Consider the following 56915-nt stretch of genomic DNA (forward strand, 5'->3'; position numbering starts at 1 on the left):
CGCCGATATCGCCAGCATCTTGCGCCGCACCGAGCACATTCCCGTCGGCACGGTGGTGCGTTTGCCCAACGCCGACGCGGCGCCGATCGGTCGGGTGCTGGACGCCGGCGCCGACGCCGTCGTCATCGCGATGATCGAGTCGGCGGACCAGGCCGCCGCCGCGGTGGCCGCCACCCGCTACCCACCGCGCGGCCTGCGCAGCTTCGGCCCGCTGCGCGCCAGCCTGGGCCACGACCCCGCCGCACACGAAGCGCGGGTCGGCGTGTTCGCGATGATCGAGACCGCGGCCGCGCTGGCCGGCATCCACGAGATCTGCGCCGTCGACGGGCTTACCGGAATCTACGTCGGCCCGGCCGATCTCGCCATTTCACTGGGCGCCGGCGTCGTCGGCGCCACCCGGCATCCCGACGTACTTGACGCGATCGTGCGCATCCATCGAGCGGCGTCGGACGCGGGCCTGGTCACCGGCATCCACGCCGGGGACGGCAAGACGGGACATGCCATGGCGCAGCTGGGGTTCGGCATGATCACCCTGGCCGCGGAGTCACAGGCGCTGCGACGCGGCGCCGCGGGGCACCTGCGTGAGGCGACGCAATGACGGACGACGCTCGCGACGACGAGGCGGCGATCCGCGAACTGCTCGCCGATTATGCCCTGGCGCTTGACGTCGGCGACGTCGACGACTGCGTGCAGCTGTTCGCCCCCGATGGCGAATTCCTGGTCTACGGCAAGACCTTTGCCGGCCATGACGCAATCGCGGGCATGTTCCGCGCCGCGGCCCGCGGCCTGCACCTGAATGGCAGCGCGCGGATCAAGGTCGTGGGGGAGTGGGCCAGCGCCAGATCGCAAGTGCTGTTCGTTCGTGCGGGCGACCTGCAACTGCGGCCCGGGATCTACGACGACGAGCTGACCCGCACCACCGGGCAGTGGCGCTTCGCGCGGCGCCGTTGCCGCTTTGTCACCAGCGCCGGCTTGGCCAACAGCCCCGAGGCGAGTCCAGCATGAACCAACGCGTAGCACTGGTGACCGGCGCCGCCGGCGGACAGGGCTGGGCCATCGCCAACCGCCTGCGCGACAAGGGCTTTGCGGTGGCCGCGTGCGACCGGCGAATCGACGAACTCCGCGCCGCGGTCGGCGAAGCGGGCGACGACGGTGTGATCGCCATCGAACTCGACGTCACCTCGCCGGAGCAGTGGGACTCCGTGGTCGTGCAGGTCGTCGGGCGCTTCGGGTCGCTGAGTACGCTGGTCAACTGCGCGGGTGCGCTGCATCGGGCGTCGCTGACCGAGGAGACGGCCGAAGGCTTCGAAACCGCCTGGCGGGTCAACTGTCTTGGCCCGTTCCTCGGGATGCGCGCGGCGCTCGAACAACTACAGAAGGCGTCGAGCGCGTCCATCGTCAACATCTGCAGCACCGGCGCGATCCGGCCCTTCCCGCAGCACAGCGCCTACGGGTCGTCCAAGTGGGCGCTGCGCGGACTGACCCAGACCGTCGCCGCCGAACTAGCGCCCTCCGGTATCCGCGTCAACGCTGTCTTCCCCGGACCGATCGCCACATCGATGCTCGACGAGGTGACCCAGACGCGGTTGGCCGAGGCGTCGATGTACGGGCGGATCGGCGAGCCCGGTGAAGTCGCCGACGCCGTGGCCTTTTTGGTCTCCGACGAGGCGTCGTTCATCACCGGCTCCGAACTCATCATCGACGGTGGGCAATGCCTGCAGATCCGATGAGCGACATCTCGGTCGGCATCATCGGTGCCGGGCCCGGTGGCCTCGCGCTGGGAATCATGCTGTCACGGGCCGGCTTTGACAGGTTCACCATCTTCGACCGGGAGGACGGCGTCGGGGGCACCTGGCGAATCAACACCTATCCAGGGCTGGCGTGCGACGTCAAATCGCACCTGTACTCCTATTCGTTCGACCTGAACGCCGACTGGTCGCGGCTGTGGTCGGGGCAGCCCGAGATCCTGGACTACTTCCAGCGCTGCGCCGACAAGTACGGTCTGCGTCCGCATTTGCGGCTGCGCACCGAAATCAAAGCGGCACAATGGGATCCGGACAGCCAGCTGTGGTGCCTAACCACCGCGTCCGGCGAGCGGCACCGCTTCAACGTCGTCGTATCGGCGGTCGGGCTGTTCACCCGGCCGCTGCTTCCCGATCTCACCGAAGAAGAGCCGTTCACCGGGACGGTGATGCACTCGTCACGATGGGACCACTCGATACCTCTGCAAGGCAAGCGGATCGCCGTGCTGGGCACCGGTTCGACGGCCTCCCAGCTGATCCCCGAACTGGCGAAGGTCGCCGGCAAGGTCTATTCGGTGCAACGGTCGCCGACCTGGATCCTGCCGAAGCCGGACCGGCACTACACGCAGCGCGAACGCTGGCTGTTCGCGCACCTCCCGTTCGCCAAGAAGCTCTACCGGGCCCGGCTGTGGCTACGCAGCGAATCCAACATCGCGGTAATCGAACACGGCAGCGATGAAACCGAGCAATTCAAGGCCGTCGCGCTCGGATTGCTCGAGAAGGCGGTCGACGACCAGGAATTGCGTCGCAAGCTCACTCCGGAGCACCCGATGGGCTGCAAGCGGCTGGTGTTCTCCTCCGACTACCTGCCCGCGCTGACCCGGCCCAACGTCGAGGTGGTGACCAGCCCGGCGCGCGCCCTGCGGAGCAGATCCCTGGTGACCGCCGACGGCACCGAACGCGAGGTGGACCTGGTGGTCTGCGCCACTGGTTACGCCGCGGCCGACTATCTCGCGGAACTGGACGTTTCCGGGGAAGGGGGAATGACCCTGCGGGAGGTATGGCAAGACGGGGCGCACGCCTACCTCGGCATGGCCGTGCCGGGATTTCCGAACTTCTTCATGCTGTACGGACCCAACACCAATGTCGGCTCCAACAGCGTCATTTTCATCCTCGAGGCCCAGGCGCGCTACATCGTGCGGGCGCTGAAATACCTGCGGCGCAGGGGCAGGCGCTACGTCGCGGTGCGGCCCGCCGCGCTGGCCGACTTCGTGGCCAAGATCGATCGATGGATGGTTGGTACCGTCTGGACCACCCAGTGCAGCAACTACTTCCGCGCCCCCAACGGGCGCGTGGTCACTCAGTGGCCGCGCAGCGCTCGCGCCTTCTGGAGCATGACGCGCAGGTTCACCCCCGCCGACTTCAGTTTCACCGCGCCCGTCACGCCGGCGTCGCACGACGCGGTCGCCGCGCCGGAGCGGGGCGTGCGGTGACCGGGCTGGACGGCGCCGATCGTTTGCATCCCGCGCTGCGTGAGGTCGCGACGACACGCACCGACTTCTCCGTGGCCGCAATCCAACTCACCCGGGAGCCGTTCAACGAACGCCGCCGGCTGACCGCCGAGCAGACCGATGCGCACGGGGTCCGGATCGTCGAGGCCAGTGTGCCGGCGGAATCCGGCGACGTGGGGGTGCGCATCTATCGCGGTGGGCCCGCGGGCCCGGCGCCGGCGGTGGTGTTCTGCCACGCGGGCGGTTTCGCGCTGGGCAACCTCGACACCGATCACGTGCAGTGCGTGGAGCTTGCGCGCCGCGCCCGCTGCACTGTGGTTTCGGTCGACTACCGGCTTGCCCCCGAACACCCGTACCCGGCGGCCCTCGATGACGCGGGCGCCGTGCTGACGTGGGTGGCCGCGAATGCGGTTGAGCTCGAAGTGGATCCGGCGCGGCTGGCGGTCGCGGGCAGCAGCGCCGGCGCCGCCCTGGCCGCGTGCCTGGCGCAGCGGGCCGCTGACGGGGCAGCGCCGCCGGTGGTGTTCCAGCTGCTGCACCAACCGGTACTCGACGATCGGGCCACCGCGTCGAAGGCGGAATTCCGCACCAGCCCGGCGTTCGACGGCGAGGCCGCCGAGCTGATGTGGCGCCACTACCTGGGCCCGGCCGGCGCGTTCGACTCCGCGGTGCCCGCCCGGCGCGGCGAATTCGCCGGACTGCCACCGGCTTTGATCACCTGCGCCGAGATCGACCCGTTTCGCGACGAGGCGGTCGACTACGCGCTGCTGCTACTGCGCTCCGGGGTCTCGGCCGAGCTGCACGTCTTCGCGCGCAGCTGCCACGGTTTCGACTCGCTGCTGCCGGACTGGGCGGGCTCCCAGCGACTGTTCGCGCTGCAGGGCGATGCCCTGGCCGCCGCGTTGCACAACGACTAACCGTCGAATCTGATCAGCTGCCGCACGGCGGTGCCGTCGGCCAGGTTGTCCATCGCCTCGTTGATGCCGTCCAACGGAATCGTCGACGACACCAGCGATTCCACCGGCAACCGGCCCGACTGCCACAGCTCGACGAAACGGGGAATGTCCCGGCTGGGCACCGCCGAGCCGAGGTAGCTGCCGATCAGCGATCGGCCCTCGGCCACAAAACCCAACGGCGACACGCTGATTCGCGCGGTGGGCGGTGGCAGACCCACCGTGATGGTCCGCCCGCCGGGCGCGGTCAACCCGATCGAGGTCTCCAGCGCGGCCGGATGACCGACGGCCTCGACCGCCACCGCGGCCTTCACCCCGGCGTCGGTGGCCTGCTGCGGCGTGTAGGCATCATGGGCGCCCAGGCGGCGGGCGGCCGCCAGCTTCTCCGGCAGCTGGTCGACGGCGACGACGCGGACGTCATCATAGGTCAGCGCGGTGAGCAGCGCCGCCATCCCGACACCCCCGAGTCCGACGACGGCGACCGTCTGGCCGGGCCGCGGATGCCCCACGTTGAGCACCGCGCCACCACCGGTGAGCACCGCGCAGCCCAGCAGCGCGGCGACATCGGGCGGCACGTCGCCGGGCACCGCGACCGCGCTGGCCCGATTGACGACCGTGTGCGTCGCGAAACCCGAGACGCCGAGGTGGTGAAACACCGGGTGCCCGGCCCGGCTGAGCCGAATGTCGCCGCCGAGCAGGGTGCCCGCACCGTTCGCCGCGCTGCCCGGTTCGCACGGCGTCAGGCCGTCGGTCGCGCACGCCGCGCAATGGCCACACCGCGGCAAGAACACCAGCACCACCCGCTGACCCACGGCCAGGTCGTCGACGCCCTCGCCGACCCGCTCGACGATCCCGGCGGCCTCGTGGCCGAGCAACATCGGCAGCGGACGCACCCGGTTCCCGTCGACCACCGACAGGTCGGAGTGGCAGACGCCGGCCGCCTCGACGCGGACCAGGACTTCGCCGCGCCCGGGGGGCGCCAAATCGAGTTGGGTGATGGCGATCGGCCGCGACTGCGCGTAGGGCCGCGGTAACCCGATGTGCTCCAGTACCGCGCCCCGGATTGAAGGCATGTTGGAATACAACCATGGCGTCGGCTTCCGTAGTTCCGCCCGCACCGGACGGGCTGACCAGCAACGACTTTCCGGTGCTGTGGCCGGTCGGAACCCGGTGGGCCGACAACGACATGTTCGGCCACCTCAACAACGCCGTGTATTACCAGCTGTTCGACACCGCGATCAACGCCTGGATCAACACCGGCACCGGGCTGGACCCGATCACCACGCCCGCCCTGGGCATCGTCGCCGAATCGGGCTGCCGCTACTTCTCCGAACTGCAATTCCCGCAGAACCTCACAGTGGGCCTGGCCGTCACGCGGCTGGGCCGCAGCAGCGTCACCTACCGGCTGGGCGTGTTCCGCGCCGACCCCGCGGAAAACACGGCGCAACCCGTCACCGCGCTGGGGCACTGGGTGCACGTCTACGTCGACCGGGTCACCCGCAAGTCCGTCCCGATTCCCGACGCCGTCCGCGCGCTGCTGGCCACGGCCACCGTGGATCGATAAGTCGACCAATAACGGCGCGGCACCAGGGCTTTCGACACCGGACGGGGCCGCGACGGCGCTGCGAAGACGCGCCGCCGGCCCGGCTATGCTTCGCGCATGCCAGTCATGAGCAAGACCGTCGAGGTGGACGCCGACGCCGCATTGATCATGAAGATCGTCGGCGACTTCGAGGCCTACCCGCTCTGGAACGAGGAGATCAAGGGCCTCTGGGTGCTTGCCCGCTACGACGACGGGCGCCCCAGCCAGCTGCGGCTCGACACCGACTACCAGGGCATGCAGAGCATGTTCATCCAGGCCGTGTACTACCCGGGGGAAAACCAGATCCAGACCGTCCTGCAGCAGGGCGACCTGTTCACCAAGCAGGAGCAGTTGTTCAGCGTGGTGTCGATGGGGTCATCCAGCCTGTTGACGGTGGACCTGGACGTCGAAACCTCGATGCCGGTTCCGGCGCCGATGGTGAAGCAACTCCTCAACAACGTGCTCGACCATCTGGTCGAAAGCCTCAAGCAGCGCGCCGAGCAACTGGCTTCGAGCTAGTCGAAGATGGCGGCGACGGGCCGCTAGAAGATCCCTGTGCGGTCGCGCATCTCGATCAGCCGGGTCGCCGCGTCGGTGAATTGCCACACGGTGTGCTCGATCACCGCGGCGGTGTCGTGGCGGCGCAGCGCGGCGATCAGCTGGCGGTGGTTGTCCACCGCCGCCTCTCCCCACTGCGGGTCGGCGGCGTAAACAAGTACCGGCATGTAGCGCGCCGCGTTGAGCAGGAACCAGGCCAGCTTGATCCGGCCGCTCGCCTGGTTGAAGACGCGATGGAACGCGAACTCGATGCCCGCGATGGTCTCGGCGTCGCCGGACCCCACCGCCGTGGCCAGCGAGTCGTTGATCCGATCCAGCTCGTCGATCTCGGCGTCGGTGATGTGGTCGGTGGCCGCGGCCGCCAGCTCCCGGGCGATCGATGCCTGCAACCAGAAGATGTCCTCGATGTCCTGCCGGGTCAGCGGCAGCACGACGTGGCCGCGGTGCGGTTCGAGCTGAACCATGCCCTCGCCGCGCAGCTTCAGCAGGGCCTCGCGCACCGGGGTGACACTGACCCCGAGCTCGGCCGCGGTCTCGTCCAACCGAATGAAGGTCCCCGGGCGCAGGTTGCCGGACATGATCGCCGCCCGCAGATGACCGGCCACCGCGTCGGACAACTGCGCCCGACGCAGCGGCCGCCGACTCCTCGGCTGCATTGACATCGGTGCGTTCACGGGGGCTGCCAGGGCTTTCGTGGGCTTGGCGGGACGGGGTTCAGGTTTTGACGGGCGTTAACCGGGACTTGTCAGTAGACCGTGAACGCCATAGTGTGACCCACACAACACGAAGTTTTATCAAATATCAACCTGGCGCAAGCGGTGCGCGAGTGAAGGGGAGTGCCGAGTTTGACCGCGCAATTGGCGAACCACCAGACACAGGCAAACGAGCAGCCGTACCTGGCCCGTCGACAGAACTGGGTGAACCAGCTGGAGCGGCATGCGCTGATGCAGCCGAAGGCGACGGCGCTGCGGTTCCTGGGCAGAACCCTGACGTGGGGTGACCTGCACGACCGGGTGACGGCGCTGGCCGACGCGTTGAGCCGCCGGGGTGTCGGCTTCGGCGACCGGGTCATGATCCTGATGCTCAACCGCCCCGAGTTCGTCGAGTCGGTACTGGCCGCCAACATGCTCGGCGCCATCGCGGTCCCGCTGAACTTCCGGCTCACCCCGCCCGAAATCGCGTTCTTGGTTCAGGATTGCGAAGCCCGCGTGATCATCACCGAACCCGTACTGGCGCCGGTGGCCACCGGAGTCCGCGACATCGAGTCGCTGCTGAGCACCATCGTGGTCGCCGGCGGCGCGACCGATGACAGCGTGCTCGGCTACGAGGACCTGATCGACGAGCCCGGCGCTGAGCACCAGCCCGTCGACATCCCGAACGACTCGCCGGCGCTGATCATGTACACCTCGGGCACCACCGGGCGGCCGAAGGGCGCCGTGCTGACCCACACCAATCTGACCGGCCAGACGATGACCGGGCTGTACACCAACGGCGCCGACATCAACAACGACGTCGGGTTCATCGGTGTGCCGTTCTTCCACATCGCCGGCGTCGGCAACATGCTGACCGGGGTGCTACTCGGCATCCCGACGGTGATCTACCCGCTCGGGGCGTTCGAACCCGGCCAGCTGCTCGACGTGCTCGCCGCGGAGAAGGTCACCGGCATCTTTCTGGTGCCCGCCCAGTGGCAGGCGGTCTGCGCCGAACAGCACGCCCGACCGCGTGACCTGAAGTTGCGGGTGATCTCGTGGGGCGCCGCGCCGGCTCCCGACGCGCTGCTGCGGGAGATGTCGGCGAGATTCCCTGGAACCCAGATCCTGGCCGCGTTCGGCCAGACGGAGATGTCTCCGGTCACGTGCATGTTGCTGGGCGAAGACGCCATCCGTAAACGCGGTTCGGTCGGCAAGGTGATCCCCACCGTGGCCGCCCGCGTCGTCGACGAAAACATGAACGATGTGCCGACCGGCGAGGTCGGCGAAATCGTTTACCGCGCACCGACTTTGATGAGCGGCTACTGGAACAACCCGGAGGCCACGGCGGAAGCGTTCGCCGGCGGCTGGTTTCACTCCGGCGACCTCGTCCGGATGGACGAGGACGGCTACGTGTGGGTTGTCGACCGCAAGAAGGACATGATCATTTCCGGCGGTGAGAACATCTACTGCGCCGAGGTGGAGAATGTCCTCGCCAGCCACCCCAGCATCGTCGAGGTCGCCGTGATCGGCCGTGCCCACGAAAAGTGGGGTGAGGTGCCCATCGCGGTCGCCGCTGTCGCGGGCGACAATTTACGGCTCGATGAGCTCGATGAGTTTCTGACCGAGCGGCTGGCGCGGTACAAGCACCCGAAGGCGCTCGAGATCGTCGATGCGTTGCCGCGCAACCCTGCTGGGAAGGTGCTCAAGACTGAACTGCGGGTTCGCTACGGCGTCGGAGAAATCGACTAAATCCATTCTAGGGCAAGAGATTTTAGGAGCAGAAAGGAAAGTGGACGGGAGCTGTAACGTTTGCCAGCTGTTGGCGAAGGGTTAATTGTGCAGATGCGGTTCACACGTGCTTGGCCATCGGGTACATTCCTGTGGTCTCCGTTACTACTTGCCAGTAGGGAGCCGATGGTCACAGGCATCATGCCGGGGCGAGGTGGGGCACCCCCGGCCGCACTGGGGGTGCCGCCCGCTTGCGGGGGACGGTGAGGGGGCGAGGCGTGCTAGACGATCCGCCGCGACGCCAGAAGGCGCGCGGTGACGGCCAGAGGGGGCAGCGGTGACTTCATCGTCGACAAGTCGGCGGGGTCCCTACTTGGTCAGCTATGTACGCGACCAACTGGAGACGCCCCTGACGCTTGTCGGGGGATTCTTCCGGATGTGCGTGCTCACCGGAAGGGCGCTGTTCCGCTGGCCGTTCCAGTTCCAGGAGTTCATCCAGCAATGCTGGTTCATCATGCGGGTGGCGTTCCTGCCGACCATCATGGTGTCGATCCCACTGACCGTGCTGCTGATCTTCACGCTCAACGTCCTGCTCGCCCAGTTCGGCGCGGCCGACCTGTCCGGCGCCGGCGCCGCGATCGGCGCCGTCACCCAGCTCGGCCCACTGACCACGGTGCTGGTGGTCGCCGGCGCCGGCTCGACCGCGATCTGCGCGGACCTGGGTGCCCGCACCATCCGCGAAGAGATCGACGCGATGGAAGTGCTCGGCATCGACCCGATCCACCGGCTGGTGGTGCCCCGCGTGATCGCCGCGACCCTGGTCGCCACCCTGCTCAACGGCCTGGTGATCACCGTCGGCCTGGTCGGCGGCTACCTGTTCGGCGTCTACCTGCAGAACGTGTCGGGCGGCGCCTACCTGGCCACCCTTACGACCATCACCGGCCTGCCCGAGGTCATCATCGCGACGATCAAAGCCGCCGTCTTCGGCCTGATCGCCGGCCTGGTCGGCTGCTACCGCGGCCTGACCGTGCGCGGCGGCTCCAAGGGCCTTGGCACCGCGGTCAACGAGACCGTCGTGCTCTGCGTCGTCGCGCTCTACGCCGTCAATGTGGTGCTGACCACCATCGGCGTGCGGTTCGGGACGGGGCACTGACATGTCGACTTCCGCCGTCTTTCGCGCCCGCTTCCCGCGCGCGGCCGAGAACCTCAACCGCTACGGCCTCGCCGCGGCCCGCGGCCTCGACGACATCGGCCAGATGGCGTGGTTCGGCACCGTCGCCGTCGGCCACATCCCGCACGCGCTGCGCAACTACCGCAAAGAGACCCTGCGACTGATCGCCCAGATCGGCATGGGCACCGGCGCCATGGCGGTCATCGGGGGCACCGTCGCCATCGTCGGCTTCGTGACGCTGTCCGGTAGCTCGCTGGTCGCCATCCAGGGTTTCGCCTCGCTGGGCAACATCGGTGTCGAGGCGTTCACCGGCTTCTTCGCCGCGCTGATCAACGTGCGCATCGCCGCGCCCGTCGTCACCGGCATCGCCATGGCCGCCACGGTCGGCGCCGGCGCCACGGCGGAGCTGGGCGCCATGCGCATCAGCGAGGAGGTCGACGCCCTGGAAGTGATGGGCATCAAATCGATCTCGTTCTTGGCGTCCACCCGCATCATGGCCGGGCTGGTCGTGATCATCCCGATCTATTCCATGGCGATCATCATGACGTTCCTGTCCCCACAGATCACCACGACGGTGATCTACGGACAGTCGAACGGCACCTACGAGCACTACTTCCGCACGTTCCTGCGTCCCGACGACGTGTTCTGGTCGTTCCTGGAGGCGATCATCATCACCGCGGTCGTGATGATCACCCACTGCTTCTACGGCTACAACGCCGGCGGTGGGCCGGTCGGTGTGGGTGAGGCCGTCGGCCGCTCGATGCGCTTCTCACTGGTGTCCGTCCAGGTTGTCGTGTTGTCCGCCGCGTTGGCGCTGTACGGCGTCAACCCCAACTTCGCGCTCACGGTGTAACCGCCATGTCCCGACCGATCCAGACCAACGCCCCGCGGACGCCGCCGTACAAACTGGCCGGCGTCGCGATCCTCGTCGTCGGCGCGCTCGCGCTGGCGCTGATCTACGGCCAGTTCCGGGGCAACTTCACGCCTAAGACCCAGCTGACCATGCTGGCGTCGCGGGCCGGGTTGGTGATGGATCCGGGTTCGAAGGTGACCTATAACGGGGTGGAGATCGGCCGGGTGGGGTCGATCTCGGAGACCGTGCGGGACGGGAAGCCGGCCGCCAAGTTCACCCTCGAGGTCTATCCGCGATACCTGAAGCTGATCCCGTCCAACGTCAACGCCGACATCAAGGCGACGACGGTGTTCGGCGGTAAATACGTGTCGTTGACGACGCCGGCCAACCCGTCTCCGCAGAAGATCTCGACGCACACGGTGATCGATGCACGGTCGGTGACCACCGAGATCAACACGCTGTTCCAGACGATCACCTCGATCGCGGAGAAGGTGGATCCGGTCAAGCTGAATCTGACGCTGAGCGCGGCGGCACAGTCGTTGACGGGGTTGGGGGAGAAGTTCGGCCAGTCGGTGACGAACGCGAATGCGTTGCTGGATGATGTGAATCCGCAGCTGCCGCAGGCGCGCAAGGACATTCAGGGGCTGGCGGCGCTGGGGGATACGTATGCGAACGCCTCGCCGGATCTGTTCGACTTTTTGAATAATGCGGTGATCACCTCGCGCACGATCAACGCCCAGCAGAAGGATCTGGATCAGGCGTTGTTGTCGGCGGCCGGTTTCGGCAACACCGGGGCGGAGCTGTTCAACAAGGGTGGGCCGTATCTGGCCCGCGGCGCCGAAGACCTCGTCCCGACCGCGCAGCTGCTGGACACCTACAGCCCCGAGCTGTTCTGCACCGTGCGCAACTACCACGATATCGAGCCCAAGGCCGCCTCGTTCCTGGGCGGCAACGGCTATTCGCTGGTCGCCCACACCCAGGCGCTGTCAGGGTTGGGCTTGGTTGCGAACCCCCTGTCGCTGGTCGCCGTCGCCGCGCTCACGATGGGGCTCGGCGGAGCCGCCGGCCTGATCGGCGGCGCGCCCAACCCCTACGTCTACCCGGAGAACCTGCCGCGGGTGAACGCGCGCGGCGGCCCCGGCGGCGCGCCGGGCTGCTGGCAGCCGCTCACCCACGACCTGTGGCCCGCACCGGAGTTGGTGATGGACTCCGGCAACAGCCTCGCGCCGTACAACCACCTGGACACCGGATCGCCGTACGCGATCGAGTACGTCTGGGGACGCCAGGTAGGGGATAACACGATCAACCCATGAAAATCACCGGAACCATTGTCAAACTCAGCATCTTCTCGGTGGTGCTGCTGATCTTCACCGTGATGATCATCGTGGTGTTCGGTCAGATGCGCTTCGACCGCACCAACGCTTACTCGGCAGAGTTCACCAACGTCAGCGGCTTGCGCGCGGGCCAGTTCGTCCGCGCGTCGGGGGTCGAGGTCGGGAAGGTCGACACGGTGGAGTTGGCCGACGGCGGCAAGCGGGCGCGGGTGAAATTCAACGTCGACCGCTCGGTGCAGCTGTACCAGTCGACGACCGCCCAGATTCGCTACCTCGACCTGATCGGTAACCGCTACCTGGAGCTCAAGCGCGGTCAAGGCGAAGGCGCTGACAAGGTCCTGCCGGCCGGCGGGTTCATTCCGCTGGCGCGCACCCAGCCGGCGCTCGACCTCGACGCATTGATCGGTGGGTTCAAACCGCTGTTCCGGGCGCTGGACCCGCAGAAGGTCAACACCATCGCCAGCGCTCTGATCACCGTCTTCCAGGGCCAGGGCGGCACCATCAACGACATCCTTGACCAGACCGCGCAGCTGACCAGCCAGCTCGGTGAGCGCGACCAGGCGATCGGCGAGGTCATCAAGAACCTGAACATCGTGCTGGACACGACGGTTCGGCATCGCCAGCAGTTCGACCAGACCATCAACAACCTCGAGGTGTTGATCACCGGTCTGAAGGACCACAAAGACCAGCTGGCCGACGGAACCGCGCACATCAGCAATGCCGCCGGGACGGTTGCCGACCTGCTGGCCGAGGATCGCGGCCTGCTGCACAAGACGATCAACTACCTGGACGCGGTGCAGCAGCCGCTGATCGACCAGCAAGACCAACTACAGGACTACCTCAAGAAGGTGCCGACGGCGTTGAACATGATCGGGCGCGCCATCGGCTCCTACGGGGACTTCGTGAACTTCTACGCCTGCGACATCACCCTGAAGATCAACGGTCTGCAGGCCGGTGGCCCGGTCCGCACGGTCCGGCTGTTCCAGCAGCCGACGGGTAGGTGCACGCCGCAATGAGAACACTGGAACCACCCAACCGGATCCGCATCGGGCTGATGGGCATCGTCGTGACGGTGCTCGTGATCGGCGTCGGCCAAAGCTTCACCAGTGTCCCGATGTTGATGGCCAAACCGCACTACTACGGGCAGTTCAGCGACACCGGCGGCCTCAGCAAAGGTGACAAGGTGCGCATCGCGGGCGTGGACGTCGGCAAGGTGGAGGGCCTCAAGATCGACGGCGACCACATCGTGGTCCAATTCAACGCCGGCACCGCAACATTCGGCACCGAGAGCCGGATCGCGGTCAAGACCGACACCATCCTCGGAAAGAAGGTCCTCGAACTGGAGGCGCGCGGCAACCAGCCGCTGCGGCCGGGCGCGACATTGCCGATCGGCCAAAGCACCACGCCCTACCAGATTTACGACGCCTTCTTCGACGTCACCAAGGCCGCCCAGGGCTGGGACATCGACACCGTCAAGCAGTCGCTGCACGTGCTGTCGCAGACCATCGACCAGACCTATCCGCACCTGAGCCCGGCGCTGGAAGGCGTGGAGAAGTTCTCGGACACCATCGGCAAGCGCGATGAAGAGGTCAAGCACCTACTCGCCCAGGCCAACCAGGTGGCGGGCATCCTCGGTAATCGCAGCGAGCAGATCGACCGATTGCTGGTCAACACGAAGACGTTGCTGGCCGCGTTCAACGAACGCGGCCAGGCCATCAACGCGCTGCTGGGCAACATTGCGGCGTTCTCCGAACAGGTCAAGGGCCTGATCAACGACAACCCGAACCTGAACCACGTGCTGGAGCAGCTGCGCACGGTCAGCGACATCCTGGTGCAGCGCAAAGACGACCTGGCCAACGGTTTCACCGAGGTCGGCAAGTTCCTGCCGTCCCTGAACGAGGCCATCGCCTCGGGACCGTTCTTCAAGGTGGTCCTGCACAACCTGGCCCTGTACCAGATTTCGCAGCCGTGGGTCGACGCCGCCTTCAAGAAGCGCGGCATCGATCCGGAGAACTTCTGGCGCGGTGCCGGTCTGCCGGAATACCGCTGGCCCGATCCGAACGGGACGCGGTTCCCCAACGGTGCGCCGCCGCCGGCGCCGCCGGTGCTCGAGGGCACGCCCGATCACCCGGGTCCGGCCATCCCGCCGGGATCGCCGTGCTCGTATACGCCGGCCAATCCGGGCGGCAATGTCACCGTCGGGGACGAAGGTCTGCCGCGGCCGTGGAATCCGTTGCCGTGTTCGGGTGCGGCGTCGGGCCCGTTCGGTGGGCCGGGCTTCCCGGCTCCGGTCGACGTGATGACGTCGCCGCCGAACCCCGCGGGTCTGCCGCCGACGCCGGGCATCCCGATCGCGGGCCGGCCGGGTGACCCGCCGCCCGACGTGCCGGGCACACCGGTGCCGTTGCCGGCGCAGGCACCCCCGGGTGCGCGCACCGAGAACCTCGCACCGGCCGGACCACCGCCGCCGCCATCGACGTTCGCGCCGGGATTCCCGCCGGGGCCCGCGGCGCCGCCCGGACCGGGCAACCAACTGCCGGCACCGTTCATCAACCCCGGCGGAGCCGGAGGCAGTGGCGCAGCGGGGGGAGGTAGCCAGAATTGAGCACCATCTTTGACATCCGCAACCTGCGGCTGCCGAGGCTGTCTCGGGCATCGGTGATCATCGGATCGCTGGTGGTGATCCTGGCGCTGGTCGTCGGCTACGTCGGCTGGCGGCTGTACGAGAAGCTGACCACCAACACCGTGGTGGCCTATTTCCCGGCGGCCAACGCGCTGTACCCGGGCGACAAGGTCCAGATCATGGGTCTGCGGGTGGGCGCGATCGACAAGATCGAGCCGGTCGGCGACAAGATGAAGGTCACCTTCCACTACGAGAACCAGTACCGGGTTCCGGCCAACGCCTCGGCGGTCATCCTCAACCCCACCCTGGTGGCGTCGCGGGCCATCCAGCTGGAGCCGGCCTACAAGGGCGGGCCCGTGCTGGCCGACAACGCGGTGATCCCCGAAGAGCGCACCCAGGTGCCGGTGGAGTGGGACCAGCTGCGCAACAGCATCACCAACATCATCTCCAAGCTCGGCCCGACACCCGAACAGCCGAAGGGCCCGTTCGGTGAGGTCATCGAGTCGTTCGCCAACGGGCTGGCCGGCAAGGGCAAGCAGTTCAACGCCACGCTGACCAGCCTGTCGCAGGCGCTGACCGCGCTGAACGAGGGTCGCGGCGACTTCTTCGCGGTGGTGCGCAGCCTGGCGCTGTTCGTCAACGCGCTGCACAACGACGACCAACAGTTCGTGGCGCTCAACCAGAACCTGGCGGACTTCACCACCCGGCTCGCGCACTCCGACACCGACCTGGCCAACGCGATCGAGCAGTTCGACAGCCTGCTCACCACCGTCCGCCCGTGGCTGGACCAGAACCGCGGCGTGCTGACCCACGACATCAACAACCTCGAGACGGCGACGAACGCGCTGCTGCAACCGGATCCGTTGAACGGGCTGGAGACCGCGCTGCACGTGCTGCCGACGGCCGCGGCGAACATCAACCAGATCTATCACCCGTCGCACGGTTCGGTGGTCGCCATCCCGTCGATCACCAACTTCGCGAACCCGATGCAGTTCATCTGTAGTGCGATCCAGGCCGGCAGCCGGCTGGGCTACCAGGAGTCGGCCGAACTGTGCGCGCAGTACCTCTCGCCGATCCTCGACGCGATCAAGTTCAACTACCCGCCGTTCGGGTTGAACCTGTTCAGCACCGCCGAGACGCTGCCCAAGGAAGTCGCCTACTCAGAGGATCGGCTGCACCCGCCGAACGGATACAAGGACACCACCGTCCCGGGTATCTGGGTTCCGGACACCCCGACGTCGCACCGCAATACCCAGCCGGGCTGGATCGTCGCCCCGGGCATGCAGGGCCAGCAGGTCGGGCCGATCACCGCGGGCCTGATGACGCCGGACTCGCTGGGTGAGCTGATGGGTGGACCGAACATCGCGCCCGTCCAGTCGAACCTGCAGACCCCGCCGGGCCCGCCGAACGCCTACGACGAGAACCCGATAGCGCCGGTCATCGGGCAAAACCCGCCGCAGGTCCCGATTCCGCCGCCGCCGCCAGGGCCGGAGGTGATCCCGGGTCCGGTCGCTCCGACGCCGGCGCCGGTCGCCGCGCCCGCGCCGAACGCCGGTGGCCCGGCGGCACCCGCTGACTTCGGAGGTGGCCAGTGAGGGGCAAGCTGAACCGTCGGCCCATGAGGGGGGCACTCCGGGTGATCCGCCGCCGGACCTGGCAAGGGCTGATCCTGCTGGTCGCCGCGATGGTGCTGAGCTCCTGTGGCTGGAAGGGCATCGCCAACGTCGCGATCCCGGGCGGCCCTGGCGGTGGAGGGGGGGCCATGACCATCTACGTGCAGGTGCCGGACACCCTCGCGATCAACGGCAACAGCAAGGTGATGGTCGCCGACGTCTTCGTCGGCTCGATCAAAGCCATCCAGCTGAAGAACTGGATAGCCACGCTGACGCTGGGCGTGGACAAGAACACCAAGCTGCCCAAGAACGCCACCGCCAAGATCGGCCAGACCTCGCTGCTGGGTTCGCAGCACGTCGAGCTCGCCGCACCGCCGAACCCGTCGCCCGAGCTGCTCAAGAGCGGCGACACCATCCCGTTGAAGAACTCGCAGTCCTATCCGACGACCGAGCAGACGCTGGCCAGCCTGTCGCTGATCCTGCGCGGCGGCGGCATCCCGAACCTCGAGGTGCTGCAGAACGAGGTCTACAACATCTTCAACGGCCGCGGCGACCAGATCCGGGCGCTGCTCGGCAAGCTGGACACCTTCACCCGGCAGCTCAACGAGCAGCGCGATGACATCACCCACGCCATCGACTCCACCAACCGGCTGCTGACCTATGTGGGCAGCCGCGCGGACGTCCTGGACCGGGTGCTGACCGACATCCCGCCGCTGATCAAATACTTCGCGAACAAGGACTATCAGCAGCATCTGATCAACGCCGTCGACTCGGTGGGACGCCTCAGCCAGGCGGCCGACCAGTACCTGTCGGAGGCGCGCGGTCCGCTGCACACCGACCTGCAGGCGCTGCAGTGCCCGCTGAAGGAGCTCGGCCGGGCCTCGCCGTACCTGATCGGCGCGCTGAAGCTGATCCTCACCCAGCCGTTCGACATCGACACGGTCCCGAAGATCTTCCGCGGTGACTACATCAACATCTCGTTGACGCTCGACCTGACCTACAGCGCCGTCGACAACGCGTTCCTCACCGGGACCGGTTTGTCGGGAGCCCTGCGGGCGCTCGAGCAGTCGTTCGGGCGCGATCCGGAGACCATGATCCCGGACGTGCGCTACACGCCTAACCCGAACGACGCACCGGGTGGACCGCTGGTGGAAAGGGGGGACAGGAATTGCTGACTCCCTTCATCCGACGCCAGCTGATCGCCTTCGGGATCCTGACCGTCATCTCGCTGCTCGTGCTCGGGATCTACTACCTGCAGATCCCGAGCCTGGTGGGCATCGGCCGCTACACACTGAAGGCCGAACTGCCCGCCTCCGGCGGGCTGTATCCCACGTCCAACGTCACCTATCGCGGCATCACCATCGGCAAGGTGACCGACGTCGAGCCCACCGAGCACGGCGCCCAGGCGACGATGAGCATCGACAGCCGCTACAAGATCCCGGTCGATGCCACGGCCAACGTCCACTCGGTTTCGGCCGTCGGTGAGCAGTACCTGGACCTGACCTCGAGCGGGAACCCCGGCAGGTACCTGGCCGACGGGCAGACCATCACCAAGGGAACGGTGCCCGCCGAGATCGGGCCCGCCCTGGACACGGCGAACCGCGGGCTGTCGGTGCTGCCCAAGGAGAAGCTCGGCCAGCTGCTCGACGAGACGGCGCAATCCGTCGGCGGGTTGGGCCCCAACCTGCAGCGGTTGGTCGACGCCACGCAGGCGATCGTCGGCGACTTCAAAAACCAGATGACCGACGTCAACGACATCATCCAGAACTCCGGGCCGGTGCTGGACAGCCAGGTCAAATCGGGTGACAACATCGAGCGCTGGGCACGCAACCTGAACAGGCTGGGCGCCCAGTCCGCGCAGGAGGATCAACACCTGAAGAGTCTGCTGCGCCAGGCGGCGCCGACGGCCGACCAGGTCAACTCGGTCTTCAGCGATGTCAAGGATTCGCTGCCGCAGACGCTGGCCAACCTGGAGGTCGTCTTCGACCTGCTCAAGCGCTACCACACCGGCGTCGAGCAGGTCCTGGTGTTCCTCCCGCAGGGTGCGTCGATCGCCCAGACGGTGGCCGCGCCGTTCCCGAACATGGCCGCACTGGACCTGGCGCTGTCGATCAACCAGCCGCCGCCGTGTCTGACCGGCTTCATCCCGGCCCCGGAGTGGCGGTCCCCGGCCGACACCAGCATCCAGCCGTTGCCCACGGGCACGTACTGCAAGATCCCGATGGAGACCCCGGCGAACAGTGTGCGCGGGTCGCGCAACATCCCGTGCACGGACATTCCGGGCAAACGGGCCGCAACCCCGCGGGAATGCCGCGACCCCAAGCCGTACGTGCCGGCGGGTACCAACCCCTGGTTCGGAGACCCCAACCAGACCCTGACCTGCCCCGCGCCGGCGGCGCGCTGTGACCAGCCGGTGAAGCCGGGCATGGTGATCCCCGCGCCGTCGGTGGACAACGGGCTCAACCCGGCACCCTCGGACCGGGTCGCGGGCACACCCCCGCCCACCAGCGATCCGTTGTCCCGGCCGGGGTCGGGTACCGTGCAATGCAATGGCCAGCAGCCCAACCCCTGTGTCTACAAACCCAGCGGGCCTCCCTCGGCGATCTACAGTCCCCAAAGCGGTGAACTGGTAGGGCCAGACGGAGTTAAATACTCCGTCGAGAACTCGACCAGAACAGGAGACGATGGATGGAAGGAGATGCTGGCGCCAGCCGGCTGAACCCCATCGACACGGACGATTCATTGACCACCCAGGACAAGATCGAGGATTCGGCGGCACCCGAGAACGGAGCCGAGCAAACCGGTCCGCAGGACGCTGCCGAGGACGCGGTGGAATCCACTGACGGTGCTGTCGGCACCGACACGTCCGAGTCCGACGACGCCACCGAGGAGGACGCGGAATCCGGCGAGGGTGACGCGGAGCCCGGCGAGGCCGCGGTGGCCGCACCGCGAGGCCCGTCCCGGGTGGGTCGCGGCTGGCTGGCCGCGATCGCGGCGCTGCTGGTGCTGTGCGCCCTCGGCGTCGGCGCGGGCGGCTACCTCGCGTTGTACTACCACCACCAAAGCCAGCAGATCGCCCGCAACGACGCCGCGGCGCTGAAGGCGGCGGTGGAATGCGTGTCGGCGACCCAGGCGCCGGACACCAACGCGATGACCGCGAGCGAGCAGAAGATAGTCGACTGCGGCACTGACGCCTTCCGCTCGCAGGCGCTGCTCTACACCAGCATGCTCGTGCAGGCGTATCAGGCCGCGAACATCCACGTCCAGGTGTCGGACGTGCGGGCGGCAGTCGAGCGCAACAACCCCGACGGTTCGATCGACATCCTGGTCGCGCTGCGCGTCAAGGTGGCCAGCGACCAGAACCAGAGCGAAGCGGGCTACCGGCTGCGCGTGAAGATGGCCTTCGCCGAGGGGCAGTACAAGATTTCCAAGCTCGACCAGGTGACGAAGTGACGGTGGTGGTCGAACAGACTGCGCCCACGGCAATCCAGGAGTCACCGCGGGAAGCCATGGCGCCCTGGCATTCTCGCGTTCGCGCCTTCGCCGTCGACGTGCTGCCTGGCCTCGCGGTGATCGTCACGATGGCGTTCGTGTTGCGTACCGTGCCGGCCCACGGCGCGTGGTGGTGGCTGGCCATCTCCGTACTCGGCATCGGCACGCTGCTGGTATTGGTAAACCGCCTGCTGCTGCCGGTGATCACCGGCTGGAGCCTGGGCCGCGCGCAGGTGGGTATCGCGGTGACCCGACGCACCGGTGACGCGCCCGGCCCGTGGACCCTGCTGCTCCGAGACGTCGCCCACCTGCTCGATACCGTCTCGATCGTGGGATGGCTTTGGCCCCTGTGGGATTCACGCCGCCGCACGTTCGCCGACATGCTGGCGCGCACCGAGGTCCGCCCCCTCGAACCGGGCACGGCGGCGCCGGCCCACATCCGGCGCTGGACCACGGGAGTGGTGTCGAGCGCGTTGGCGCTCTGCTTGGCCGGGGCCGCGATCAGCTTTTTCGTGGTGTACTCCACGGACCGGGCGACCGATCAGACCCGCGCCCAGATCGCCACGCAGGGACCGAAGATCGTCGCCCAGATGCTGACGTACGACCCCAAGTCGCTGCACGACGACTTCACCCGGGCGCTGTCGCTGGCGACCGACAAATATCGGCCCCAGCTGGCCGCCCAGCAGGACCTGGTGCAAAAGGGGCACCCGGCCATCAACGAGTACTGGGTCACCAACAGCTCGATCGAGTCGGCGAGCCCGGACCGGGCGACGATGCTGCTGTTCATGCAAGGCCGCCGCGGCATCGGGCCTGAGCAGCGCTACATCAGCGCCACCGTGCGGGTGAACTTCGCCAAGGGCGGCGGAAACTCCTGGCGCGTCGACGATCTCAACGTGCTGACCAAGCCCAAGCAGCCGGGGGGCGGAAAATGAGCCCGCGCCGCAGGTTTGGACCCGGCGACCGGCCGCTGCTCGTCGCACGCCCGGTCGAGGCCGAGATGCGGCGGCCATGGCTGGTGCCGTTGGCCGGCACGGTCGCCGCGCTGCTGATGGTGGCGGCGATCACGGCCTGCGCGCTGATGCTCGGCTCGCATGAATCCCGGGCGCGGACCGCGTCGAAGGACCGCGAGGTGCTCACCTACGTGACCGGGTTCATGACGCAGTTCACCTCCATCGATCCCTTTCACGCCAACGACTACGTGAACCGGATCTTGGCGCAGGCGACCGGCGACTTCGCCAAGCAGTATCAGCAGAAGGCCAACGAGATCCTGCTTCAGGTCGCGCGGGCCGAACCGGCTACCGGCAGCGTCCTGGACGCCGGCCTGGAGCGATGGAACGACGACGGCAGCGTCAGCGTCATGGTGGCCACGGCGATCACCACCAAGTCGCCGGACGAAAAACAGGTATTGCAGAACGCCAATCGTTGGGCGGCAACCGCGACGCAGGAAGGGAACCAGTGGAAGATCAGCAGCCTGCAGCAGGTGATGTGACCGCCGAGGAGAACCCGGCCGCCCCCGAGACCGAGGCGGCGGGCGCGGCGGAGGGCGACGGCCCGGAGGCGCGTGACGGAAAAGACGATGCGACAACGGAATCCGATGCTGCCGAGACGGATGCGGCCGAGTCGAACGGCGCCGATGCCGAGGCCGCCGGCGAGGACGCGGAACAGACCACCGACGCGGCGCCGGCCGACGGCGCTGGGAAGAAGCGGCGGGCCGGTAAGGCCTGGGCCGTGGTCGCCGCGATCGCTGCCCTGCTGTTCGTCGGCTCCGCCGCATTCACCGGCGCGATGATGCAGCCGTACCTGGCCGATCGTGCCACCGCCGCAACGAAACTGAACGTCGCGCGGACCGCCGCAAACGCGATCACCACGCTGTGGACGTACACGCCGGAAAACATGGACACGCTCGCCGACCGGGCATCCCGCTATCTCAGCGGAGATTTCGAGGCGCAGTACCGCAAATTCGTCGATGCGATCGTGGCGCCCAACAAGCAGGCCAAGATCAGCAACAGCACCGAGGTCGCCGGCGCGGCGGTGGAGACGCTGGACGATCTCAACGCTTCGGTGATCGTCTACACCAACACGACCTCCACGAGCCCGCTGACCAAGAACGTCCCGTCACTGAAATACCTGTCGTACCGGCTGTTCCTGAAGCGGTCCGACAACCGATGGCTGGTGACCAGGATGACGACGATCACGTCCCTGGATCTGACACCAAAAGTTTAGCGGCGACGATAGGCGACGGCCCGAAATATACTGCACCGCATGGCTGTCACGTCACCGGTATCGCAACGATGGACCGTAGCAGCGTTGCTGCTGTTGACCTTCGCCACCGGGCTGGCCGACTCGATCAGCATCCTGGTCCTGGGCCACGTGTTCGTCGCCAACATGACCGGCAACGTGATCTTCCTCGGGTTCTGGCTGGCCCCGACGACCACCGTCGACCTGACCGCCGTCGCGGTCGCCCTGCCGACGTTCGTCTGCACCACGATCGTCAGCGGCCGGTTGTTCCGGCATCTCGGTGCGCGCACGCGCGCATGGATCACCACGGTGCTGACGACCGAGATCGCCCTATTGGTGGCGCTGGCCATCCTGGCGGGCGCGGGAGTGCTGCGCTATCAGGGGAATACCAAGCTGGTCATGATCGGCGTCCTCGCGGTGACGTTCGGCTTACAACACTCGAGTGCACGCCAGTTCGGCATTCAGGAGCTCTCCACCACGGTGCTGACGTCGACGATCGTCAGCCTCGGACTGGACAGCCGGCCGGCCGGGGGCACCGGGGAACGCCAGAGGTTGCGCATCGGCGTGGTTGCCACCATGTGCGCCGGCGCCTTGTTCGGCGCGACGATGTCCAGATATGTGATCGCCCCGGTGTTCGTGGTCGCGGCGGCGGTGATAGCGGCGAGCCTGCTGATCTTCCGGCTGGGCCCGTCGGTCACGAAAACCGCTGCGGCCGTTGCTAGTTGAACGCCAGCCAGCTGGGCAGCGCGCGCTCGTGTGAATCGCAGAGCACCTGGCGGGTGTCGCACGATCCGCGCGGTGATCCCGCGCCGGCCCACATGCCGCCGGTGTCGCGGCGCAGCACGATGGCCGACGAGCCGCCGCCGTCGAGCAGCACGGCGTTATCGCCGCCCAGGCCGCGGAACAGGTCCTGCATGTTGTCCGGGGTGTAATTGCCGCCCTCGAAGATGTACATCTCGTCCTTTTGCCTGGCGTAGGCCAAAGCCGTTCGGGCCGCGCTGGGCCCGCCGTCGTGCAGCTGTCCGGTATTGCCGGGCGCCAACAGACCGATGCCCGAGACCGCGACGAACTTCTCGTTCTTGTTGAGCAGGTCGGCGACCACCGGAGTGGCGGCGTCGTAGTCGCTCTTTGTCCTGGGCCACACCACATATGGGGCGCCACCGGACGGCAGGATCATCGTCGACAGGGCGCTCCAGCTTTCGCCGCCACCGGACAGGCCCTGCTTGCCGGGATAGGCGGCGGTGCCGGTGACCGCCTGGTTGGCGCGGCCCTGGCCCTGGGTGTTGTCGACGAAGGCGCCCAGCGGTGAGCTGCAGCCGGTCTGGCGCCACGAGCCGCCCTTTTGGCCGCGGACGTCGAAGAAGTTGGCGTTGATCGCGATGGTCGGCTGGCCCATCCGCTGCCAGGCCTGCAGCGGGGCGTACAGCTCCGAAGCCTGCCAGAGTCCCTCACCGGTGCGCGCCGCCGGGTTGTTCTCGCAACGGGCCTGATCACCCTGGTGCGTGTCGACCAGCAGGTGCGGCGACAGGCGTCCCGCCGCGTTCTTGATGATCATCAGATGGCCGCCGTTGTTCATCTCGTACCAGCTGCCACCGGCGTTGAGCATCGGCGCGGGATGGCCCGGCCCGAAGTTGTAGACCAGGTAGGAGCCACGGGTGCTGCCGATGGCGTTGGCGAGCAGGTCGCGGCCGTCGGCGGCCCGGGCGAGGGGCTGTCCGGAGGTGACGGCCAGCGTGAAGCAGGCGACGACAGCCGCGCAGCACGCCGCCAGCCGGCGGAAGCTGGCGCGTCGGGTCAGCACGATAGCCTTTCCGCCAGGAACTAATGCAACAGAGACATCATCAGCCCCAGGAGTCACACTGTCAATTAAATAACGGTGCGGTGACGGTCGGGCTACGCGCGAATTACGCTTGCTCGCTTGAACTTTCGGGCTCGGTGGCGGCGGGTTCGGCCGGCTCCGTGACTGTCGCCTCCGGACTGGCCGGCTCGGTGTTGGCGGCCGGGGCGGCGGCCGCTTCCGGGCGCTTGCCGCGCCGCGCCTGGTGCTGCGCCTGGTGTTCCTGGGCGATCGCCAGTTCGGCCGCACCCTGAATCCGGTGAAAACCCTTGCGGTCGTACAGGTGTGTGACGACGCCGCCGAACAGCAGCCCGATGACGAGGCCGATCGTCGTCATGGTCAGCGCCTGCGTCAGGCCGGCATCGCCATGGCCGCCGAAGTACAGCAGCGACCGGGCCCCGAGGAAGACCTGGTGCATCGGCTCGAATTCGGCCAGCCAACGGAAGAAGGACGGCGTCGCCTCCAGCGGCACCGTGGCGCCTGCCGACGGCAGCCCGAGGATCACGAAGATGAGCATGCTGACCAGCATTCCGGCGGTGCCCAGCACCGAGAGCAGGGAACTGGACGTGATGCCGACCGCGGCGATCGCAAAGACGCCGAACGCCCACAGCTGCCAGCTGTGATCGATGGGCATGCCCAGCCCGTCGGCGATCGCGAGGTACACCGCCGAGGTCAGCAACCCCAGCAGCACCATCATCGCCCACTTCAGCAACAGCGTCTGAAACCTGGAGATCCTGACCTGCTCCGCGAACCGGTACACCGGCCCGAATTCGGCCGGCACATAACCGAGTAACGCGTCCACCAGCGTGCTGACCACGATGCTGCCGGTGAAGCCGGCAAGCAGCAGCAACAGCGCGTAATAGAAGGCCGACAGGCCGTTGCCGGTGCCGTTCGGCAACGGGTTGTACACGTTGGACTGGATGTCGATGGGGGCGCTCAGACCCACCTGGGCCGCCCCGGCCAGCGGTGCGCCGCCGGTTTGCGCGGCGACCTCGGCCATAACCCGTTGCCCGGCTATGCCGTTGGCCATCCCCATCGCCGTGTTGAGGGTTTGGCCGGCGATGCTCGCGCCGAGCGTTCCGGCCCGCGGATTGGTGGAGACCGTGATCGACGGCCGGTCCGCGCGCGCCGGCAGCACCGCACTGGTCGCGAAGTCCCGCAACTTCGACGAGAAGCTCGGTGGAATCAGTACCTCGCCGTACACCCGGCCGGTGTCCAGCTGGTGCTTGGCCTCGCTGCGGGAGAGCACGCGGACGTCGAACTTGTTCTTGTCCAAGCCATTGACCAGCCGGTCGGCGATCTGTGCACCCCCGGGGCCCGCGTCCTCGTTCACCACCGCGATCGGGAAATGGCGCAGGTTGGTCGTCGGGTTCAGGATGCCGCCGAGATAGAGTGCGCACAACGCCGACATCAGCGCGACGGTGATGACCAGGGGTGCCGCCCAGAACCGCACGGTGCGGATCGCTTTGATGTTCCGGTTGGGGTTGGGCGCCGCGTGCTGCGGGTGCGAGGAAGGCATGCCGACTCCTGTCTGTCGTGCCCACTCTATGGGCTGCTGCGTGTGCCCTCTATGGCCTCAGTCGCCCAGCTTCGCGTGCATCTCCCAGATCAGCAGTTCCGACGGCTCGCTCGCCGACACGCGCCGGCCGTCCGCGTCGGTGAATCGCACGGCGTCGCCCTCGTTCACCGCGCCGATCCCTTCCACGCTAACCCGGCCCCGGGCCACGAAAAGGTGCAGGTAGGGAGCCCGTGGCAGGCTCACCGCGGAACCGGCCGGCAGCCGGGTCCCGTGCAGCGCGGCGTTGCGGTTGTGCAGGGTGATCGCGGCGTCATGGGTGGACATCCCTGAGGCGATCGTCACAAGGTTGCCGGTCAGCAGCTTGTCGTCGATCTTATGCTGTTGGTAGCTCGGTGGTACACCAGCCTCGTCGGGCACCACCCACATCTGCACGAAATGAACCGGCTCACTGGGGGAGTCGTTTCGCTCGGAATGCAGGATTCCGCTGCCGGCCGACATGCGTTGCGCCAGGCCGGGATAGATCACCCCGCGATTGCCTGCGGAATCCTGATGCGACAGTTCGCCGCGCAGCACCCAGGTCACGATCTCCATGTCCCGGTGTGGGTGGGTGTCGAATCCCGTTCCCGGCGAGACGATGTCGTCGTTGTTCACCAGCAGCAGCCCGAAATGGGTGTTGTCCGGGTAGTAGTGGTCGCCGAAGGAGAAGGAGTGCCGGGAGGTCAGCCAGGGGGTGCTGGTGACGGCCCGGGTTGCCGCAGCCCTGATCTCCGTGGTGGCCGGCATCACGCCAGCCTAATCGTCAGCCGCGTCAGGTCACCGCCGCCGCGAGCAGGCCCTGGGCGTGCCGCAGCGCGGCGTCGAGTTCCGGCAGGCTCAGCCCGGTCGCGTGGCCCAGGTGGATCTCGATCTGGTACTCCGGCTGGCCGTCATGGGCGAATATCGGCAGGACCACGAATTCCGTTGTCGGCAGCTCTGTTTCGAGCACGTCGGTGACCGACTGGAGGGTAACCATCGTCATCAGCGTGGTGAGCTGGCGGGTGACCTGCGCCGTCGGCTCCAGCGAGGCCAGCACGTCGGCCAGCCGAGTGTGCAGCGACCGGTGGGTGTCGTCGAACCGCCAGGCGCCGTAGCCGCGGGCGCGGATATCTGCCAGTACCCGTTGGTGCTCGGCGATCTCGGTGCGGGTGAGCCTGGGCATCACCCGGTGCAACCACGCCTCGACGAAGTCGTGGTCACGCCAGGCCATGGCGACCAGGCCGAACGGCGGATCGATGGGGAAGCGTTGCCCCACGGCGTGCTCGCCGTCGGTGCCGTGGCCTACCGCGTCGACCGTGGTCAGATGCCGTGCGCCGATCCTCGACATCGAGCAGCCGGCGCCGAGCGTCTCGTGCAGAAAGCGCAGCGCGTCACGCCCGCGGTCCAGCAGCGGGAACTGTTCGCGCAGCCCGTGGACCAGCCCGAACAATCCGCTACCCAGCACATAGCGGCGATCGCCGCGGCGCGCCACCCAGGCCCGTCGCTCCAGTTCGGCCAGCACCAGGGCGCAGGTCGAGGTGCTGATCGCGCAGCTCTTGGCCAGCTCGGCCGAGGTCAGGCCGGACCTCGAATTCGCCAGGGCGGCAAGGACATCCATCACCCGCGCGGTGGGCGGCGACTTGAGGCCCGATTCGCCTCGCGTCTCCGCCATTGACGTATCCACCGCCGTCTCCCTACGATCCGTCCAAAATGCAAGAATATACGTCCTAATATTAGGAGACTGTCGTGCTCAAGGTGGGGGTATGGGGGCCGGGATCCATGGGTGTGATCGCCCTGCGGGGGGTGATCGACCATCCGGAGCTGGAACTGGTCGACGTCGTGGTGCACAGCGACGCGAAGGCCGGCCGCGACGCCGGGGAGTTGTGCGGGATCGCGCCGGTCGGCGTGGTGGCCACCCAGGACTCGGGGGCCCTGCTCGCCGGCGACGCCGACGTTGTGGTGTATGCCGCCGGCGCCAACCTACGGCCGCTCGATGCCGCGGCCGACATGATTTCGATCCTGCGGTCCGGCAAGAACGTCGTGTCCTGCTCGGTCGTGCCGCTGGTCTTTCCCGACGGGCTTGACGCCGCCTTCACCGCCCCGCTGCGGCAGGCTGCGCTCGACGGGGGTGTGTCGTTCTTCACGACCGGCATCGACTCCGGGTTCGCCAATGACGTGCTGCCACTGGTGCTTACCGGCGTTTCCCGGGTGATCGAGTCGGTGCGGGTCACCGAGATGTTCAACTACGCGACCTATCCGGATGAGTCGGCCGTCTACGAGATCCTCGGCTTCGGCAAGCCGCCGGAATATCAGGCGTTCGCGGCGCAGCCCGGAATATTCACCTTCGCCTGGGGGCCCGTTCTGCACCAACTCGCCGCGGGTCTGGGCGTCAAGGTCGACAGCATCGAGGAGAGCAACGAGCGGATTCCCGCCACCGAGTCCTTCGACACCCCCACCGGACACATCAGCGCCGGAACCATCGCCGCGATGCGCTCCACGCTTACCGGTTATGTCGACGGGAAGCCGACTTTCGTGGTCGACCACGTGACGCGGATGCGCGACGACATCGCCCCCGACTGGCCGCAGCCGCACATCTCGATCCCGCCGAAGGACCTCGGCTACGGGCTGGCCTCCGGGCAGGGGCTGTACCGCGTGGAGATCGAGGGATCGCCGAGTATGCGCTGCGAATTCGAGATGGCCGAAGACCACGACCACGATTTGGGGGCGCGCATCGCGGGCGCCTCGCGGATGGTGAACGCCATCCCGGCGGTGTGCGCGGCCCCGCCCGGTCTGCTGTCGGCACTGGACCTGCCGATGGTCACCGGGGCCGGATTGGTCCGGCCGGTGCAGGGGCCGCCGCCGGACAGCCGGCTGTTCTAGGCCGGCGACGGCGAGCGCCGGAACGGCGCGAGTGAGGAGTCGGGCAGTCGGACTTAGGCCGGCGACGGCGAGCGCCGGAACGGCGCGAGTGAGGAGTCGGGCAATCGGACCTAGGCCCGCCCGCCGGGATACGTTGCGGCGGCGAGCTGCAGGATCTCGGCGCGGTCGGCCTCCAGGATGAACCCGGCGCCGATCGCCCCGTCCAGTGCCGCGGTGAAGCTTTCCAGGTATTGCGTGCTGCCACCGGGATAGAGGCGCTGAATCGTGTTAGCGTCGAACAGCTCTCCGGAGCCGAAGATCGCTGACATGATGCTCTCTTCGCCGCCCAAGCCCGAGGTCCTGGCGATCGGCACGTCCACCCAAGGGGTCCTGATGCCGCCGCGGGCGAGCCCGTTGCCATCCGGAACGGGTTGCGGCCCTGAGCCTTCGCGGACCTCGAGCGGGTCCGCGCGCGGGGGGGCTTCGCCGGTGGCGACCCAGGTGTTCAGCGCCGCGAGCGCCGCCTGCACCACGTAGTGGTGCTGCGGGCCGAAGTTGATGTTGTGCGTCAGTTGCTGGCCCATCAAGACGTTGGTCGGGGTGTAGCCGGCCGCGATGGTTTCGAGCGGCGCCGAGCCGCTGTCGATGAACGCGACCTGGATCGTGTAGTTGTCGGCGTGGGCGGCACCGGCGATCTCCCAGACCCGCAGCCGCTCGTTGTCCGGTTGCCTGGCGAAGTAGTAGCCCTCGCGCGGTCCGCCGAAAACGTCGGTCTCGGTGATGACCGTCAGCAACGGGACGCGTAGTTCCGGGCGGAACGTAACCGCCTGGGGCGCAGGCGATTCTTCGAAGATCGAGGTGCCGTCCAGCGGCGCGGCCGTGCCGAACCGGGAGTGGACCAGGAATCCGTCGTAGCGGGGGGCCAGCGGATCGACGGCGTTGATGTAGGTGGTGAGGAACATCGCGGACTGGGATTCGCCCACTGCGATGACGCGTTGCGCGGCCAGGTCGCGCAGGATCGCGCCGTGTTCGCCACCTTTGATGAGCGCGCCGATGTGGGAGAAGATATCGTAGGAGAACGCGTCACCCGGGTGGTGCAGGCTGGCATACCGTTGCGGGTCTTGGCTTTTCAGTGACATGTCTGCGCCGAGCAGGCTTGCGCCGCCCTCGACCCCCACCCGCTGGGCCGAGACCGCGACGTAGGCGTAACCGGAGCGCAGGATTTCGCGGTGCGTCATCATCCATACCGCAGCGGCGTCGATGCCACCGCTCACGTTGAGCCATTCCACGAGCACCGTCCCGTTGAACCGGTCCTGGTCGGACGGCGTCAACGCCACGATTCGGGTGGTGTAATCGGCTGTGCCCGAAGGAGTTACGTCCCAACGGCCATCGGGGCCCAGCTCACTGACCGGTGCATAGCGGCAGGCCGTGGCGGAGACGAAGAACTCCTCGGCGACGTAGCCCACCTCAGCCAGGTCGAAAGCGCTCAGCAGCAGCGCCGGCTTGCCGGGGACGGGCGTCACCTGGGTGATGTTCGTCATGAAAGCGACCTTCTCACCTCATGTCCGCGGACAGCGAACCGGGCAGCCCGAACTTGGCGAACAAGCTGTCGTCGAGGAAGGCAACCACGTGGGACACCTTGCCGCCCTGCACATCCAGGACGTGCAGTTGAAAGGGCGCATGCACGTCGCCGGCGCGCATGTACATGGCCGCGGCGAGCTGGCCGTTGGCGATCAGCGGCAGCATGCGCATGTCCCCGCCGCCCTCCGCCGGGCACTGCTGGTGAATGAGGGTGACGATGGTGCCCGCGCCCTGATACCAGCCGGTGTACGGCGGCATCTCCCAGATCGCCTCGGCGGTGAACAGGTCGACCAGCCGATCGATGTCGTAGGTTTCGAACGCGGCGATGTAGCGTGCCAGCAGGTCCTGGGCCTCGGCCGAATCCGGCTGCACCAATGGGTCTTCGGAGCTGGGGCCGGCGGTTTCGAGCTGGTTGCGGGCCCGCTGCAGCAGGCTGTTGACGGCGGTGGTGGTGGTGCCGACCGCGTCGGCCACCTCGGCGGAGCGCCATCCCAACACGTCGCGCAGCAGCAGTACCGCCCGTTGCCGGGGCGGGAGGTATTGCAGCGCAGCGACAAACGCCAACCGCACCGACTCCCGCGACCCCACGACGACGGACGGATCGGCGGGATGCTCGGTCAATTCCGGTAGCGGTTCCAGCCACGGCACCTCGCGTCGCTCCACCAGTTCGGCGTTCGGGTCCGAGCTCGGGCCGCCCAGGCCCACCGGCAACGGCCTGCGCTGACGCCCCTCCAGCGCGGTCAGGCAGGTGTTGGTGGCGATGCGATGTAGCCAGGTCCGCATCGAGGACTTGCCTTCGAAACGGTCGTACGCCTTCCAGGCCCGCAGCAGGGTCTCCTGCACCAGGTCCTCCGCGTCGTGCAGGGAGCCGGTCATTCGGTAGCAGTGGGCCAGCAGTTCGCGCCGATACGGTTCTGCGTGCGCGGAGAAATCCGCGCCGGCCACCGGGTCACCTTCGGAGTTCTGCGCGAGAAGGCTCATCCGCATGAGCCTACGCAGTGTCTGGGGGCACGTCGCGCATCAGCAGCCATTACGCTGCCCGTAATGACTAGGACCTCCGAGTGAACCGCACCGAACGCAGTTTCGACGGGTTCGGCGGTGTGCGCATCGTCTACGACGTCTGGACACCCGACACTGCACCGCGGGCGGTCCTGGTGCTGTCACACGGTCTCGGGGAGTACGCCCGCCGCTACGATCACGTCGCGAAGCGCTTCGGCGAGGCGGGCCTGGTCACGTACGCGTTGGACCATCGCGGGCACGGCCGCTCCGGCGGTAAGCGGGTGCTGGTGCGCGACATCCACGAGTACACCGCCGACTTCGACACCCTGGTCGGCATCGCCACCCGCGAACACCACGGCCTCAAGTGCATTGTGTTGGGGCACAGCATGGGCGGCGGAATCGTCTTCGCCTACGGCGTCGAACGCCCGGACAACTACGACCTGATGGTGCTATCGGGGCCCGCGGTGGCGGCCCAGGATCAGGTCTCGCCGCTGCTGGCGCTAGCCGCCAAGGTGCTCGGTGCCGTCGTGCCCGGGCTGCCGGCGCAAGAACTCGACGTCGACGCCATCTCCCGGGACCCCGCGGTCGTGGCCGCCTACAAAGACGATCCGCTGGTGTACCACGGCAAGGTGCCCGCCGGCATCGGCCGCGCGTTGCTGCAGGTCGGCGAGACCATGCCGCGGCGGGCACCGGCCCTGACGGCGCCGCTGTTGGTGGTGCACGGCGAGCAGGACCGGCTGATCTCCGTCGCGGGCAGCCGTCGCCTGGTCGAGTGTGTCGGGTCCACCGACGTCGAGTTGAAGGTGTACCCGGGGCTCTACCACGAGGTCTTCAACGAGCCTGAGCGCGAGCAGGTGCTCGATGACGTCGTCTCCTGGATCACCGCTCGGCTGTGAGGCGGGCGTGTCGGCCGGCTCCCGTATTTTGGCGCTATGACTCGCGCCGACGACGATGCAGAGCAAAGCGATGGGGAGGAGCGGCGCTATGACTGACGACAAGATGCTGGCGCGCATCGCCGCACTGTTGCGTCAGGCCGAGGGTACCGACAACACCCACGAAGCCGACGCCTTCATGTCCGCCGCGCAGCGGCTCGCGACGGCCGCCTCCATCGACCTCGCGGTGGCGCGGTCGCATTCGGCCCACCGGTCGGCGGCGCAGACGCCGACGCAGCGCACCATCACCATCGGGGCGGCGGGCTCCAAGGGGTTACGCACGTACGTACAGCTGTTCGTGCTGATCGCCGCGGCCAACGACGTGCGCTGCGACGTGGCCTCGAATTCGACGTTCGTGTACGCCTACGGGTTCGTCGAGGACATCGACGCCAGCCACGCCTTGTACGCCAGCCTGGTCGTCCAGATGGTTCGCGCGTCGGACGCCTACCTCGCCTCGGGCGCACATCGTCCCACGCCGACGATCACCGCCCGGCTCAACTTTCAGCTCGCGTTCGGCGCGCGCGTCGGCCAGCGACTGACCGAGGCCCGCGACCAGGCACGCCACGATGCCACCCACGACCGCCGCCGATCACCGGGCACCGCTATTGCTTTGCGGGACAAGGAGATCGAGCTGGTGGACTACTACCGCGGTGCCTCGAAGGCGCGCGGCACCTGGCAGGCCAGCCGGGCGTCGGCCGGATATTCGTCGGCGGCACGGCGCGCCGGTGACCGCGCCGGCAAGCGGGCGCGGCTGGGCAACAGCCCCGAACTCCCCGGGGCGCGGAGCGCGCTGAGCGGGTGACTGCGGGGAACTCCCCACGCCGGGATTCTCAACGCTCCAAGGTGTATGCGGCCGAGGAGTTCGTCCGGACGCTGTTCGACCGTGCCGCCCAGCACGGCTCTCAGGTGGTGGAGTTCTTCGGCACCCAGCTGACGCTGCCGCCCGAAGGGCGATTCGGATCGGTGGCGTCGGCCCAGCGCTACGTGGACGACGTGCTGGCCCTCCCGGCGGTGCGGCAACGCTGGCCGGATGTGTCACCGCTGCGGGTGCGGGGACGGCGCGCCGCCAGCGCCGCGCACTACGAAAACCACGACGGCACAGGCATTATCGCGGTTCCCGACCGGGACACCGCCGACTGGGCACTGCGCGAACTGGTGATGCTGCACGAAGTGGCGCATCATTTGTGCCAGGCCGAGCCGCCGCACGGCCCCGAGTTCGTTGCGACGATCTGTGAGCTGACGGAGCTGGTGATGGGACCGGAACTGGGGCACGTGCTGCGCGTGGTCTACGCCAAAGAGGGTGTCCGGTGAATTCTCCGTTCGGCGACGATGCGGGTCGGCCGGCGGCCCGGGGTGGGGGCACCTCCCGCTTGCGGGGGAGAGCCGGACAATCGGACCCCGAAGCGCGGGCGCGCGAGGTCGAAGAGCAGATGACCGACGACGAGCGGTTCGCGCTGCTCGTCTCGGTGATGGGGGCCGGCGATATGTGGCCCGTGCGCGACGAGCGCATCCCCCCGGACGCGCCGATGAGTGCGGGATACGTGCCGGGGGTTCCCCGCCTCGGGGTGCCTGCGCTGCTGATGAGCGATGCCGGGCTGGGCGTCACCAATCCCGGGTTCCGCGCGGGCGATACCGCCACCGCGCTGCCCGCGGGCCTGGCGCTTGCCGCCAGTTTCAATCCGTCGCTGGCCCGGGCCGCGGGCGAGGTGATCGGCCGGGAGGCGCGCAGTCGCGGGTTCAACGTGCAGCTCGCCGGCGCGATGAACCTGGCCCGCGACCCGCGCAACGGCCGCAATTTCGAATACCTTTCCGAGGACCCGCTGTTGACCGCCACGATGGCCGCCGAGTCGGTCGAGGGTATCCAGCGCCAGGGCGTCATCTCGACGGTCAAGCACTACTCGCTGAACTGCAACGAAACCAATCGGCACTTCCTGGACGCGGTCATCGATCCCGACGCCCACCGCGAATCCGACCTGCTGGCATTCGAATTGGCGATCGAGCGCTCGCAACCCGGCGCCGTGATGACCGCCTACAACAAGATCAACGGCGACTACGCCGCGGCGAACGCCGTCTTGATCAACGACGTGCTGAAAGGCGCGTGGGGGTACCGCGGGTGGGTGATGTCGGATTGGGGTGCCACGCCGAGCTGGCAGTGTGCCCCGGCCGGCCTCGATCAGGAGTGTGGGGCCCAGATCGACGCGCTGCTGTGGCAGGCCGAGTCCTTCGGTGCGCCGCTGCGCGACGCGCACGCCGACGGCAGGCTGACCGCGGAGCGTCTGTCGGACATGGTTCGCCGGATCCTGCGATCCATCTTCGCCGTCGGTGTCGACCGCGTCGACGCGGCACCGGAACCGGACCTGGCCTCGCACAACGAGATCGCGCTGGACATAGCGCGGCAGGGAACGGTGTTGTTGGCCAACCGGGGCCTGTTGCCGCTGGCGGCCGCCCGGATCGCCGTCATCGGCGGGTACGCGCACGTGGGTGTGCCGGCCGGATTCGGTTCGAGCGCCGTCGTTCCGCCGGGCGGGTACGCGGGCGTGGTGCCGATCGGTGGCTCGGGCCTGGAGGCCGGGATGCGCAACCTGTACCTGCTGCCGTCGAGTCCGCTGGAGGAGTTGCGAAAACTGCTCCCGCAGGCCCAGATCGAGTTCGATCCCGGCGCTAGTACGGCCGAGGCGGTGCGGGCGGCACGTACGGCCGACATCGCGATCGTGGTCGCGGTCCGCGCGGAGGGCGAGGGTTTCGACGCCGTCGACCTCTCGCTGCCGTGGGGCCAGGACGAGCTGATCGCGTCGGTCGCGGCCGCCAACCCCAACACCGTGGTGGTGTTGCAGACCGGCAATCCGGTATCGATGCCCTGGCGCGACTCGGTGAATGCCGTTGTGCAGGCGTGGTTTCCGGGCCAGGACGGCGGCCGGGCCATCGCGGAGATCCTCACCGGGGCGGTGAATCCCTCCGGTCGGTTGCCGATCACCTTTCCGGTTGACCTCGCCCAGACACCGCGCCCGCAGCTGCCCGGCGCCGCCGAAGCGTGGGGGACACCGACCACAATTGACTACGTCGAGGGAGCCGACGTCGGCTACCGCTGGTTCGCCAGACATCGTCATGACCCGATGTTCGCGTTCGGTCATGGATTGTCCTACACCAGGTTTGACTACCGCGACCTGGTGGTCACCGGCGGAGAAACCATCAGCGCCAGTTTCAGCGTCGCCAACGTCGGCGACCGCGCCGGGGCCGATGTAGCGCAGCTGTACCTGACGGCAGCCGCCGGTGAACCGTGTTTACGGCTGCTGGGATTCGTGCGGGTGGATCTTGCGCCGGGTGGGACTCGCCGGGTGACCGTCGAGGCGGACCCGCGACTGCTCGCCCGCTATGACGGCAGCGCCACGAGTTGGCGGATCCGTCCGGGTGCCTATACGGCCGCGGTGGGCACGTCGGCGATCGCGATGCGGCTGGAAGCGGCGGTCGAGCTGGCCGGCCGTACGTTCGGGCGATAGGCCACAGGGGCTTACACCCGAACGCACGACCGGTCCGGCGGGTTACTTGACCGGGGTCAGCTCGTCGCCGCACGTGCAGCGGTACGGCTCACCCGAACCCGAGCAGTGGCAAGGCACCTCGATACGGACGCGACAGCCGCAGCCCTCGTGACCGCACGTCAACTCGGTTCCGGCTTCGTAAGTTGCCATTTAACTCACCCTTTTCCTGTTGCGGTGATTCTTGCGGTGCGGGTCGACCGCACCCTCACTATATACCCCCCACGGGTATACCGTAAACGGCTGCGACCGGTTCGATACCGACCCGGCCGTCCGCGCCATCGTCGTCGGGCGCGGCTAGCGTGGGCGCCATGACCGAGAACCCAACCCCCAAAGACGTCGACGCATTCTTGGACAGCACAGTGGTGGACGGCGACCCGTCTCTGAGCGCCGCCCTGGCGGCCAGCGACGCGGCCGGATTACCGTCGATCGCGGTGTCGCTGCAGCAAGGAAAGTTCCTGAGTCTGCTCGCCGGTGCCATCGGTGCGCGCAGCATCCTCGAACTCGGCACGCTGGGCGGTTTCAGCACCATCTGGCTGGCGCGCGGCGCCGGCCCGCAAGGACGAGTCGTGACGCTGGAATACGAGCCCAAGCACGCCGAGGTGGCGCGGGCCAACCTGGAGCGGGCGGGCCTCGCCGATCGGGTGCAGGTGATCGTCGGCGCCGCACTGGATACGCTGCCGACGGTGACCGGTCCGTTCGATCTGATCTTCATTGACGCCGACAAGGAGAACTACCCGGCGTACCTGGAGTGGGCAGTGCGACTGGCCCGCCCCGGCGCGGTCATCGTGGCGGACAACGTGATTCGGCAGGGCCAGATCCTCGATCCGGAGTCCAACGCCCAAGCGAAGGCGGTGCGCCAAACGCTGCAGGCGATGGGCGAGCACCCGCGGCTGGACACCGCGGTGCTCCAGACGGTGGGCGCCAAGCCTTGGGACGGCTTCGCGTTCGCGTTGGTGCGGTAGGCGTCAGCGGGGGGTGAGGTCGGCGACGGCCCGCTCGGCGGAGGTGAGTTCGCCGATCCGCAAAGCGGTTTCGCCGGCGTACAGGGCCGCGCTGTCCAACCAGGAGTCGGGTACGCCGGCCACCGGCGCCAGCGGTGTGAAGAACGGGAGGGCGGGCGACTGCAGGCGCATCAGCGGTCCCGCGTCGAAATAGCCCAGCGCCGACAGCGGCCGGCTGGCCGCGTTCAGGGCGGCGGGCAGCGCCTTGGCCTTGCCATCCTCGCCGCACCACCGGTGGGTGGCGGCGTTGGGCACGACGCGGTGGCGCAGCGGCCAGCTCAGGCCGAACAGGTTGGTTTCGATTGTCTTGTCGGCCCGCAGGATTCGCTGCTGGTATGCGCGGTTCGCGTTGGCCTCGTGGGTCAACAGGAATCGCGTGCCGGCGATGACACCACTGGCGCCGGCGTCCAGCGCGGCGCGCGTGTCGGCGCCGGTGGCGATGCCGCCAGCCACGAACACCGGACGGCCGGCGGCCGCGGCGCGGGCACGCGGCAAAAAGTCCAGCGCCGCCATGGTTCCCACCAGATGTCCGCCTGCCTCGCGTCCCTGGGCAATCAGACCGTCGGCGCCCGCGGCGATCGCGGCCCGCGCCTGCGCGTCGGTGCCTACCATCACGAAGACGAAGATTCCCGCATCGCGCAGGTGCTCGACGAGGCCCCGCTTTTCGCCGAACGCCAGCACGACGGCGTCCACCCGCGCGTCGACGCAGACCGCGACGTGGCGGCGATGAACGAAGGGCATCAACAGGTTTACCGCGACCGCGCGGTCCGGCGCCTGGGCGCGCACCCGCTCGATCGACGTTCGTAGCCGCTGGGGCGTGTCGATGCCCAGCGTGCCCAGTCCGCCCGCCCGGGCGACCGCGCCCGCCAGTTCCGCGCCCGCCAGTCCGCCGCCCATGCCGGCCTGCCCTACGGGAACATCGAGCCGCAGCCGGTCCGCGATATCCACGACCTAAGACGTTACGCGCGTGGTCCATACGGCTATGTCGAGCGGGCCGCCGGGACGCCGATGTTCGTTGCTGGCCAACGGCTTGCGGGCGTAATCTTGATAACAGATGGATGGGTGCGACAACGCTCAAAAGGCTTGCCGCATAACAGAAAGGTCACAAAATGAGTACAGTCCATTCATCAATCGATCACCACCCCGATTTGTTGGCTCTGCGTGCGCGTTACGAGCGCGTGGCCGAGTCGATGAGCGCGCATGTCACGTTCGGTCTGGCCCTGCTGACAGGCCTGTACGTGGCCGCGTCGCCGTGGATCGTCGGATTCAACGGCACGGCATCGCTTGCCACGTCCGACCTGATCGTCGGGATCGCGGCGGCGTTCTTGGCCTACGGCTTCGCGACGACGCTGGATCGCGCGCACGGCATGACCTGGACGCTGCCCGTGCTGGGCCTGTGGGTCATCGTCTCGACGTGGATCCTGCCGGGCGTCGTGATGACCACCGGCATGACCTGGTCGAATGTCGTTGCCGGTGCGTTGTTGGCGTTCTTGGGCTTCAACGCGACCTACTTCGGCATGCGCACCCGCGAGACGGGCACCCACGCCTGATCGCGAACTCGGTTAGGTCGCAAGGCAGTTCGCCCGCCCCGGGGCCGATCAGCACGGCCAGGGACGGCGATCAGCCGCAGACCGCGCCGATGGCGGCCGAGCTGACCAGCTTCACGTATTTGGCCAGGACCCCGGTCTTGTAGCGCGGCTCCGGCGGGGCGAAATCCTTTCGCCGGGCCTCGAATTCGGCCGGATCGGTGAGCACGTCGAGCACATGGTTGGCTACATCGAGGCGGATCCGGTCGCCGTCGCGCAGGAACGCGATCGGACCGGCGTCGACCGCCTCGGGCGCGATGTGACCGACGCACAGGCCGGTCGTCCCGCCGGAGAAGCGGCCGTCGGTCAGTAGCAGCACGTCTTTGCCCAGACCGGCGCCCTTGATGGCGCCGGTGATGGCCAGCATTTCCCGCATGCCGGGGCCGCCCTTGGGCCCTTCATAGCGGATCACCACCGCGTCGCCCTTGGTGATGGTGCCGTCCTCCAAAGCGTCCAGCGCGGCCCGCTCTCCGTCGAAAACCCTTGCGGTGCCCTCGAACACGTCCGAGTCGAATCCCGCCGACTTGACCACCGCACCCTCGGGCGCCAGCGATCCGCGCAAAATGGTGATCCCGCCGGTCGGGTGAATCGGATTGCTCAGCGCGCGCAGCACCTTGCCGTCCGGGTCGGGCGGGGCGATCAAGGCCAGGTTCTCGGCTACGGTCGCACCGGTCACCGTCAGGCAGTCGCCGCGCAGCAGCCCGGCGTCCAGCAGCGCCTTCATCATCACCGGCACGCCGCCGATGTGGTCGACGTGGGACATGACGTGGCGGCCGAACGGCTTGACGTCGGCCAGGTGCGGGACCTTCGAGCCGATCCGGCTGAAATCGTCGAGCGTCAGCGCAACATCGGCCTCGTGGGCGATGGCCAGCAGGTGCAGCACCGCGTTGGTGGAACCGCCGAAGGCCATCACCACCGCGATCGCGTTCTCGAACGCCTCCTTGGTGAGGATGTCGCGGGCGGTGATGCCGCGCCGCAGCAGTTCGACGACGGCCGCACCGCTGCGCCGCGCGAACCCGTCGCGGCGGCGGTCGGTCGCCGGCGGTGCCGCGCTGCCCGGCAGCGACATCCCGAGCGCCTCGGCGGCGCTGGCCATCGTGTTCGCCGTGTACATGCCGCCGCACGCGCCTTCGCCGGGACAGATCGCGCGTTCGATGGCGTCGACGTCCTCGCGGGGCATCAGGCCCCGGGCGCAGGCGCCCACCGCCTCGAATGCGTCGATGATGGTGACCTCGCGCTCGCTGCCGTCGGACAGCTTGGCGACCCCGGGCAGGATCGAGCCGGCATAGAGGAACACCGAGGCCAGGTCCAGCCGGGCGGCGGCCATCAGCATTCCGGGCAGCGACTTGTCGCAGCCGGCCAGCAGCACCGAGCCGTCCAGGCGTTCGGCCTGCATTACCGTCTCGACGCTGTCGGCGATCACCTCGCGCGACACCAGCGAGAAGTGCATGCCCTCGTGGCCCATCGAGATGCCGTCGGACACCGAGATGGTGCCGAACTCCAGCGGGTAACCACCGGCCGAGAACACGCCCTCCTTGACCGCCTTGGCGAGCCGGTCCAGCGAGAGGTTGCACGGGGTGATCTCGTTCCACGACGACGCGACGCCGATCTGTGGCTTGGCGAAGTCCTCGTCTCCCATGCCTACGGCCCGCAGCATGCCCCGGGCGGCTGCCTTCTCCAGGCCGTCGGTGACGTCACGACTACGCGGCTTGATGTCGGCGCTGGCGGCCGAATCGGTGGTGGGCATCGTTCAAGTATGCGCTGGCCAGTCCCGATGCCAATTTCCGGGATACCCCGACGGGGTATAAGCTGGACTTCGGCGTGATGCCGCCGCAGGGCGGGCGAATTGGCAGGGGAGACAGATGACGAACGACCACGGGTACTCGCAGCAGAAGGACAACTACGCCAAGCGGCTGCGGCGGATCGAGGGCCAGGTGCGTGGCATCGCCCGGATGATCGAGGAAGACAAGTACTGCATCGACGTCCTCACCCAGGTCAGCGCCGTCAACAGCGCACTGCGGTCGGTCGCCCTGAACCTGCTCGATGAGCACCTGAGCCACTGCGTCACCCGCGCGGTTGCCGAGGGCGGCGACGACGCCGACAACAAGCTCGCCGAGGCCTCCGCCGCCATTGCGCGGCTGGTTCGTTCCTGATTTCGTTCTGCATCGGTGATGTAGTTGAGACCTGTTTCCCGGCCCTGATTCAGGGGGAGGCCTAGTTGCGGTCCGTACGGTAAGGCAGTGTGATCGCATTAGGCGCGACAACCCAGGAAATGGGTAGTCCGGCCGATACAGACGCCATGACTGCCGAAACCAACGCTGCCGCGCGAACGTGGACCCCACGGATCGCGGCTCAGTTGGCTGTGCTGGCCGCCGCGGCCTTCACTTATGTCACCGCCGAGATTCTGCCGGTCGGCGCGCTGCCGGCCATCTCACGCGACCTGCACGTCAGCTTGTTTGCGGTGGGAACGCTGTTGACCTGGTACGCCTTCGTGGCGGCCCTGACGACGTTTCCGCTGGTGCGCTGGACCGCGCATTGGCCGCGGCGCCGCACGCTCATGCTCAGCCTGACCTGCCTGACCGCCTCGCAGGTCATCTCGGCGCTGGCGCCCAGTTTCGCGGTGCTGGCCGCCGGGCGGGTGCTCTGTGCGGTCACCCACGGCCTGCTGTGGGCGGTCATCGCGCCGATCGCGACCCGGCTGGTGCCGCCGACCCATGCCGGGCGCGCCACCATGTCGATCTACGTGGGCACCAGCCTCGCGCTGGTGGTGGGGAGCCCGCTCACCGCGGCGCTGAGCCTGATGTGGGGGTGGCGCCTGGCCGTCGTGTGCGTCACCGTCGCGGCTGCCGTCGTCACGATGGCGGCCCGGCTGATGCTGCCGGAGATGGTGCTGACGGAGGGCCAGCTCGCCCACGTGGGTCCGAGGTCACGACACCACCGCAACCCGCGGCTGATCCTGGTGAGCGTGCTGGCGATGATCGCGGTCACCGGCCACTTCGTGTCCTACACCTACATCGTCGAGCTGATCCGCAACGTCCTTGGCGTGCGCGGGCCGAACCTCGCCTTCGTGCTGGCCGCCTACGGGCTGGCGGGCCTGCTGTCGTTGCCGCTGGTGGCGCGGCCGCTGGACCACCGGCCCAAGGGCGCCATCATCCTGTGCATCACGGGGCTGACGTCGGCTTTCGTCGTGCTGACCGGGCTGGCGCTCGGTGGTAAGACCGGCGTGGCCACCGCACTGATCGGGACCGCCGCCATCGTGCTGTGGGGCGCGATGGCCACCGCGGTCTCCCCGATGATGCAATCCGCCGCGATGCGCAACGGCGCCGACGACCCCGACGGGGCGTCCGGGCTCTATGTGACCGCCTTCCAGGTCGGCATCATGGCCGGGTCGCTGGCCGGCGGCCTGTTCTATGAGCGCAGCGTCACGCTGATGCTGACCGCTTCGGCGGCCCTGATGGCCGTCGCGCTTATCGGCATCGTGGCCAACCGGCGGATGCTGGACGTTGCTCCGACAAGCTCACCCGATTCATAGCCGCCCAGCTCAACCCGGTAATCGACGCCCTTGCCGGGGCGCGGGAACCCGGCGGTGACGGTAGCTGGCGCGGCCCTTATGCCACACTGTGTCGAGAACACGAGTGGAGGTATGCATATGCCGGGCTGGACGAGGGCCGCTACTTTGAAGGGCCTCTTCGCCGCTCTGAACGCCGCCGGTTTGGCGTCCGTCATGGGCTTGGTGCTGGTGCTGAGTGCGGCTCCCGCACTGGCGGATCCGGACCCGGCACCGGCAGACCCGGGCGCGGTCGCGGTCCCACCCGGACCGCCGCCGCCACCCGACCCGCTGGCGCCCCCGCCGCCGGCTGACCCGCTGGCGGCCCCGCCGCCGCCCAACCCGCTGGCGCCGCCGCCCTGGCTTCCCCCGGGTGCGGGCGCGCAACCCGCCGCTGCCGCGGCCGATGGGCAGAACAACACGCCGTTCACCGGCACGGCCCCGTTCGGGCCGCCGTCGTTCGTCCCCAAGGGCGGCTCGACCGTGGGTGTGGCCCAGCCGATCATCATCAACTTCCCGGGAACGGTCGAGAACGCCGACGCGGCGATCGGCGCCGTGCACGTCTCGTCCGTCCCGCCGGTACCGGGCAAGTTCTACTGGATGACCCCGACCCAGTTGCGCTGGCGCCCAATCAATTTCTGGCCCGCACATACCGCGGTAACCGTCGACGCCGGCGGCACCGTGTCCACCTTTCAGACCGGCGACTCGCTGATCGCCACGGCCGACGACGCGACTCACCAACTGATCGTCGCCCGCAACGGCACCGTGGAGAAGACCTTCCCGATGTCGATGGGCATGACGTCGGGCAATCACCAAACCCCCAACGGCACCTACTACGTGCAGGACAAGAAGGCGTCGGTGGTGATGGACTCCTCGACCTACGGGGTCCCGGTCAATTCGACCTACGGTTACAAGGTGACGGTGGAGGACGCGGTCCGGTTCGACAATGTCGGCGACTACGTGCACAGCGCGCCGTGGTCGGTGGATGACCAGGGCAAGCGCGACGTCAGCCACGGCTGCATCAACATCAGCCCCGCCAATGCCAAGTGGTTCTTCGACAACTTCGGTCCGGGTGACCCGATCGTCGTGAAGAACTCCAGCGGCGGCAACTACAAGAAGAACGACGGATCCGCCGACTGGCTGAATTAACCCGCGCATAACGCGTAATCGCCCATTTCCCCAGGGGGATGGGCGATTACGCGTCTGAAGGCGGGGGATCGGCTGCGGGGGGCTTCCGCTGATCGCCGGGTTATGTATAGCATCATACATAAGGAACCGATCCGAGGAGCTGCGATGCGTGGTCCACGCGAGCGGATGGTCGTTTCTGCTGCGCTGCTGATCCGGGAGCGGGGGGCGCACGCCACTGCGATCTCCGATGTGCTCGAACACAGCGGCGCGCCCCGCGGATCGGCGTACCACTACTTTCCCGGCGGCCGCACCCAGCTGCTCTGCGAGGCCGTCGACTACGCAGGCGAGCACGTCGCCGCCGTCATCACCGGCGCCGACGACGGCCTGCAATTGCTGGACACGTTGATCGACAAGTACCGCCGCCAGCTCCTCGACAGCGACTTTCGTGCGGGTTGCCCCGTCGTGGCCGTCTCCGTAGAAGCGGGCGAGCAGCACGACGCCGACCGCATGGTGATCGAACGCGCCGCGGCGGTCTTCGACCGATGGACGGACCTGATCGCCGCGCGGTTCATCGCCGACGGAATCTCGCCGGAGCGGGCGCGCGAATTGGCGGTGCTGGCCACCGCCTCGCTCGAGGGTGCGATCGTGCTCGCGCGGGTGCGACGTGACCTGATGCCCCTCGACGTCGTCCACCGCCAGCTGCATGACCAGCTGGCGGCGTCGTTAGGTCAGGCGCTCGGAAAGGAAACCCACGATGACCGGTGAATGGCAATCCAGCGCGTGCATCCTGTGTGAATGCAATTGCGGCATCGTCGTCCAGGTCGAAGACCGTCGGCTGGCCCGGATCCGCGGTGACAAGGCGCACCCGGCCTCGCAGGGCTATACCTGCAATAAGGCGTTGCGGCTGGACCACTATCAGAACAGCGGCGCCCGCCTGACCTCCCCGCTGCGTCGCCGCGCCGACGGCAGCTACGAGGAGATCGATTGGGACACGGCGATCGTCGAGATCGCCGAGGGGTTCAAGCAGATTCGCGACAGCTATGGCGGCGACAAGATCTTCTACTACGGCGGCGGTGGGCAGGGCAACCACCTGGGCGGGGCGTACAGCGGCGCCTTCTTGAAGGCGCTGGGCTCGCGCTACCGCTCAAATGCGCTGGCGCAGGAGAAAACCGGTGAGGCCTGGATCGACGGGCACCTCTACGGCGGCCACACCCGAGGTGAATTCGAGCACGCCGAGGTGGCGGTGTTCGTCGGGAAGAACCCGTGGATGTCGCAGAGCTTTCCGCGAGCCCGGGTGGTGCTTAACGAGATCGCCAAGGATCCGGCCCGCTCGATGATCGTCATAGACCCGGTGGTCACCGACACCGCCAAGATGTCCGACTTCCACCTGCGGGTGCGGCCCGGCACCGACGCCTGGTGCCTGGCCGCACTGGCCGCCGTCCTCGTCCAGGAAAACCTGTGCGACGAAGCATTTCTCGGCGAGCATGTGCGCGGCGCGGATGCCGTGCGCGCCGCGCTGCGCGAGGTTCCGGTGGCCGACTACGCCCAGCATTGCGGGGTCGACCAGGAACTGCTGCGCGCGGCGGCGCGGCGCATCGGCGCGGCCGCCAGCGTCTCGGTGTTCGAAGACCTCGGCGTGCAGCAGGCACCCAACAGCACGCTGTGCTCCTATCTGAACAAGCTGCTCTGGATCCTCACCGGCAACTTCTCGAAAAGAGGCGGCCAGCACCTGCATTCGTCGTTCGCTCCGCTGTTCGGCCAGTTCTCCGGGCGCACACCGGTCACCGGCGCCCCGATCATTTCCGGACTGGTGCCCAGCAACGTGGTGCCCGAGGAGATCCTGACCGACCACCCGGACCGCTTCCGGGCCATGATCGTGGAAAGCAGCAATCCCGCACACTCGCTGGCCAACTCGGCCGCCTGTCGGGAGGCCTTTCAGGCCCTGGAACTGATGGTGGTCATCGACGTCGCGATGACCGAGACCGCCAGGCTCGCACATTATGTGCTGCCCGCCGCGTCCCAATTCGAGAAGCCGGAAGCCACCTTCTTCAACCTGGAATTCCCGCACAACACCTTTCATTTGCGCCGCCTCTTGATGGAGCCCCTGCCGGGAACCCTGGCCGAGCCCGAAATCTGGGCGCGGCTGGTGCGGGCGCTCGGCGTGCTGGACGACGCGGATCTGCGGCCACTGCACGAAGCCGCACGAAACGGCCGACAGGCCTACACCGAGGCGCTTCTGAGCGCCATAGCCAATCCGACCGTGGCGCAACTACTTCCGTACGTGCTCTACGAGACGCTGGGGCCTACCCTGCCGGACGGGTTACGCGGCGCGGCCGCCCTGTGGGGCCTTGCCCAAAAGACCGCCATGAGTTATCCCGACGCGGTGCGGCGCGCTGGGCACGCCGACGGCAACGCCCTGTTCGACGCGATCCTGGACACCCCGTCGGGGGTGACGTTCACCGTGCACAACTACGAGGACGACTTCGCGCTGATCAGCCACTCCGACCGCAAGATCGCGCTGGAAATCCCGTCAATGCTCGACGAATTGCATGCGCTGTCCCGGATTCCACCCCAGCTCACCTCGCCGGAATTCCCGATCGTGTTGTCGGTGGGGGAGCGGCGCGCCTACACCGCCAACGACATCTTCCGCGACCCGACCTGGCGCAAACGCGACGCCGAGGGCGCGCTGCGGATCAGCGTCGAGGATGCACAGACCCTCGGACTCACCGCGGGAGGCCGGGCGCGCATCAGCACCGCGGCCGGCAGCGCCGAGGCCACCATCGAGATCACCGAGACGATGATGGCCGGGCATGCCGCCCTGCCCAACGGTTTCGGGCTCGACTACGTCGACGACGAGGGGCGCACCGTCACCCCCGGCGTCGCGCCGAACGTGCTCACCTCGACCGAGTGGCGCGATCCTTACGCCGGCACGCCGTGGCACAAGCACGTGCCCGCGCGGATCGAGCCCGCCCCGTTGGGCGTCAGTTCCAGATCTTGACCCGTCTGTCCGGCTCCAAGAACAGCGCACCGGAGTCCGCGCCGTCGAACGCGTCGTAGAATGCATCCATGTTGCGCAGCACGCCGTTGCAGCGGAACTCCGGTGGCGAGTGCGGATCCACCGCAAGGCGCCGGATCGCCTCCGCATCACGGGATTTGGTGCGCCACACCTGGGCCCAGCCGTAGAACACGCGCTGCACGCCGGTGAGGCCGTCGATCACCGGAGCGGGCTGGCCGTTCAGTGACAACTGGTAGGCCAGCAGCGCGATCGACAAGCCACCCAGGTCTCCGATGTTCTCCCCGACCGTGAAAGCGCCGTTGACGTGGTGGTCGCCGGCCAGGCCGCGTGGCGTATAGGCGTCATACTGCTCAATGAGAGCCTTTGTGCGGGCGCCGAATTCGCTCCGGTCGGCGTCGGTCCACCAGTCGACCAGGTTGCCGTCGCCGTCGTACTTGGCGCCCTGGTCGTCGAAGCCGTGGCCGATCTCGTGCCCGATCACCGCGCCGATGCCGCCGTAGTTGGCCGCGTCGTCGGCCTCGGCGTCGAAGAACGGTGGCTGCAAAATCGCTGCCGGGAACACGATTTCGTTCATCCCCGGGTTGTAGTACGCGTTGACCGTCTGCGGCGTCATGAACCACTCGTCTTTGTCCACCGGCCCGCCGAGCTTGGCCAGCTCACGGTCGTGGTTGACCGCGTAGCCGCGCTGATAGTTGCCGTACAGGTCGTCACGGTCGATCACCAGCGAGGAGTAGTCACGCCACTTGGACGGGTAGCCGACCTTGGCGGTGAACTTGTCCAGCTTGGTCAGCGCCCGCTCCCGGGTCTGCGGTGTCATCCAGTCCAGGTCGCTGATGCTCATCCGGTACGCCGCCCGCAAGTTCGCGACCAGCTCGTCGATGCGGGCCTTCGCCCCCGGCGGGAAATGCCGCTGCACATACAGCTTTCCGACGGCGTCGCCCATCAGATTCTCCACCAGTGACACCGCGCGCTTCCACCGGTCCCGGATCTGCTCGGTGCCGGTCAGCCGCCGGCCGTAGAAGTCGAAGTCCGCGGACACCAACTCGTCGGTCAGCCAGGCGGCCCGCGCGCGGATCAGCCGCCAGCGCGCCCAGCTCTTCCACACCTCGAGGTCCTCGCTGCGCCACAACTCGGCAAAGGTGCGCAGGTAATCAGGTTGGCGCACAATCACTTCCGCGAGCGCATCGGGGTTCGCGCCGAGCGCGGCGGCCCAGCCGGCCCAGTCGAAGCCCACCGACTCGTCGCGAAGCTCGGCGAACGTGCGCAGGTTGTAGGTGAGGTCGGCGTCGCGGCGCTTGACCACATCCCAGTGCGCCTCGGCCAGCCTGGTCTCCAGCGCGACGATGCGGTCGGCGGTCTGGATGTGCTCGGCCGGGTCCCCGCCGAACACCAGGCCGAACATCCGCGCGATGTGAGCGGGGTAGGCCTCCAGCACCTCGGCGTGCCGCTCCTCGCGGTAGTAGGACTCGTCGGGCAGCCCGAGGCCGGACTGGGTGAAGTGCACCAGGTAGCGGGCCGAGTTCTTGGCGTCGGTGTCCACGTACACGCCGACGCCGCCGCCCGCGCCGGTGCGCTGCAGCGCGCCGATGGCCCGGGCCAGCGCGTCGGCGGCGTCGGCGTCGTCGATCGCGGCCATCTCGTCCAGCAGCGGCCGCACGCCGCGGCGCTGCACGGCGTCCTCGTCGAGGAAGCTCGCGTACAGGTCGCCGATGCGCTGCGCGTCGTCGTCCGCGGCGCCCGAACCCTGCTGGCTGGCCTCCACGATCAGGTCGCGCACCTGCTCTTCGGCACGGTCATACAGCTGGCGGAAGGCGCCGTCGGTGGCCCGGTCCGCCGGTATCTCGTATTCGGCCAGCCAGCGGCCGTTGACGTGACCGAACAGGTCGTCTTGGGGGCGGATATTTTCGTCGACAAAGCTCAGGTCGATGCCCGAGCGGATGGCCATATTCGTCACCCCGCCATCCTTCCATCTTTCCCGGGTGCGACGATCGGGCCATGTCCGAGGGCGAGCGAACCGAACCAACTGCCGAAGAAGATTCCGTTGACGTCGCCCCCGATGACGACTCGACCGGCGACGGCGCCGACGATATCGACGAAGACGAATCCGAAAGCGGCGAAGTCTTTTCCCCTTACGGCATCGCGTCGGCGGTGCTCGGTGTGCTCTCGGTGGCCGCGGTGGTGCTCAGCTTCCTCATCTGGTCCGACCACCGCGACCAGGTGGCCGAGCGCGGCTACCTGAGCCGCGCCATGCAGACCGCAGCGGACTGGGCGAACGTGTTGATCAACATGAACAGCGGCAACGTCGACGCCAGCCTGCAGCGGCTGCACGACGGGACGGTCGGCGAGCTCAACACCGACTTCGACGCGGCCGTGCAGCCATACAAGGCGGTCGTGGAGAAGCTGCAATCCAAGAGCGCCGGGCGGATCGAGGCGGTGGCGATCGAAACCGTGCACCACGATTTGGACACCCAGCCCGGCGTCTCGAGGCCGGTGGTCACCACCAAGCTGCCTCCGTTCGCGAGCCGAACCGACTCGGTGATGGTGATCGCCACGTCGGTCAGCGAAAACGTCGGAGCCAAGCCGCAAACCGTGCACTGGAACCTGCGGCTCGACGTATCCGACGTGGACGGCAAGCAGATGGTCTCCGGATTGGGGTCGATCCGATGAGGAACCTCTGGCGGCTGTTGGCCTTCGACATCCTGGCCCCGCTGGCCGCGATCGCGGCCCTGCTGGCCATCGGGCTGGTGCTCGGCTGGCCGCTGTGGTGGGTGTCGGCGTGCTCGGTGCTGATCCTGCTGATCGTCGAAGGCGTGGCGATCAACTTCTGGCTGCTGCGCCGCGATTCGGTCAGCGTCGGCACCGACGACGACGCCCCGGGGCTGCGGCTGGCGGTCGTGCTGCTGTGCACGGCGGCGCTGGCCGCGGCGGTGGCGACCGGCTACACGCACTGGACCAGGGCGGACAACGACTTCACCAACGACTCCCGCCAGGTCGTGGCGACCGCCACCGGCATGGCCGAGGCAATGGCGTCGTTCAGCCCCACCGCCCCGACCGGCTCCATCGACCGGGCCACGGCGATGATCGTCCCGGAGCATGCGGCCGCGTTCAAGGAGCAGTACAGCAAGTCCAGCGCCGACCTGGCCCAGCACCACGTCACGGCCCAGGCCACCACGGTGTCGGCGGGGGTCGAGGCCCTCGGGCCGTCGGCGGCCAGCGTGGCGGTGATCCTGCGGGTCACCCAGAACACCCCGGGGCAGCCGCCCAGTCAGGCGGCGCCGGCGCTGCGGGTAACGCTGACCAAGCGGGGCATCGACTGGCTGGTCGCCGACGTGCTGCCGGTCAGATAGCGGGGATCAGTTGGCTTCGGCTGACCGGGCGGCCTTCACCTTGACGAACCGGTCCGACAGCCGCCGGATCCGGATCATCAGCGCGGCCGTCGGGCTGGTGCTGCCGTCGAGATAGCCGTCCAGCTCCTCGGCCGTGACACCGATGCGGGACGCGAACTCCTGCGGGGCCAGACCCGACCGCTCGATCAGCAGCCGCACGTGGCGAGCCACCTCGGCGCGCTCGTTGGCCTCCAGGTGGGTGCGGGCACGCTCGAGCACCTCCCACAGCGCCTTGGCGATGCCGTAGGGCCGGGTGCCTTCGAGGACCTCCTCGACTTGGCGGGCGGTCCGCCCGTACGGGTCGCGCTTCAACGCGCCGGCGATGCGCTTCCAGGTCGCGATGTCACCACCCTGCAGGGCGGAGCGGATGGCCGCGGTCGGCCAGAACTCCACCGGCTGGTCGGGGTCCTGGAAGCCCCCGGACGGCCCGTTGCCGCGTGGACGCTGTTCGGGGCCCGGCCGGTGGGGCGGCGGTGCGGGGCGTCGGTCGGGTGCCAACGTCACCTCGCCTCCTCCAGCATCGCCACGGCCACGGAAAGGCAGCGCTGCCTGATTCCCTCCCAGTCCGTGTTAGCGTCCGCTTCAGATCCCTGGTCTTCGGGGTAATCGCAAGGGTCGGGATCTGCGAGTCGGCGGACCAACTGGGTGGCAATCCACTGCCGCCTGGTTGATTTACAACAGTAATACCTGTCCATTCCTGCCAGCACCACCGCGGCGGTCTCGGGCTCCAACGAATCGACCATGTCTGCAAAATCGGCATAGTCGCGCCGACTGTTACGGCACATGATCAGGTAGCCCTTGAGCCGCAGGGTCTCGGCGCCGGTCGGCACCAGCAGCCGGTCGCCGGTTGGCAGCTGCACGTTGGTGGTCTCCACCGGGCTGCGCCGCTCGTAGCTCGGCCCGTCGCCGGCCGCGGTGTCGGTCTCGCTTTCCAGTGCGTCGATCGCGACCGACAGGCGCCCCCGCCACAGTGTCACTGGGTGAACGGGCCGGTCCACCCCGACGATGGCCTTGGCGATGCCGTTGCGCGAGGTCAGGCCGCCGACCAGCTTCTTGGCCGCCAGGGAGCCGTTGGTGTGGCCGTTGGTGCCGGGCTTCTTGTCGGCGCCCACGCCGACGCTGACCTTCTCCTCGCTGAGGGCGACCTGGTGGGGGATCTGCGCGGGTCCCAGGCCGCGGGTTTGGTCCTCGTCCGGGCCCGACGACGCCTGCGCGGCGTTGCGGCCGCAGCCGGTGAAGGCGAGCGGATCGGTGACGCAGATGGCGTCGGGCGCCAGGTGCTTGAGCTTCGCGGCGGACTTGAGCACCATCCGCAGGTCGGCGCTAGGCGCCACCAGCGCCGAGATGTCGTCGGGGATGACGACCACGTCGCCGAGGTCCACCTCGGGTAGCGGCCGGTCGAAGTCGACCGACGGCAGCACCCGCGACAGCCACGCCGGCAGCCACCAGTTCCACTGGGCGAACATCGCCATCAGCGCAGGCACCATCACCAGCCGCACCACGGTGGCGTCCACCGCGATCGCCACCGCGCACGCGACGCCGATCTCGGCCACCAGCGGCATCCCGGCGAACGCGAAACCGACGAACACCGCGATCATGATCAGCGCGGCGCTGGTGATGGTGCGGGCGCTGGTGCTCACGCCGTAGGCCACCGCGTCGCGGGTGTTACCGGAATGCAGGAAGCGCTCCCGGATCCGGGTGAGCAGGAAGATCTCGTAGTCCATCGACAACCCGAAGGTCATCGCGAGCACCAGCGGGGGAACGGTGCTGTCGATCGAGCTGATCTGGGCGACGCCGAGATCCTTCAGCCACCCCCACTGGAACACCATCACCAGGCTGCCGTACGCCGCGGCGACCGACAGCAACGTCATCAGGACGCCCTTGAGCGCCAGGAAGACCGAGTGGACCGAGACCAGCAGCATCACGAACGCGATTGCCGCGACGATGGCCAGCACCAGTGGCTCCGTCGCCGAGACCTGGTCGTCGAAGTCCTTGATCAGCGCGGTCGGGCCGCCGACGTCGACGCGTGCCGTGCCCGCCTCGGGAACCTTGGGCAGCTGCGCGCGCATCCAGCCGACGGTCTCGCGGGCCTTCATGTCCTCGGGATCCACCGACAGCACCGCGGACAGCAGCGCGCTGCCGTTGTCCTCGGCGAACTGGGGCGGCGACACCGAGACGATGTTGGGTGCCTGCGACATCCGCTGGCGGATCGCGCCGACGGTGTGGCTGTGTTCGGGGGAGGCCGCGCCGCCGTCGGGGAAGTTGATCAGCACCCGGATGGGGCCCAGCGCGCCGGGGCCGAGGGCCTGGGCCGCGGCGCCCACCCCGGCGCGGATTTCGTGCGACGAGTCGAACTGCCGCAGCAGGCTGTTGCCCAGCACCATCGACGCCGCAGGCGCGGCCATCACGAGCAGCACCAGCGATGCCGCCAGCGCGGACACCCACGGCCGGCGCATCACCCAGCCGATCCAGCGGTTCCAGAACCGGGACTGGGTGCTTTCGGGCCGCCGCGACCAGTGCAGGAAGCCAGACCGCTTGGCGGCCGCGCGCCCGAACGTCGCCAGCGCCGCCGGCGTCAACGTCGTCGAGGTCAGCATGGCCACCGCGACGGCCAGGATGGCGCCGGTGGCCATCGACTTCAGCGCCGGGGTGTTGATCACATAGATCCCGGTGAGGGACGCGATCACGGTCATGCCGGACAGCACCACGGCGAGTCCCGAGGTGGCCATCGCGGCGTCGACGGCTTCGCGGGGCTGGCGCCCGGTGCGCAACTCCTCCCGGAATCGCATCAGGATGAACAGTGAATAGTCGACGGCCAGCGCGATGCCGAACATGGACACCGTCGAGGTCACGAACACCGACATGGTGGTGTACGCGGACAGCAGATAGACCAGGCCCATGGTGACCACGACCGTGCAGATGCCCAGGGCCAGCGGGATGGCGGCGGCGGCCAGCGAGCCGAACACGGCGAGCAGCACGATCAGGATGACCGGCAGGTTCCACTTCTCGGCTGCGGCGATGTCGTGCTTGGTGTTGGCCGCGGCGGCGGCGGACAGCGCACCCTGCCCGATGACGTAGAGCCGCACGCGGCCGTTCGCGGTCTGGCCGGGCTGGTCGCCCTTGATGCCGACCTTGGTGCGGAGCTGCTTGGCGACGTCGCTGGTGTTACGGGAATCCAGCCGCACCGACAGCACGTAGGGCCGGTCGGGCTGCGGGGGCCGCTGGGTGGGGTTGGGGATTTCCGTCGTGCCGGGGATCCCGGTGGCGATCTGCCGCAGCTGGGCGACGGCGTCGTTCATGTCCTGGTAGCTGGCGTCGGGACGCGGGGCGGCCACTAGCGCCAGCGACGATCCGCCCTGGTCGTGATAGAGCTCCTCGAGCTGGTCGTGCACGGCCAGCGACTGCGATCCGGCCACGTCGAATCCGCCGCCGGTGAGGTTGCCCGACTGCGTCAGGGCCAGGTAAACCGCCGGAACCAATGCCAGCAACCAGCCCGTGAAGACCAACCAGCGGTACTTACGCAGGCTGCGGCTGAGGCGCATCATTAACTGCTGGATTTTGTCGCTCCCCGGTTCTCACGTAAGGCGTGCTGGCGACGATACCGCAGCAGCCTGTGGATTATGCGGGCTTATCTAGTTCCTGAGCTGCGGCGACGGCGTTGTTGCCAAGACGCTGCGAAGTCGTTGTGAACCGGTGACCAAGCGGGATTTCGGTCACATATCCCACCGCGGCCTCCGTTCGGACTGGCAGGGCTGATATCGGCGATGGCAGTATGTCGGTGGCCCGCGAGGCCCCCGGGGGATTCTGGGACGCTTTCGTTGCCTGGGGCCGTCTCATCGCAGTCGTTTGCGAGGCGCCGATTCGGCGGACCGTCGCAAACTCCTAAGGAGTTGTCCATGACGAGAGCCACCGCCGGACGGGGTCGCAAAATCTTCGCCGGGCTGATCGCCGCCACGGTGCCCGGTGTAGCCGTCGCGGTGCTCGCCGGAGCCCCGGCGACCGGTGCCAACGACCCGTGCGCGGCCAGTGAGGTCGCCCGGACGATCGGCTCGGTCTCCAAGTCGATGGGCGATTACCTGGATTCGCACCCGGAGACCAACCAGACGATGACCTCGATGCTGCAGCAGCAGGCGGGGCCGCAGTCGGTGAACGGGCTGAAGTCCTACTTCGACGCCAACCCGAAGGTCGCCGGTGACATGACGTCGATTGCCCAGCCGTTGACCAACCTGTCGCTGCAGTGCAAGCTGCCGATCTCGATCCCGCAGGCGATGGGGCTGATGCAGCAGGCGCAGGGCGCGGCCGGTGGGCTGCCCGCGCCGCCGGGGAACCCCGCGGGCGCTTGGCCGCTGAGCGGGACCACCGGTGGCGCCCCGGCCGCCGCGCCGCAGCCGGCGCCGCCCCGGGCGACCAACCCGCTGCCGGGGCCGTCGCGCGGCAACACCGTCGGCTAAGCCCTCGTGGCGACCCGCTTCGTCCGGCTTGGACTATGCGGCGACCCGCTGCGCCCGGCTACGCCGCGCTTGCGATCGCCGCGGCCGCCCTCGGATCGCCACTAGGGCTGGCCCTCGGCCTCCGGATTCCGGTCGGGCGGCAACGGCCCCTGCAGCGCGGTGTCGGTCGGGTCGGCCGCGGGGTCACGCTGCACCGGCACGACCGGTAGCGGACCCGTGATCGGGTCCTCGTCGGAGTCGGCGATGTTCTCGGTGCGGAACACGAAGAAGAACACCACCCAGCCGATCGCAGAGATCAGCAACCAGCTGATCAGCCGGTAGATCAGCATGGCCGAAATCGCGTTGGGCAGCGACATCCCGCTGGACACCAGGCCGGGCACCAGCACCGCCTCGACGATCAACAGGCCGCCGGGCATCAGCGGGATCGTGCCGACCGCGCGGGCGGCCGCATACGCCACCGTCAACCCGGCCACCGAGGCGTGATCCCCGGCGGCGTAGGCGGCGAAGCCCAGGCAGGCCACGTCGGCGATCCAGTTGAACATCGACCAGCCGAACGCCACCCCCAGGTCGCGCCGGCCCAGGCTCACCGATTCCAGCTGCATCAGCGTCTCGCGCCACTTGCCCAGGCCGGTGTCGGCCGGCCTGCCGCGCACCGAGTTGACCCACGCCAGCACCCGGCTGCCGATGCCGTCGATCAGCTCCGGTCGTGACGCGACGGCTTGCGCCAGCAGCAGCAGCGCGACGAAGCCACCGAGGGTGAACAGCAGCGAGAAGGGGTTGTTCTTCGCGCCCAGCAGGAAGGCGCCGCCCAGCCCGAGCAAAGCCAATCCCACCGCCTGTAGCACACCCGACATCACCAACTGCCACGACGCCACCACGGTCGAGGCGCCCCACAGCCGCTGCTGCCGGAACAGGAAGGTCGCCGACAGCACGGGCCCGCCGGGCAGGGTGGTGCTCAGCGAATTGGCGGCATAGAAGGCGGCCTCGGAGCGCAACTGCTTGACGTGCACGCCGGCCGACTTGAGCAAGGTGCGCTGGATCTGAGCGAAGCTGTGCATCGACGCGGCCGCCGCCGCCACCGATGCGAGCAACCACCACCAGTTCGCCTCATACAGGCTCATCCAGGCTTTCGCCAGCTGATGCCAGCCCAGCGAAACCTCGACGGCAAGCACGATGGCAACCGCTCCGAGGATCACCCAGCGCGCCCACCAGTACTTCCCGCGCGGGGTTTCTTCGCGCGGGAAGTCGAGATTGCGGGCGGGTGCGTCGGGCGGCACGTGAATTAGGGTAACGGTGCAGGTGGCGCAGCGATCGCTGCGCATCGCCTACCGTGTCTGGGAAGTTCCGGGGTCGTAACCGGATCGTGCCGACGGCGAGGGCTCCGGCCGACGCGCCGACCGCCGAAGCCGCGTCGAGACACGTTTGACAGTGCGCGGCGCCGGATAGGCTGGCCAAATGTCAGCAAACGCCGACGATGCGTCGGTCGAACCCCTCGTCCGCAAGACCGCAGCCTGGGCCTGGCGTTTGCTGGTCATCCTGATCGCAGTGCTCGCCCTGTTGCGGGTGGTGGAAAAACTCGAAATCATCGTCGTTCCGGTGCTGGTGGCGCTGCTGCTGAGCGCATTGCTGGTGCCCGTGGTCGACTGGCTGGACAAGCGGGGCCTGCCCCGAGGCGGCGCGGTGGCCCTGGTGCTGCTCGGCGGCTTCGCGATCCTGGGCGGCATTCTGGCGTTCGTCGTCCTTCAGTTCATCGACGGCCTGCCCGGCCTGACCGAGCAGGTGACCAACAGCATCGAGTCGACGCGCCGCTGGCTGATCCACGGGCCGGCGCACCTGCGCAACGAACAGATCGACAACGTGGGCAACGCCGCAATCGAGGCGCTGCACAACAATCAGGCGAAGCTGACCAGCGGCGCGCTCTCCACCGCGGCCACCGTCACGGAACTGGTCACGGCGGCGGTGCTGGTGCTGTTCGCACTGATCTTTTTCCTCTACGGCGGGCGCAACATCTGGCAGTACGTCGTGAAGATCATCCCGTCGCACGTGCGCAACCGGGTGCACGAGGCCGGCAATGCCGGATACGGGTCGCTGATCGGGTACGTGCGGGCCACATTCCTGGTGGCCCTGACCGACGCGGCCGGGGTCGGCGCGGGTCTGGCCATCATGGGTATCCCGCTCGCGCTGCCGCTGGCATCGCTGGTGTTCCTGGGTGCGTTCATCCCGCTGGTCGGTGCCTTGATATCTGGCCTGGTGGCCGTGGTGGTCGCGCTGCTGGCCAAGGGCATCGTGTATGCGCTGATCACGCTGGGCGTGCTGATCGCGGTCAACCAGATGGAGGCCCATCTCCTGCAACCGCTGGTGATGGGCCGCGCGGTCTCGATTCACCCTCTCGGGGTGGTGCTCGCCATCTCCACCGGCGGAGTGCTCGCCGGGATCGTCGGCGCCCTGCTGGCGGTGCCGACGGTGGCGTTCCTCAACAACGCGATCCAGGTGTTGTTGGCGCCCGATCCGTCCGCCGAAGCCGAGAAGCAGACCGAGGACGCGGACGAGAAGACCGCGATCCTGCAAGCCGAGCCCGACCAACCCGAGCACGAATCCGGCTGAGGCCCAACCATTTCGGGGCCGTAACGGCGCGGGTGCGCCTACCTACATCCGTCCCTCGCGGCGCAGTAGATCCGCAGCGGACAGGCCGCCGCCGGAGCGCCGGCGTTGCCGCGCCGGGTCGCCGTTCTCGCCCTGTTCGTGCGTGTGCACCTGCTCGGTGGCCGCGTTGGGGTCGTTGCCTTCGGCGCGCATTTTCGGCAGGGCGGTGGTGGGTTCGGCGGCGTCGCTGTTGTCGTCAGCCTGGTTGCCGGGAACCGGGATGGCCCTCGTCTGATCGCCGGACGGCGGTGCCGCCGGGCCGGGGGGCCGCTGGGGAGCCTGCGGGGCGGAGTTGGTGGCGGGACGCGGGTCGGCCGGCCGGTCACGGCCGGGTGCGCCCTGTGCGGAGAAGCGCGTCGTCTTGGCTTCGGTCGGCTGGCTGGGCCGGGCCGGGATGCGCGTGGTGCTCGCGGCCGGTTCCTGCGCGGGCCGCGGATCCGCCGGGCGTGCGGGACGCGACGGTTCCAGCGCTCCGGGGTGGGTCGGGTCGTGCGGGGGCCGCGGCGCCGCGGCGACCAGGCTGGCCGCAACCGGCGGTCGCGCGGGCCGGCCGTTGAGCGTGGGCCGCTTGCGCTCGTCGGGCAGGTCGATCTCGCCGAGCCCGATCTTGTTCTGCAGGCGGCGGGCCCAGCGCGGCGCCCACCAGCAGTCGTCGCCGAGCAGCTTCATCACCGACGGCACCAGGAACATCCGGACGACGGTGGCGTCCAGCAGCAGCGCCGCCATCAGACCGAAGGCCAGATACTTCATCAGCACCAGGTCGGAGAACACGAACGAACCGGCGACCAC

At 68.2% G+C, this 56915-nt stretch carries 52 protein-coding genes and 1 pseudogene (2 of these 53 only partly in view); 37 read left to right on the forward strand and 16 right to left on the reverse strand.

What is annotated here, in order from left to right:
* The 5 genes in view from ACZYVJ_RS16145 to ACZYVJ_RS16165 are tightly spaced (each overlapping or abutting the next) and all read left to right on the forward strand, a layout consistent with a single transcriptional unit that may run on beyond the window.
* Window positions 1-598 carry the 3' portion of an HpcH/HpaI aldolase family protein gene (locus ACZYVJ_RS16145; RefSeq protein WP_463831944.1) on the forward strand. Its footprint begins 155 nt before the window's first position, so 598 of the gene's 753 nt are visible here — the last part of the coding sequence; the start codon falls outside the window, past its left edge; the stop codon is at window positions 596-598.
* On the forward strand, window positions 595-1005 hold the full coding sequence (locus ACZYVJ_RS16150; RefSeq protein WP_463831945.1) for a nuclear transport factor 2 family protein: 411 nt from the start codon (window positions 595-597) through the stop codon (window positions 1003-1005). The genes ACZYVJ_RS16145 and ACZYVJ_RS16150 overlap by 4 nt, the downstream gene beginning before the upstream one ends.
* On the forward strand, window positions 1002-1730 hold the full coding sequence (locus ACZYVJ_RS16155) for an SDR family NAD(P)-dependent oxidoreductase (protein ID WP_463831946.1): 729 nt from the start codon (window positions 1002-1004) through the stop codon (window positions 1728-1730). Before ACZYVJ_RS16150 ends, ACZYVJ_RS16155 begins: the two co-directional genes overlap by 4 nt.
* Window positions 1712-3235 carry a flavin-containing monooxygenase gene (locus tag ACZYVJ_RS16160; protein ID WP_463831947.1) on the forward strand — a complete coding sequence of 508 codons (1524 nt, stop codon included), beginning with the start codon at window positions 1712-1714 and terminating at the stop codon, window positions 3233-3235. Before ACZYVJ_RS16155 ends, ACZYVJ_RS16160 begins: the two co-directional genes overlap by 19 nt.
* Window positions 3232-4170, forward strand: a complete 939-nt coding sequence (locus tag ACZYVJ_RS16165; RefSeq protein ID WP_463831948.1) for an alpha/beta hydrolase — start codon at window positions 3232-3234, stop codon at window positions 4168-4170. Before ACZYVJ_RS16160 ends, ACZYVJ_RS16165 begins: the two co-directional genes overlap by 4 nt.
* On the opposite strand, the gene ACZYVJ_RS16170 is transcribed toward ACZYVJ_RS16165, so the two are convergent.
* A complete protein-coding gene (locus ACZYVJ_RS16170; RefSeq protein WP_463831949.1) occupies window positions 4167-5279 on the reverse strand; it encodes an alcohol dehydrogenase catalytic domain-containing protein in 1113 nt (370 codons plus the stop codon). The genes ACZYVJ_RS16165 and ACZYVJ_RS16170 overlap by 4 nt on opposite strands.
* 14 nt (window positions 5280-5293) lie before the next feature.
* Between ACZYVJ_RS16170 and ACZYVJ_RS16175 the strand changes: the two genes are divergently transcribed.
* Both ACZYVJ_RS16175 and ACZYVJ_RS16180 read left to right on the forward strand, forming a co-directional pair.
* The gene (locus ACZYVJ_RS16175) at window positions 5294-5770 is read left to right on the forward strand and encodes an acyl-CoA thioesterase (protein ID WP_463831950.1); all 477 of its coding nucleotides are present in this window, start codon (window positions 5294-5296) and stop codon (window positions 5768-5770) included.
* 96 nt (window positions 5771-5866) lie between these two features.
* Window positions 5867-6307 (forward strand): SRPBCC family protein, encoded by a 441-nt coding sequence (locus ACZYVJ_RS16180; protein ID WP_463831951.1) that lies wholly within the window; start codon window positions 5867-5869, stop codon window positions 6305-6307.
* Between the two features lie 23 nt (window positions 6308-6330).
* On the opposite strand, the gene ACZYVJ_RS16185 is transcribed toward ACZYVJ_RS16180, so the two are convergent.
* Entirely contained in the window at window positions 6331-7008 is a 678-nt protein-coding gene (locus tag ACZYVJ_RS16185; RefSeq protein WP_463831952.1) for a GntR family transcriptional regulator, read from the reverse strand.
* 183 nt (window positions 7009-7191) lie between these two features.
* On the opposite strand from ACZYVJ_RS16185, the gene fadD5 reads away from it, so the two are divergent.
* From fadD5 to ACZYVJ_RS16255, 14 genes are all read left to right on the forward strand, one after another.
* A complete protein-coding gene (fadD5, locus tag ACZYVJ_RS16190; protein ID WP_463831953.1) occupies window positions 7192-8787 on the forward strand; it encodes a fatty-acid--CoA ligase FadD5 in 1596 nt (531 codons plus the stop codon).
* A 316-nt stretch (window positions 8788-9103) separates the two neighbouring features.
* Window positions 9104-9919 carry an MlaE family ABC transporter permease gene (locus ACZYVJ_RS16195; protein WP_463831954.1) on the forward strand — a complete coding sequence of 272 codons (816 nt, stop codon included), beginning with the start codon at window positions 9104-9106 and terminating at the stop codon, window positions 9917-9919.
* A 1-nt stretch (window position 9920) separates the two neighbouring features.
* Complete coding sequence (locus tag ACZYVJ_RS16200; protein ID WP_463831955.1) at window positions 9921-10790, forward strand: ABC transporter permease; 870 nt, start codon at window positions 9921-9923, stop codon at window positions 10788-10790.
* A 5-nt stretch (window positions 10791-10795) separates the two neighbouring features.
* Entirely contained in the window at window positions 10796-12103 is a 1308-nt protein-coding gene (locus tag ACZYVJ_RS16205) for an MCE family protein (protein ID WP_463831956.1), read from the forward strand.
* Window positions 12100-13140: a virulence factor Mce family protein gene (locus ACZYVJ_RS16210; protein ID WP_463831957.1), complete on the forward strand. Its 1041-nt coding sequence runs from the start codon at window positions 12100-12102 to the stop codon at window positions 13138-13140. The genes ACZYVJ_RS16205 and ACZYVJ_RS16210 overlap by 4 nt, the downstream gene beginning before the upstream one ends.
* Window positions 13137-14729 carry a virulence factor Mce family protein gene (locus tag ACZYVJ_RS16215; RefSeq protein WP_463831958.1) on the forward strand — a complete coding sequence of 531 codons (1593 nt, stop codon included), beginning with the start codon at window positions 13137-13139 and terminating at the stop codon, window positions 14727-14729. Before ACZYVJ_RS16210 ends, ACZYVJ_RS16215 begins: the two co-directional genes overlap by 4 nt.
* Window positions 14726-16342, forward strand: coding sequence for a virulence factor Mce family protein (locus tag ACZYVJ_RS16220; protein ID WP_463831959.1), 1617 nt, complete (start codon window positions 14726-14728; stop codon window positions 16340-16342). The genes ACZYVJ_RS16215 and ACZYVJ_RS16220 overlap by 4 nt, the downstream gene beginning before the upstream one ends.
* A 23-nt stretch (window positions 16343-16365) precedes the next feature.
* Window positions 16366-17535, forward strand: coding sequence for a virulence factor Mce family protein (locus ACZYVJ_RS16225; RefSeq protein ID WP_463831960.1), 1170 nt, complete (start codon window positions 16366-16368; stop codon window positions 17533-17535).
* Window positions 17529-19079 carry a virulence factor Mce family protein gene (locus ACZYVJ_RS16230; RefSeq protein ID WP_463831961.1) on the forward strand — a complete coding sequence of 517 codons (1551 nt, stop codon included), beginning with the start codon at window positions 17529-17531 and terminating at the stop codon, window positions 19077-19079. Before ACZYVJ_RS16225 ends, ACZYVJ_RS16230 begins: the two co-directional genes overlap by 7 nt.
* Window positions 19049-19813: an Mce protein gene (locus ACZYVJ_RS16235; protein ID WP_463831962.1), complete on the forward strand. Its 765-nt coding sequence runs from the start codon at window positions 19049-19051 to the stop codon at window positions 19811-19813. The genes ACZYVJ_RS16230 and ACZYVJ_RS16235 overlap by 31 nt, the downstream gene beginning before the upstream one ends.
* The gene (locus tag ACZYVJ_RS16240; protein WP_463831963.1) at window positions 19810-20784 is read left to right on the forward strand and encodes an RDD family protein; all 975 of its coding nucleotides are present in this window, start codon (window positions 19810-19812) and stop codon (window positions 20782-20784) included. Before ACZYVJ_RS16235 ends, ACZYVJ_RS16240 begins: the two co-directional genes overlap by 4 nt.
* Complete coding sequence (locus ACZYVJ_RS16245) at window positions 20781-21341, forward strand: mammalian cell entry protein (RefSeq protein WP_463831964.1); 561 nt, start codon at window positions 20781-20783, stop codon at window positions 21339-21341. Before ACZYVJ_RS16240 ends, ACZYVJ_RS16245 begins: the two co-directional genes overlap by 4 nt.
* Window positions 21308-22075, forward strand: a complete 768-nt coding sequence (locus ACZYVJ_RS16250) for a mammalian cell entry protein (protein WP_463833017.1) — start codon at window positions 21308-21310, stop codon at window positions 22073-22075. The genes ACZYVJ_RS16245 and ACZYVJ_RS16250 overlap by 34 nt, the downstream gene beginning before the upstream one ends.
* Before the next feature lie 39 nt (window positions 22076-22114).
* Entirely contained in the window at window positions 22115-22816 is a 702-nt protein-coding gene (locus tag ACZYVJ_RS16255) for a YoaK family protein (protein ID WP_463831965.1), read from the forward strand.
* Here the strand turns inward: ACZYVJ_RS16255 and ACZYVJ_RS16260 are convergent.
* The 4 genes from ACZYVJ_RS16260 to ACZYVJ_RS16275 are packed head-to-tail and all read right to left on the reverse strand — an operon-like array spanning window position 22809 to window position 27133.
* Complete coding sequence (locus tag ACZYVJ_RS16260) at window positions 22809-23948, reverse strand: phosphodiester glycosidase family protein (RefSeq protein ID WP_463831966.1); 1140 nt, start codon at window positions 23946-23948, stop codon at window positions 22809-22811. The two genes, ACZYVJ_RS16255 and ACZYVJ_RS16260, sit on opposite strands and share 8 nt — an antisense overlap.
* Window positions 23949-23994: 46 nt before the next feature.
* Window positions 23995-25446: a YhgE/Pip domain-containing protein gene (locus ACZYVJ_RS16265; RefSeq protein WP_463831967.1), complete on the reverse strand. Its 1452-nt coding sequence runs from the start codon at window positions 25444-25446 to the stop codon at window positions 23995-23997.
* A gap of 57 nt (window positions 25447-25503) precedes the next feature.
* The gene (locus ACZYVJ_RS16270) at window positions 25504-26229 is read right to left on the reverse strand and encodes a pirin family protein (RefSeq protein WP_463831968.1); all 726 of its coding nucleotides are present in this window, start codon (window positions 26227-26229) and stop codon (window positions 25504-25506) included.
* A gap of 25 nt (window positions 26230-26254) precedes the next feature.
* A complete protein-coding gene (locus ACZYVJ_RS16275) occupies window positions 26255-27133 on the reverse strand; it encodes a helix-turn-helix domain-containing protein (protein WP_463831969.1) in 879 nt (292 codons plus the stop codon).
* Window positions 27134-27207: 74 nt separating this feature from the next.
* On the opposite strand from ACZYVJ_RS16275, the gene ACZYVJ_RS16280 reads away from it, so the two are divergent.
* The gene (locus ACZYVJ_RS16280) at window positions 27208-28341 is read left to right on the forward strand and encodes an NAD(P)H-dependent amine dehydrogenase family protein (RefSeq protein ID WP_463831970.1); all 1134 of its coding nucleotides are present in this window, start codon (window positions 27208-27210) and stop codon (window positions 28339-28341) included.
* A gap of 110 nt (window positions 28342-28451) precedes the next feature.
* Here the strand turns inward: ACZYVJ_RS16280 and ACZYVJ_RS16285 are convergent, their stop codons facing one another.
* Together ACZYVJ_RS16285 and ACZYVJ_RS16290 are read right to left on the reverse strand one after the other, a co-directional pair.
* Window positions 28452-29861 (reverse strand): alpha/beta hydrolase domain-containing protein, encoded by a 1410-nt coding sequence (locus ACZYVJ_RS16285; RefSeq protein WP_463831971.1) that lies wholly within the window; start codon window positions 29859-29861, stop codon window positions 28452-28454.
* A 13-nt stretch (window positions 29862-29874) separates the two neighbouring features.
* Window positions 29875-31009: pseudogene (locus tag ACZYVJ_RS16290) on the reverse strand (sigma-70 family RNA polymerase sigma factor).
* Here ACZYVJ_RS16290 and ACZYVJ_RS16295 point away from each other — a divergent pair.
* The 4 genes from ACZYVJ_RS16295 to ACZYVJ_RS16310 all read left to right on the forward strand — a co-directional run bounded on the left by ACZYVJ_RS16295 (window position 31002) and on the right by ACZYVJ_RS16310 (window position 35329).
* Entirely contained in the window at window positions 31002-31796 is a 795-nt protein-coding gene (locus ACZYVJ_RS16295; protein ID WP_234010047.1) for an alpha/beta hydrolase, read from the forward strand. The pseudogene ACZYVJ_RS16290 and the gene ACZYVJ_RS16295 overlap by 8 nt on opposite strands.
* Before the next feature lie 88 nt (window positions 31797-31884).
* Window positions 31885-32634: a DUF2786 domain-containing protein gene (locus ACZYVJ_RS16300; protein ID WP_463831972.1), complete on the forward strand. Its 750-nt coding sequence runs from the start codon at window positions 31885-31887 to the stop codon at window positions 32632-32634.
* A complete protein-coding gene (locus tag ACZYVJ_RS16305) occupies window positions 32631-33143 on the forward strand; it encodes a TIGR04338 family metallohydrolase (RefSeq protein ID WP_463831973.1) in 513 nt (170 codons plus the stop codon). The genes ACZYVJ_RS16300 and ACZYVJ_RS16305 overlap by 4 nt, the downstream gene beginning before the upstream one ends.
* Window positions 33144-33262: 119 nt before the next feature.
* Window positions 33263-35329, forward strand: coding sequence for a beta-glucosidase (locus ACZYVJ_RS16310; RefSeq protein WP_463833018.1), 2067 nt, complete (start codon window positions 33263-33265; stop codon window positions 35327-35329).
* Between the two features lie 42 nt (window positions 35330-35371).
* Here the strand turns inward: ACZYVJ_RS16310 and mymT are convergent, their stop codons facing one another.
* Window positions 35372-35518: a copper-binding metallothionein MymT gene (gene mymT / locus ACZYVJ_RS16315; protein WP_075233985.1), complete on the reverse strand. Its 147-nt coding sequence runs from the start codon at window positions 35516-35518 to the stop codon at window positions 35372-35374.
* Between the two features lie 158 nt (window positions 35519-35676).
* On the opposite strand from mymT, the gene ACZYVJ_RS16320 reads away from it, so the two are divergent.
* A complete protein-coding gene (locus ACZYVJ_RS16320; protein ID WP_463831974.1) occupies window positions 35677-36330 on the forward strand; it encodes an O-methyltransferase in 654 nt (217 codons plus the stop codon).
* A 3-nt stretch (window positions 36331-36333) separates the two neighbouring features.
* Here the strand turns inward: ACZYVJ_RS16320 and ACZYVJ_RS16325 are convergent, their stop codons facing one another.
* Complete coding sequence (locus ACZYVJ_RS16325) at window positions 36334-37317, reverse strand: nitronate monooxygenase (protein WP_463831975.1); 984 nt, start codon at window positions 37315-37317, stop codon at window positions 36334-36336.
* 161 nt (window positions 37318-37478) lie between these two features.
* On the opposite strand from ACZYVJ_RS16325, the gene ACZYVJ_RS16330 reads away from it, so the two are divergent.
* On the forward strand, window positions 37479-37919 hold the full coding sequence (locus ACZYVJ_RS16330; protein ID WP_463831976.1) for an SPW repeat protein: 441 nt from the start codon (window positions 37479-37481) through the stop codon (window positions 37917-37919).
* Between the two features lie 70 nt (window positions 37920-37989).
* Here ACZYVJ_RS16330 and ilvD read toward each other — a convergent pair whose 3' ends face one another.
* Window positions 37990-39702 (reverse strand): dihydroxy-acid dehydratase, encoded by a 1713-nt coding sequence (gene ilvD, locus ACZYVJ_RS16335; protein ID WP_463831977.1) that lies wholly within the window; start codon window positions 39700-39702, stop codon window positions 37990-37992.
* Between the two features lie 115 nt (window positions 39703-39817).
* Here ilvD and ricR point away from each other — a divergent pair, with 115 nt between their 5' ends.
* The 5 genes from ricR (at window position 39818) to ACZYVJ_RS16360 (ending at window position 45628) form a co-directional block, all read left to right on the forward strand.
* Window positions 39818-40108, forward strand: a complete 291-nt coding sequence (ricR, locus tag ACZYVJ_RS16340) for a copper-sensing transcriptional repressor RicR (protein WP_463831978.1) — start codon at window positions 39818-39820, stop codon at window positions 40106-40108.
* A gap of 146 nt (window positions 40109-40254) precedes the next feature.
* On the forward strand, window positions 40255-41487 hold the full coding sequence (locus ACZYVJ_RS16345) for an MFS transporter (RefSeq protein ID WP_463831979.1): 1233 nt from the start codon (window positions 40255-40257) through the stop codon (window positions 41485-41487).
* A 117-nt stretch (window positions 41488-41604) separates the two neighbouring features.
* A complete protein-coding gene (locus ACZYVJ_RS16350) occupies window positions 41605-42651 on the forward strand; it encodes a L,D-transpeptidase (RefSeq protein WP_463831980.1) in 1047 nt (348 codons plus the stop codon).
* A gap of 144 nt (window positions 42652-42795) precedes the next feature.
* Window positions 42796-43395: a TetR/AcrR family transcriptional regulator gene (locus ACZYVJ_RS16355; protein ID WP_463831981.1), complete on the forward strand. Its 600-nt coding sequence runs from the start codon at window positions 42796-42798 to the stop codon at window positions 43393-43395.
* On the forward strand, window positions 43385-45628 hold the full coding sequence (locus ACZYVJ_RS16360) for a molybdopterin-dependent oxidoreductase (protein WP_463831982.1): 2244 nt from the start codon (window positions 43385-43387) through the stop codon (window positions 45626-45628). The genes ACZYVJ_RS16355 and ACZYVJ_RS16360 overlap by 11 nt, the downstream gene beginning before the upstream one ends.
* Here the strand turns inward: ACZYVJ_RS16360 and ACZYVJ_RS16365 are convergent.
* Window positions 45612-47591: a M13 family metallopeptidase gene (locus ACZYVJ_RS16365; protein WP_463833019.1), complete on the reverse strand. Its 1980-nt coding sequence runs from the start codon at window positions 47589-47591 to the stop codon at window positions 45612-45614. The genes ACZYVJ_RS16360 and ACZYVJ_RS16365 overlap by 17 nt on opposite strands.
* A gap of 50 nt (window positions 47592-47641) precedes the next feature.
* On the opposite strand from ACZYVJ_RS16365, the gene ACZYVJ_RS16370 reads away from it, so the two are divergent.
* Window positions 47642-48313, forward strand: coding sequence for a hypothetical protein (locus ACZYVJ_RS16370; protein WP_463831983.1), 672 nt, complete (start codon window positions 47642-47644; stop codon window positions 48311-48313).
* On the forward strand, window positions 48310-48993 hold the full coding sequence (locus tag ACZYVJ_RS16375) for a hypothetical protein (RefSeq protein WP_463831984.1): 684 nt from the start codon (window positions 48310-48312) through the stop codon (window positions 48991-48993). The genes ACZYVJ_RS16370 and ACZYVJ_RS16375 overlap by 4 nt, the downstream gene beginning before the upstream one ends.
* 6 nt (window positions 48994-48999) lie before the next feature.
* Here ACZYVJ_RS16375 and ACZYVJ_RS16380 read toward each other — a convergent pair whose 3' ends face one another.
* Both ACZYVJ_RS16380 and ACZYVJ_RS16385 read right to left on the reverse strand, forming a co-directional pair.
* Window positions 49000-49536, reverse strand: a complete 537-nt coding sequence (locus tag ACZYVJ_RS16380) for an XRE family transcriptional regulator (RefSeq protein WP_463831985.1) — start codon at window positions 49534-49536, stop codon at window positions 49000-49002.
* Complete coding sequence (locus ACZYVJ_RS16385) at window positions 49533-52577, reverse strand: MMPL family transporter (protein ID WP_463831986.1); 3045 nt, start codon at window positions 52575-52577, stop codon at window positions 49533-49535. Before ACZYVJ_RS16385 ends, ACZYVJ_RS16380 begins: the two co-directional genes overlap by 4 nt.
* A gap of 351 nt (window positions 52578-52928) precedes the next feature.
* Between ACZYVJ_RS16385 and ACZYVJ_RS16390 the strand changes: the two genes are divergently transcribed.
* Window positions 52929-53483, forward strand: a complete 555-nt coding sequence (locus ACZYVJ_RS16390; RefSeq protein ID WP_463831987.1) for a hemophore — start codon at window positions 52929-52931, stop codon at window positions 53481-53483.
* Window positions 53484-53584: 101 nt separating this feature from the next.
* On the opposite strand, the gene ACZYVJ_RS16395 is transcribed toward ACZYVJ_RS16390, so the two are convergent.
* Window positions 53585-54760 (reverse strand): lysylphosphatidylglycerol synthase transmembrane domain-containing protein, encoded by a 1176-nt coding sequence (locus tag ACZYVJ_RS16395; protein ID WP_463831988.1) that lies wholly within the window; start codon window positions 54758-54760, stop codon window positions 53585-53587.
* Window positions 54761-54938: 178 nt separating this feature from the next.
* Here ACZYVJ_RS16395 and ACZYVJ_RS16400 point away from each other — a divergent pair, with 178 nt between their 5' ends.
* The gene (locus ACZYVJ_RS16400; protein ID WP_463831989.1) at window positions 54939-56087 is read left to right on the forward strand and encodes an AI-2E family transporter; all 1149 of its coding nucleotides are present in this window, start codon (window positions 54939-54941) and stop codon (window positions 56085-56087) included.
* Window positions 56088-56129: 42 nt separating this feature from the next.
* Here ACZYVJ_RS16400 and mmpL3 read toward each other — a convergent pair whose 3' ends face one another.
* On the reverse strand, window positions 56130-56915 hold the 3' portion of the coding sequence (mmpL3, locus tag ACZYVJ_RS16405) for a trehalose monomycolate exporter MmpL3 (protein WP_463831990.1). 2088 nt of this gene lie beyond the right edge of the window; 786 of the gene's 2874 nt are visible here — the last part of the coding sequence; its start codon lies beyond the right edge, outside the window; it ends in the stop codon at window positions 56130-56132.

It is taken from the genome of Mycobacterium sp. IDUB_3 (assembly GCF_055419585.1).

Bases quoted from the DNA above. Each gene is read 5' to 3' on its own strand.
- ACZYVJ_RS16150 (WP_463831945.1), top strand. From the start codon at position 595: ATGACGGACGACGCTCGCGACGACGAGGCGGCGATCCGCGAACTGCTC.
- ACZYVJ_RS16155 (WP_463831946.1), top strand. From the start codon at position 1,002: ATGAACCAACGCGTAGCACTGGTGACCGGCGCCGCCGGCGGACAGGGC.
- ACZYVJ_RS16160 (WP_463831947.1), top strand. From the start codon at position 1,712: ATGCCTGCAGATCCGATGAGCGACATCTCGGTCGGCATCATCGGTGCC.
- ACZYVJ_RS16170 (WP_463831949.1), bottom strand. From the start codon at position 5,279: ATGCCTTCAATCCGGGGCGCGGTACTGGAGCACATCGGGTTACCGCGG.
- ACZYVJ_RS16175 (WP_463831950.1), top strand. From the start codon at position 5,294: ATGGCGTCGGCTTCCGTAGTTCCGCCCGCACCGGACGGGCTGACCAGC.
- ACZYVJ_RS16180 (WP_463831951.1), top strand. From the start codon at position 5,867: ATGCCAGTCATGAGCAAGACCGTCGAGGTGGACGCCGACGCCGCATTG.
- ACZYVJ_RS16185 (WP_463831952.1), bottom strand. From the start codon at position 7,008: ATGTCAATGCAGCCGAGGAGTCGGCGGCCGCTGCGTCGGGCGCAGTTG.
- ACZYVJ_RS16200 (WP_463831955.1), top strand. From the start codon at position 9,921: ATGTCGACTTCCGCCGTCTTTCGCGCCCGCTTCCCGCGCGCGGCCGAG.
- ACZYVJ_RS16205 (WP_463831956.1), top strand. From the start codon at position 10,796: ATGTCCCGACCGATCCAGACCAACGCCCCGCGGACGCCGCCGTACAAA.
- ACZYVJ_RS16210 (WP_463831957.1), top strand. From the start codon at position 12,100: ATGAAAATCACCGGAACCATTGTCAAACTCAGCATCTTCTCGGTGGTG.
- ACZYVJ_RS16215 (WP_463831958.1), top strand. From the start codon at position 13,137: ATGAGAACACTGGAACCACCCAACCGGATCCGCATCGGGCTGATGGGC.
- ACZYVJ_RS16225 (WP_463831960.1), top strand. From the start codon at position 16,366: ATGAGGGGGGCACTCCGGGTGATCCGCCGCCGGACCTGGCAAGGGCTG.
- ACZYVJ_RS16235 (WP_463831962.1), top strand. From the start codon at position 19,049: ATGGAAGGAGATGCTGGCGCCAGCCGGCTGAACCCCATCGACACGGAC.
- ACZYVJ_RS16245 (WP_463831964.1), top strand. From the start codon at position 20,781: ATGAGCCCGCGCCGCAGGTTTGGACCCGGCGACCGGCCGCTGCTCGTC.
- ACZYVJ_RS16255 (WP_463831965.1), top strand. From the start codon at position 22,115: ATGGCTGTCACGTCACCGGTATCGCAACGATGGACCGTAGCAGCGTTG.
- ACZYVJ_RS16265 (WP_463831967.1), bottom strand. From the start codon at position 25,446: ATGCCTTCCTCGCACCCGCAGCACGCGGCGCCCAACCCCAACCGGAAC.
- ACZYVJ_RS16270 (WP_463831968.1), bottom strand. From the start codon at position 26,229: ATGCCGGCCACCACGGAGATCAGGGCTGCGGCAACCCGGGCCGTCACC.
- ACZYVJ_RS16275 (WP_463831969.1), bottom strand. From the start codon at position 27,133: ATGGCGGAGACGCGAGGCGAATCGGGCCTCAAGTCGCCGCCCACCGCG.
- ACZYVJ_RS16285 (WP_463831971.1), bottom strand. From the start codon at position 29,861: ATGACGAACATCACCCAGGTGACGCCCGTCCCCGGCAAGCCGGCGCTG.
- ACZYVJ_RS16300 (WP_463831972.1), top strand. From the start codon at position 31,885: ATGACTGACGACAAGATGCTGGCGCGCATCGCCGCACTGTTGCGTCAG.
- ACZYVJ_RS16310 (WP_463833018.1), top strand. From the start codon at position 33,263: ATGACCGACGACGAGCGGTTCGCGCTGCTCGTCTCGGTGATGGGGGCC.
- mymT (WP_075233985.1), bottom strand. From the start codon at position 35,518: ATGGCAACTTACGAAGCCGGAACCGAGTTGACGTGCGGTCACGAGGGC.
- ACZYVJ_RS16320 (WP_463831974.1), top strand. From the start codon at position 35,677: ATGACCGAGAACCCAACCCCCAAAGACGTCGACGCATTCTTGGACAGC.
- ACZYVJ_RS16330 (WP_463831976.1), top strand. From the start codon at position 37,479: ATGAGTACAGTCCATTCATCAATCGATCACCACCCCGATTTGTTGGCT.
- ilvD (WP_463831977.1), bottom strand. From the start codon at position 39,702: ATGCCCACCACCGATTCGGCCGCCAGCGCCGACATCAAGCCGCGTAGT.
- ricR (WP_463831978.1), top strand. From the start codon at position 39,818: ATGACGAACGACCACGGGTACTCGCAGCAGAAGGACAACTACGCCAAG.
- ACZYVJ_RS16345 (WP_463831979.1), top strand. From the start codon at position 40,255: ATGACTGCCGAAACCAACGCTGCCGCGCGAACGTGGACCCCACGGATC.
- ACZYVJ_RS16350 (WP_463831980.1), top strand. From the start codon at position 41,605: ATGCCGGGCTGGACGAGGGCCGCTACTTTGAAGGGCCTCTTCGCCGCT.
- ACZYVJ_RS16355 (WP_463831981.1), top strand. From the start codon at position 42,796: ATGCGTGGTCCACGCGAGCGGATGGTCGTTTCTGCTGCGCTGCTGATC.
- ACZYVJ_RS16360 (WP_463831982.1), top strand. From the start codon at position 43,385: ATGACCGGTGAATGGCAATCCAGCGCGTGCATCCTGTGTGAATGCAAT.
- ACZYVJ_RS16365 (WP_463833019.1), bottom strand. From the start codon at position 47,591: ATGGCCATCCGCTCGGGCATCGACCTGAGCTTTGTCGACGAAAATATC.
- ACZYVJ_RS16370 (WP_463831983.1), top strand. From the start codon at position 47,642: ATGTCCGAGGGCGAGCGAACCGAACCAACTGCCGAAGAAGATTCCGTT.
- ACZYVJ_RS16375 (WP_463831984.1), top strand. From the start codon at position 48,310: ATGAGGAACCTCTGGCGGCTGTTGGCCTTCGACATCCTGGCCCCGCTG.
- ACZYVJ_RS16385 (WP_463831986.1), bottom strand. From the start codon at position 52,577: ATGATGCGCCTCAGCCGCAGCCTGCGTAAGTACCGCTGGTTGGTCTTC.
- ACZYVJ_RS16390 (WP_463831987.1), top strand. From the start codon at position 52,929: ATGACGAGAGCCACCGCCGGACGGGGTCGCAAAATCTTCGCCGGGCTG.
- ACZYVJ_RS16400 (WP_463831989.1), top strand. From the start codon at position 54,939: ATGTCAGCAAACGCCGACGATGCGTCGGTCGAACCCCTCGTCCGCAAG.